This is a genomic window from Curtobacterium sp. AC272 (assembly GCF_979258155.1).
Genome location: NZ_OZ409838.1, coordinates 397,749 through 455,419, shown reverse-complemented (window position 1 = coordinate 455,419; position 57,671 = coordinate 397,749). Strand labels below are relative to the sequence as shown.

The 57,671-nt window shown below is 71.2% G+C and carries 49 protein-coding genes and 7 pseudogenes (1 of these 56 only partly in view); 26 read left to right on the top strand and 30 right to left on the bottom strand.

Annotated features, from left to right (window positions below):
• The 3 genes and pseudogenes from ACZZ0J_RS02285 to ACZZ0J_RS02275 all read left to right on the top strand — a co-directional run.
• Positions 1–206: the 3' end of an HAD family hydrolase gene (locus ACZZ0J_RS02285; protein WP_463434558.1), read on the top strand. It extends 712 nt beyond the left edge of the window; 206 of the gene's 918 nt are visible here — the last part of the coding sequence; its start codon lies beyond the left edge, outside the window; it ends in the stop codon at positions 204–206.
• 268 nt (positions 207–474) lie between these two features.
• Positions 475–783: pseudogene (locus ACZZ0J_RS02280) on the top strand (alpha/beta hydrolase); the annotation flags it as partial.
• Positions 784–875: 92 nt separating this feature from the next.
• Complete coding sequence (locus tag ACZZ0J_RS02275) at positions 876–1,262, top strand: hypothetical protein (RefSeq protein ID WP_463438238.1); 387 nt, start codon at positions 876–878, stop codon at positions 1,260–1,262.
• A 79-nt stretch (positions 1,263–1,341) separates the two neighbouring features.
• On the opposite strand, the gene ACZZ0J_RS02270 is transcribed toward ACZZ0J_RS02275, so the two are convergent.
• From ACZZ0J_RS02270 to ACZZ0J_RS02190, 17 genes are all read right to left on the bottom strand, one after another.
• A complete protein-coding gene (locus ACZZ0J_RS02270; protein ID WP_463434556.1) occupies positions 1,342–1,884 on the bottom strand; it encodes a DoxX family protein in 543 nt (180 codons plus the stop codon).
• A 110-nt stretch (positions 1,885–1,994) separates the two neighbouring features.
• Complete coding sequence (locus ACZZ0J_RS02265; protein WP_123338361.1) at positions 1,995–3,170, bottom strand: flagellar hook protein FlgE; 1,176 nt, start codon at positions 3,168–3,170, stop codon at positions 1,995–1,997.
• A 65-nt stretch (positions 3,171–3,235) separates the two neighbouring features.
• Complete coding sequence (locus ACZZ0J_RS02260; RefSeq protein WP_123292727.1) at positions 3,236–3,679, bottom strand: flagellar hook assembly protein FlgD; 444 nt, start codon at positions 3,677–3,679, stop codon at positions 3,236–3,238.
• 25 nt (positions 3,680–3,704) lie between these two features.
• The gene (locus ACZZ0J_RS02255) at positions 3,705–5,156 is read right to left on the bottom strand and encodes a flagellar hook-length control protein FliK (RefSeq protein ID WP_463434553.1); all 1,452 of its coding nucleotides are present in this window, start codon (positions 5,154–5,156) and stop codon (positions 3,705–3,707) included.
• Positions 5,153–5,899: a C40 family peptidase gene (locus ACZZ0J_RS02250; RefSeq protein WP_463434551.1), complete on the bottom strand. Its 747-nt coding sequence runs from the start codon at positions 5,897–5,899 to the stop codon at positions 5,153–5,155. The genes ACZZ0J_RS02255 and ACZZ0J_RS02250 overlap by 4 nt, the downstream gene beginning before the upstream one ends.
• Positions 5,896–6,327, bottom strand: coding sequence for a flagellar FliJ family protein (locus tag ACZZ0J_RS02245; RefSeq protein ID WP_111086344.1), 432 nt, complete (start codon positions 6,325–6,327; stop codon positions 5,896–5,898). The genes ACZZ0J_RS02250 and ACZZ0J_RS02245 overlap by 4 nt, the downstream gene beginning before the upstream one ends.
• Complete coding sequence (locus ACZZ0J_RS02240; RefSeq protein WP_463438125.1) at positions 6,327–7,670, bottom strand: FliI/YscN family ATPase; 1,344 nt, start codon at positions 7,668–7,670, stop codon at positions 6,327–6,329. The genes ACZZ0J_RS02245 and ACZZ0J_RS02240 overlap by 1 nt, the downstream gene beginning before the upstream one ends.
• A 649-nt stretch (positions 7,671–8,319) precedes the next feature.
• On the bottom strand, positions 8,320–9,396 hold the full coding sequence (fliG, locus tag ACZZ0J_RS02235) for a flagellar motor switch protein FliG (RefSeq protein WP_463434549.1): 1,077 nt from the start codon (positions 9,394–9,396) through the stop codon (positions 8,320–8,322).
• Positions 9,393–11,066 (bottom strand): flagellar basal-body MS-ring/collar protein FliF, encoded by a 1,674-nt coding sequence (fliF, locus tag ACZZ0J_RS02230; RefSeq protein WP_463434547.1) that lies wholly within the window; start codon positions 11,064–11,066, stop codon positions 9,393–9,395. Before fliF ends, fliG begins: the two co-directional genes overlap by 4 nt.
• Positions 11,066–11,401 (bottom strand): flagellar hook-basal body complex protein FliE, encoded by a 336-nt coding sequence (gene fliE / locus ACZZ0J_RS02225; RefSeq protein ID WP_123312739.1) that lies wholly within the window; start codon positions 11,399–11,401, stop codon positions 11,066–11,068. Before fliE ends, fliF begins: the two co-directional genes overlap by 1 nt.
• Positions 11,401–11,796 (bottom strand): flagellar basal body rod protein FlgC, encoded by a 396-nt coding sequence (locus tag ACZZ0J_RS02220; RefSeq protein WP_235035933.1) that lies wholly within the window; start codon positions 11,794–11,796, stop codon positions 11,401–11,403. The genes fliE and ACZZ0J_RS02220 overlap by 1 nt, the downstream gene beginning before the upstream one ends.
• Positions 11,793–12,137 carry a flagellar basal body rod protein FlgB gene (locus ACZZ0J_RS02215; RefSeq protein WP_194647664.1) on the bottom strand — a complete coding sequence of 115 codons (345 nt, stop codon included), beginning with the start codon at positions 12,135–12,137 and terminating at the stop codon, positions 11,793–11,795. The genes ACZZ0J_RS02220 and ACZZ0J_RS02215 overlap by 4 nt, the downstream gene beginning before the upstream one ends.
• Positions 12,138–12,677: 540 nt before the next feature.
• A complete protein-coding gene (locus tag ACZZ0J_RS02210) occupies positions 12,678–12,980 on the bottom strand; it encodes a hypothetical protein (RefSeq protein WP_123292718.1) in 303 nt (100 codons plus the stop codon).
• Between the two features lie 79 nt (positions 12,981–13,059).
• On the bottom strand, positions 13,060–13,533 hold the full coding sequence (locus ACZZ0J_RS02205; RefSeq protein ID WP_248703360.1) for a flagellar export chaperone FliS: 474 nt from the start codon (positions 13,531–13,533) through the stop codon (positions 13,060–13,062).
• 10 nt (positions 13,534–13,543) lie between these two features.
• Positions 13,544–14,932, bottom strand: a complete 1,389-nt coding sequence (fliD, locus tag ACZZ0J_RS02200) for a flagellar filament capping protein FliD (protein WP_463434544.1) — start codon at positions 14,930–14,932, stop codon at positions 13,544–13,546.
• A gap of 104 nt (positions 14,933–15,036) precedes the next feature.
• Positions 15,037–15,876: a flagellin N-terminal helical domain-containing protein gene (locus tag ACZZ0J_RS02195; RefSeq protein WP_181437623.1), complete on the bottom strand. Its 840-nt coding sequence runs from the start codon at positions 15,874–15,876 to the stop codon at positions 15,037–15,039.
• Positions 15,877–15,993: 117 nt separating this feature from the next.
• Positions 15,994–16,812: a sigma-70 family RNA polymerase sigma factor gene (locus tag ACZZ0J_RS02190; protein ID WP_123938152.1), complete on the bottom strand. Its 819-nt coding sequence runs from the start codon at positions 16,810–16,812 to the stop codon at positions 15,994–15,996.
• Between the two features lie 469 nt (positions 16,813–17,281).
• On the opposite strand from ACZZ0J_RS02190, the gene ACZZ0J_RS02185 reads away from it, so the two are divergent.
• From ACZZ0J_RS02185 to ACZZ0J_RS02160, 6 genes are all read left to right on the top strand, one after another.
• The gene (locus ACZZ0J_RS02185; protein WP_111086397.1) at positions 17,282–17,767 is read left to right on the top strand and encodes a flagellar protein FlgN; all 486 of its coding nucleotides are present in this window, start codon (positions 17,282–17,284) and stop codon (positions 17,765–17,767) included.
• 4 nt (positions 17,768–17,771) lie between these two features.
• Positions 17,772–19,022 (top strand): flagellar hook-associated protein FlgK, encoded by a 1,251-nt coding sequence (gene flgK / locus ACZZ0J_RS02180; RefSeq protein WP_463434541.1) that lies wholly within the window; start codon positions 17,772–17,774, stop codon positions 19,020–19,022.
• Positions 18,965–19,192, top strand: a complete 228-nt coding sequence (locus tag ACZZ0J_RS02175) for a flagellar basal body rod C-terminal domain-containing protein (RefSeq protein WP_333926067.1) — start codon at positions 18,965–18,967, stop codon at positions 19,190–19,192. Before flgK ends, ACZZ0J_RS02175 begins: the two co-directional genes overlap by 58 nt.
• Positions 19,193–19,206: 14 nt before the next feature.
• Complete coding sequence (locus tag ACZZ0J_RS02170) at positions 19,207–20,076, top strand: flagellin N-terminal helical domain-containing protein (protein WP_463434539.1); 870 nt, start codon at positions 19,207–19,209, stop codon at positions 20,074–20,076.
• The gene (gene fliW, locus ACZZ0J_RS02165) at positions 20,073–20,441 is read left to right on the top strand and encodes a flagellar assembly protein FliW (protein ID WP_194647658.1); all 369 of its coding nucleotides are present in this window, start codon (positions 20,073–20,075) and stop codon (positions 20,439–20,441) included. The genes ACZZ0J_RS02170 and fliW overlap by 4 nt, the downstream gene beginning before the upstream one ends.
• Before the next feature lie 479 nt (positions 20,442–20,920).
• Complete coding sequence (locus tag ACZZ0J_RS02160; RefSeq protein ID WP_463434537.1) at positions 20,921–21,880, top strand: hypothetical protein; 960 nt, start codon at positions 20,921–20,923, stop codon at positions 21,878–21,880.
• A gap of 35 nt (positions 21,881–21,915) precedes the next feature.
• Here ACZZ0J_RS02160 and ACZZ0J_RS02155 read toward each other — a convergent pair whose 3' ends face one another.
• Positions 21,916–22,545, bottom strand: a complete 630-nt coding sequence (locus tag ACZZ0J_RS02155) for a hypothetical protein (RefSeq protein ID WP_463434535.1) — start codon at positions 22,543–22,545, stop codon at positions 21,916–21,918.
• A 38-nt stretch (positions 22,546–22,583) separates the two neighbouring features.
• Here ACZZ0J_RS02155 and ACZZ0J_RS02150 point away from each other — a divergent pair, with 38 nt between their 5' ends.
• Positions 22,584–23,492: a hypothetical protein gene (locus tag ACZZ0J_RS02150; RefSeq protein ID WP_463434533.1), complete on the top strand. Its 909-nt coding sequence runs from the start codon at positions 22,584–22,586 to the stop codon at positions 23,490–23,492.
• A gap of 78 nt (positions 23,493–23,570) precedes the next feature.
• Here ACZZ0J_RS02150 and ACZZ0J_RS02145 read toward each other — a convergent pair whose 3' ends face one another.
• Positions 23,571–24,539 (bottom strand): beta-ketoacyl-ACP synthase 3, encoded by a 969-nt coding sequence (locus tag ACZZ0J_RS02145; protein ID WP_463434531.1) that lies wholly within the window; start codon positions 24,537–24,539, stop codon positions 23,571–23,573.
• 123 nt (positions 24,540–24,662) lie between these two features.
• Between ACZZ0J_RS02145 and ACZZ0J_RS02140 the strand changes: the two genes are divergently transcribed.
• A complete protein-coding gene (locus tag ACZZ0J_RS02140; RefSeq protein WP_463434529.1) occupies positions 24,663–25,634 on the top strand; it encodes an aldo/keto reductase in 972 nt (323 codons plus the stop codon).
• 139 nt (positions 25,635–25,773) lie between these two features.
• Here the strand turns inward: ACZZ0J_RS02140 and ACZZ0J_RS02135 are convergent, their stop codons facing one another.
• The 3 genes from ACZZ0J_RS02135 to zapE form a co-directional block, all read right to left on the bottom strand.
• Positions 25,774–26,424, bottom strand: a complete 651-nt coding sequence (locus tag ACZZ0J_RS02135; protein ID WP_463434527.1) for a tyrosine-protein phosphatase — start codon at positions 26,422–26,424, stop codon at positions 25,774–25,776.
• 137 nt (positions 26,425–26,561) lie between these two features.
• Positions 26,562–27,836 (bottom strand): ammonium transporter, encoded by a 1,275-nt coding sequence (locus tag ACZZ0J_RS02130; RefSeq protein ID WP_111086361.1) that lies wholly within the window; start codon positions 27,834–27,836, stop codon positions 26,562–26,564.
• A gap of 205 nt (positions 27,837–28,041) precedes the next feature.
• Positions 28,042–29,061 (bottom strand): cell division protein ZapE, encoded by a 1,020-nt coding sequence (gene zapE, locus ACZZ0J_RS02125; RefSeq protein ID WP_228510002.1) that lies wholly within the window; start codon positions 29,059–29,061, stop codon positions 28,042–28,044.
• Between the two features lie 137 nt (positions 29,062–29,198).
• Here zapE and ACZZ0J_RS02120 point away from each other — a divergent pair, with 137 nt between their 5' ends.
• The 8 genes from ACZZ0J_RS02120 to ACZZ0J_RS02085 all read left to right on the top strand — a co-directional run bounded on the left by ACZZ0J_RS02120 (position 29,199) and on the right by ACZZ0J_RS02085 (position 37,826).
• Positions 29,199–30,104 (top strand): sulfurtransferase, encoded by a 906-nt coding sequence (locus ACZZ0J_RS02120; protein ID WP_463434522.1) that lies wholly within the window; start codon positions 29,199–29,201, stop codon positions 30,102–30,104.
• Entirely contained in the window at positions 30,101–30,550 is a 450-nt protein-coding gene (locus ACZZ0J_RS02115) for a SufE family protein (RefSeq protein ID WP_463434520.1), read from the top strand. The genes ACZZ0J_RS02120 and ACZZ0J_RS02115 overlap by 4 nt, the downstream gene beginning before the upstream one ends.
• 364 nt (positions 30,551–30,914) lie before the next feature.
• Positions 30,915–33,053 carry a DUF6531 domain-containing protein gene (locus ACZZ0J_RS02110; RefSeq protein WP_463434518.1) on the top strand — a complete coding sequence of 713 codons (2,139 nt, stop codon included), beginning with the start codon at positions 30,915–30,917 and terminating at the stop codon, positions 33,051–33,053.
• A 1,699-nt stretch (positions 33,054–34,752) separates the two neighbouring features.
• Positions 34,753–36,066, top strand: a complete 1,314-nt coding sequence (locus ACZZ0J_RS02105) for an RHS repeat-associated core domain-containing protein (RefSeq protein WP_463434517.1) — start codon at positions 34,753–34,755, stop codon at positions 36,064–36,066.
• Complete coding sequence (locus ACZZ0J_RS02100; RefSeq protein WP_463438237.1) at positions 36,054–36,206, top strand: hypothetical protein; 153 nt, start codon at positions 36,054–36,056, stop codon at positions 36,204–36,206. Before ACZZ0J_RS02105 ends, ACZZ0J_RS02100 begins: the two co-directional genes overlap by 13 nt.
• Positions 36,207–36,285: 79 nt before the next feature.
• Positions 36,286–36,471: a DUF6188 family protein gene (locus ACZZ0J_RS02095; RefSeq protein WP_463438124.1), complete on the top strand. Its 186-nt coding sequence runs from the start codon at positions 36,286–36,288 to the stop codon at positions 36,469–36,471.
• A gap of 87 nt (positions 36,472–36,558) precedes the next feature.
• Positions 36,559–37,281 carry a hypothetical protein gene (locus ACZZ0J_RS02090; protein WP_463434515.1) on the top strand — a complete coding sequence of 241 codons (723 nt, stop codon included), beginning with the start codon at positions 36,559–36,561 and terminating at the stop codon, positions 37,279–37,281.
• Complete coding sequence (locus tag ACZZ0J_RS02085; protein ID WP_463434513.1) at positions 37,278–37,826, top strand: hypothetical protein; 549 nt, start codon at positions 37,278–37,280, stop codon at positions 37,824–37,826. The genes ACZZ0J_RS02090 and ACZZ0J_RS02085 overlap by 4 nt, the downstream gene beginning before the upstream one ends.
• A gap of 124 nt (positions 37,827–37,950) precedes the next feature.
• On the opposite strand, the gene ACZZ0J_RS02080 is transcribed toward ACZZ0J_RS02085, so the two are convergent.
• Positions 37,951–39,174, bottom strand: a complete 1,224-nt coding sequence (locus tag ACZZ0J_RS02080) for an alpha/beta hydrolase family protein (RefSeq protein ID WP_463434511.1) — start codon at positions 39,172–39,174, stop codon at positions 37,951–37,953.
• Positions 39,175–39,197: 23 nt separating this feature from the next.
• Between ACZZ0J_RS02080 and ACZZ0J_RS02075 the strand changes: the two genes are divergently transcribed.
• The 4 genes and pseudogenes from ACZZ0J_RS02075 to ACZZ0J_RS02060 all read left to right on the top strand — a co-directional run bounded on the left by ACZZ0J_RS02075 (position 39,198) and on the right by ACZZ0J_RS02060 (position 44,518).
• The gene (locus ACZZ0J_RS02075) at positions 39,198–39,779 is read left to right on the top strand and encodes a DUF3000 domain-containing protein (RefSeq protein ID WP_463434509.1); all 582 of its coding nucleotides are present in this window, start codon (positions 39,198–39,200) and stop codon (positions 39,777–39,779) included.
• Positions 39,776–41,031: pseudogene (locus ACZZ0J_RS02070) on the top strand (HRDC domain-containing protein). Before ACZZ0J_RS02075 ends, ACZZ0J_RS02070 begins: the two are co-directional and overlap by 4 nt.
• Before the next feature lie 148 nt (positions 41,032–41,179).
• Positions 41,180–42,358: pseudogene (locus ACZZ0J_RS02065) on the top strand (thiolase family protein); the annotation flags it as partial.
• 16 nt (positions 42,359–42,374) lie between these two features.
• Positions 42,375–44,518, top strand: a pseudogene (locus ACZZ0J_RS02060) (3-hydroxyacyl-CoA dehydrogenase NAD-binding domain-containing protein).
• 146 nt (positions 44,519–44,664) lie between these two features.
• On the opposite strand, the gene dxs reads toward ACZZ0J_RS02060, so the two are convergent.
• The 5 genes and pseudogenes from dxs to dut form a co-directional block, all read right to left on the bottom strand.
• Positions 44,665–46,596, bottom strand: coding sequence for a 1-deoxy-D-xylulose-5-phosphate synthase (dxs, locus tag ACZZ0J_RS02055; protein WP_463434507.1), 1,932 nt, complete (start codon positions 46,594–46,596; stop codon positions 44,665–44,667).
• 132 nt (positions 46,597–46,728) lie between these two features.
• Positions 46,729–49,545 (bottom strand): annotated as a pseudogene (gene acnA, locus ACZZ0J_RS02050) (aconitate hydratase AcnA).
• Positions 49,546–49,674: 129 nt separating this feature from the next.
• Positions 49,675–50,466, bottom strand: a complete 792-nt coding sequence (locus tag ACZZ0J_RS02045; protein ID WP_463434505.1) for a DUF3159 domain-containing protein — start codon at positions 50,464–50,466, stop codon at positions 49,675–49,677.
• 25 nt (positions 50,467–50,491) lie between these two features.
• On the bottom strand, positions 50,492–51,229 hold the full coding sequence (locus ACZZ0J_RS02040; protein WP_463434503.1) for a DUF3710 domain-containing protein: 738 nt from the start codon (positions 51,227–51,229) through the stop codon (positions 50,492–50,494).
• Positions 51,226–51,713: pseudogene (dut, locus tag ACZZ0J_RS02035) on the bottom strand (dUTP diphosphatase). The gene ACZZ0J_RS02040 and the pseudogene dut overlap by 4 nt, the downstream one beginning before the upstream one ends.
• A 69-nt stretch (positions 51,714–51,782) precedes the next feature.
• On the opposite strand from dut, the gene ACZZ0J_RS02030 reads away from it, so the two are divergent.
• Positions 51,783–52,214: a DUF3093 domain-containing protein gene (locus tag ACZZ0J_RS02030; protein WP_111086383.1), complete on the top strand. Its 432-nt coding sequence runs from the start codon at positions 51,783–51,785 to the stop codon at positions 52,212–52,214.
• Positions 52,215–52,317: 103 nt separating this feature from the next.
• On the opposite strand, the gene ACZZ0J_RS02025 is transcribed toward ACZZ0J_RS02030, so the two are convergent.
• Positions 52,318–52,617, bottom strand: coding sequence for a DUF4193 domain-containing protein (locus ACZZ0J_RS02025; RefSeq protein WP_031263038.1), 300 nt, complete (start codon positions 52,615–52,617; stop codon positions 52,318–52,320).
• Positions 52,618–52,808: 191 nt separating this feature from the next.
• Here ACZZ0J_RS02025 and sepH point away from each other — a divergent pair, with 191 nt between their 5' ends.
• The gene (sepH, locus tag ACZZ0J_RS02020; RefSeq protein WP_463434493.1) at positions 52,809–53,918 is read left to right on the top strand and encodes a septation protein SepH; all 1,110 of its coding nucleotides are present in this window, start codon (positions 52,809–52,811) and stop codon (positions 53,916–53,918) included.
• Positions 53,919–53,966: 48 nt separating this feature from the next.
• Here sepH and ACZZ0J_RS02015 read toward each other — a convergent pair whose 3' ends face one another.
• Positions 53,967–55,133 carry an alkaline phosphatase family protein gene (locus ACZZ0J_RS02015; RefSeq protein WP_463434491.1) on the bottom strand — a complete coding sequence of 389 codons (1,167 nt, stop codon included), beginning with the start codon at positions 55,131–55,133 and terminating at the stop codon, positions 53,967–53,969.
• 26 nt (positions 55,134–55,159) lie between these two features.
• Here ACZZ0J_RS02015 and ACZZ0J_RS02010 point away from each other — a divergent pair.
• A pseudogene (locus ACZZ0J_RS02010) lies at positions 55,160–57,642 on the top strand (DNA gyrase/topoisomerase IV subunit A).
• Positions 57,643–57,671 lie beyond the last annotated feature (29 nt).

Sequence of the window (57,671 nt, the reverse complement as noted above, 5' to 3'; positions counted from 1 at the left end):
ACTCCGACGGCGACCGGGAGCTGCTCGAGTACACGGTGCCGGGCGACCGGGGACTCCGTCTGCTCGTCCACCACGACGACGACACCGGCCGCGGCGACCAGCCGTACGACAAGGGCGCCGAGGTCGTGCTCCGCGAGGCCGACGAGCGCGACATCACCGTGGTCAGCGTCCGCGACGACTGGGCCACGGTGTTCCCCACACCGTGAGCGGATCGACTGCGCACCCGGAGGATCACGGCGCCCACACGTACCGGTGGGTCCCGGACGTGCTCGGTCCCGACTTCGAGGCCCGCTCGTTGCCACTCGAGGACGACGACGAAGGACCGGTGACGGCGACCCTCGTGCGGCGGACCCGGACCCACCGGCTCCCGCAACGGTGGCGGACCGCGATCCCGTGGCGGTCGGGCCACCTCCCCTGGGCGGCGCCGACGTGCTCTACGTCCACGGATGGTCCGACTACTTCTTCCAACGCGAGATGGCCGAGCACCTCGAGGCGTTCGGCGCGCGTTTCTTCGCCCTGGACCTCCGGAAGTACGGCCGGAGTCTGCTGCCGCACCAGACCCCCGGGTACGTCGACGACCTCGCCGTCTACGACGAGGACATCGCTGCGGCACTCGACACCATCGGGCACGGCGACTCCGAGCACGGACGCCGACGGCTCATCCTGTTCGGCCACTCGACCGGCGGGCTGACGCTGGCGCTCTGGAACAGTCGCCACCGGGGTGTGGCCGCCGGGCTGGTCCTCAACAGTCCGTGGCTGGAGTTCCAGGCGACCGGCTTCGCCCGCGAACTGATCGCACCGCTCATGAAGCTCGGCGCGCGGCGCAACCCCTCGCTCCGCTCCCGACCGTCGACCCCGGCTTCTCCACCCGCACCGTGTCGAGCGGGTCCGACGGCAGCTGGACCTACAACCAGGCCTGGCGTCCGGAGCGCGGCTTCCCGCTCCACCCGGGGTGGCTCGCGGCCGTGTTCGCCGGCCAGGACCAGGTCGCCCACGGGCTCGGTGCCGAGACCCCGACGCTCGTGCTCCTCAGCACGCACAGCCTGCTGTCCCCGAAGTGGTCGGAGGAGATGACCCACGCCGACGTCGCGCTGAACGTCGACGTCGTCGCGCACCGGGCACTCTCGCTGGGCGACGACGTCAGCATCGCCCGGATCCACGGTGCCCTGCACGACGTGATGCTCTCGGAACCCCGGGTCCGCGAGACCGCCTACACCGCCATCCGACGGTGGGCACGCACGCTCCCGCTACCGGGTGCCTGACCGGCCGCGGCAGGAGCGCCGACCACGGACAGGACGGGAGGCCCGGTGCCAGCTGGCACCGCGCCTCCCGTCCGGTGGTCTACGCGTCGTCGGACGCCGCAGCGTCGGACGCGAGCGCCTTCCGACGCTGCGCGACCTGGACCGCGACCGCGACCGGGATCGCGGCGAGGGCGACCGCCCGCAGCCACGGGCGGTCGAACACGTGCCGGGTGGCGTGGTCGAGCGACACCGGACCGGGGCCGCCGAGCGCGAACATCGCCGCCGAGAAGCCGAGGAACGCCGGGAACTCGAAGCCGCCGTCCGCGTTGAAGAAGCCGCTCGGGGTGTGCACGCTCGACGCGACACCCATCGTCGTCGCGGCGCCCGCACCCGCGATCGGGGTGGCGAGCCCGAGTGCCAGGGCGGCACCGGAGCCGGCCTCGCCGATGCCGGCCAGCACGGCGTTCCGCTTGGCGGGGCGGAACCCCATCGCGTGCATGCCCTGCGCGGTGCCCTCGATGCCCCCGCCGCCGAACGCGCCGAAGAGCTTCTGGGAGCCGTGCGAGACGAGCACGACTCCGAGGGCGATGCGGAGCAGGGTCTTGGCGGTGACCGAAGCGGTGCCGGTGGTGTGCGAGCTCATGCGCGCGACGGTACGCCGTGACGGTACGCCGCGACCGGCGATCGTGAGCAGAAATGGTCGGGTCGCCCGGAGGCACCCGACCATTTCTGCTCACGAAGCGCGCCGCCCGCCTACCGCTTCAGGTTCGTCAGCTCCTGCAGCACCTCGTCCGAGGTCGTGATGATGCGCGCGTTCGCCTGGAACCCGCGCTGCGCCACGATCAGGTTCGTGAACTCCTGCGACAGGTCGACGTTCGACATCTCGAGGGTGCCCGCTGCGAGCGACCCGACGCCGGCCGAGCCGGGACCACCGACGGTCGCGGTGCCCGAGTTGCCGGTGGCACGGTAGCCCGAGGCGCCGGTCTTCTCGAGGCCCGCCGGGTTGGCGAACGTCGCGAGGGCGATGCGGCCGAGGGCGAGCGACGCACCGTTCGAGAACGTGCCCGTGACGGTGCCGTCCTTCGAGATGGCGTAGCCCTGCAGGGCGCCGGCCTCGCGGCCGTTCTGCGAACCGATCGACGCGGTGTTGAGCGAGGCGAAGCCGGTGAGCTCCCCCATGTCGACGGCGATGCCGCCGACCGTCAGGGCGCCGCCGGACGTCAGCTTGCCGTCGGTGCCGAACGTGAGCGACCCGTTCGTGGTGGTCCCCTGCCCGTTGCGTGCGGTGACGTCCCAGCCGGTGCCGGTGCGCGTGTAGGCGAGGGACATCGTGTGCTTGGCGCCCGAGGCGTCGTAGACGGTGGCCTCGCGGGTGATGGTGTCGCCGACGGCGGTCTCGGACGGCAGGTTGCCGGCGACCGAGGCCGAGGTGGTGCGGACGGCCGGTGCCGCGGCGTCGAGCGGGAGCGTGATGTCAGCGAGGCCGCCGTTGTCGTTGACGACGCCGTTGGTGGCCGGGTAGCCCTGCACGATCTTGCCGTCGGCGGTGACCAGGCGGCCGTTCGCGTCGAAGTCGAACGCACCGGCGCGGGTGTAGACGGTGTCGTTGCCGAGGCGGGTGACGAAGAAGCCGTCGCCGGAGATCATCAGGTCGGTGGCCTTGCCGGTGGCCTGGGCCGAGCCCTGCGCGAAGTTGGTGGAGACGCCGGCGACCTGGACGCCGAGGCCGATCTGCGCCGGGTTGGTGCCGCCGACACCGGTCTGCGGTCCGCCGGCACCCTGGGTCATCTGCGACAGGGTGTCCTGGAAGACCGTCGACGAGGCCTTGAAGCCGACGGTGTTGACGTTGGCGATGTTGTTGCCGGTGACGTCGAGCATCTGCTGGTGCGAGCGGAGGCCGGAGATCCCGGAGTAGAGCGAGCGGAGCATGGTGCGTCCTTTCGGAGAGGCAGGAAGAGCAGGAAGAAGGAGGGGAAGGAGGGGAAGGAGCGGTGTCAGGAAGCCGGAGCGGTGGTGGTGATGCCGGAGATCACGTCGAGAGCGACCTCCTTCCCGTTCACGGTGACCGTGGGCACGCTGTTCGCGTAGGACACGGCCGAGGCGGTCCCGGTGACGGCGGTACCGGTCGCAGCGTCGGTGTAGCTGACCTGCTTGCCGACGAGGTTCGCGGCGGCGATGCGCATCTGGAGCGAGAAGTTCTCGTTCCCCGTCGTGGTCTGGTTGGTGATCTGCTCCATCATCGCGAGCTGCGTCTGCTGGCTGATCATCTGGTTGGTGTCCATCGGCGACGACGGGTCCTGGTTCTGCAGCTGCGTGACGAGCAGCTTCATGAACACCTCGGAGTCCATCGTCTGGGACTTCTTCGCGGTCGAGTTCGCGGCGAGGGCCGCGGCCTGTGCCGCCTGGTCCACGCTGCCGGTGATGCCGTCGATGGGCATGGTTGCGTTCCTGTTCGTGAGCCGGTCAGGCGAGGACGTCGAGTCCCGCGGTGCGGATGGTGGAGGTGGACGTGGCGGCTGCGGAGGCTGGCTGCGCGGCGGAGGTGCGCCGTGCCTCCAGACCGGTGTCGGCACGCAGACGGCCGTCGGCCGGTCGCTGGTCACGACCCGCCGACTCGCGCGGGTGGTTCTGCGACGACAGGTCGAGCGTGGTGCTCAGCCCGGTGCCGGCGGCGTCGCGCCGCAGGTCCGGCAGCACCTGGCGGACCGCGTCGCGTCCCGCTTCGGACGCCGCGAACAGCTCGACGTGCATGCCGTGCGCGGTGACGTGGGCGCGGACCGTGACCGGTCCGAGGCTGTCCGGCACGACCTGCACGGTGACGACGTGTTCACCGGGGCCGGCCTGCGCGAGCGAGAACACCGGTCGCGCGAGCTGCTGCCCGAGGGGCGCGGGCGTGGCCGACGGAGCGGCGGCCGCCGTGACCGGGGCGGGCGCGGCGGTCGGCGTGGAGGGCAGGACGAAGGGCGTCTCGCCGCCGCGCGTGGTGGTGACTGCCGGGAGGCCCGGATCACCCGCCGTCGATCCCTGCTGGTCCGTCCCGTGGCCGGTCTGTCCACCCCGCGCGGCGGTCGCCGCTGCCACCGTCACGACGGCCGGGGTCGCGGTCGCGGAGCCGTCGGTGGGCTGGGTGGGCTGGGTTGCCGCGGCGATCGGCTGGAGCGTCGCGGCGGCCGCAGCGGCAGTGGCAGCGGGCGCGCTGCTCGTGCTCGTGACTCCGACGGTGACGGTGCCGTTGCTGGTGCCGGTCGTCTCACCGGATGGGTTGCCGGGCCTCAGGGCGGACGCCGGTGACGGCGCGGGCCCGTCGGCGGGGACTGCGGCGGTCGTGCCCGGTGCCAGTGCAGTCGCGGATGGGGCGGACGCCGTCGTGTTGGCCGACGGCACCGCGGAAGCCGGCAGCGGGAGCGTGGCCCCCGTGGCAGTGGCAGCCCCGGTGGCAGCGGCGGGGACGGCAGCAGGCGTCGTCGGCGCGATCGTCTCCGGCGCTGGCGTCGTCGGCGCCGCGGTGACGTCCTGGGCCGTCGGCGCGGGCGCGGTCGACGTCGCCGGCGTGACCGTCGCGGCAGGGGTCGTCACCGCGACCGGAGGGACCGGGGCGGGCACCGTCCCGGCGAGCGTGAGCGGGAGCGTGGGTGCCTGGGCCTCCGCGGCGGCGGCGCCGTCAGCGGCAGCCGCCGCGTCCGTCCCCGTGGGGGTCGTGGCAGCGTTCGGCGACGTGGTCGAACCGGTGTCGTCGGATGCTCGGGAGTCGTCCCGGCGCGCCGGTGCGCGCTCACCGGTACGACGATCGGTCGCGGCGGCCGCGGACAACGCGGCGTCGAACACCTTGGCAGTCCCGGCGTCGGACGTGGCGCGGGCGGGCGCAACGCTGCTCGCCGGAGCGGGCACGGGCTGGGTGGCGATGGTCAGGCTCATGCGGCGCTCCCGGACTGCATCATGGACAGCAGCGCGGCGGTCTGCAGGTCGGTGGCGCTGCTCGCGGCGGTGGTCGCGGTCGTCGCTGTGGTGGCGGACGCCTGCGCCGGCACGATGCGGCGGATGGTGGCGATGTCGGCGTCCGAGTACCAGTTGTCGACGATGCGGACGTCCTTGCCGGGGCGCGGCGCGTGCAGCACCTTGCCGTCGCCGACGTAGATGACGACGTGGCCCTCGCCCTTCGGGATGATCAGGTCGCCGGGCTGCGCGTCCTTCAGGGAGCCGACCTCGACGCCCATCTTCGCCTGGTCCGGCACGACCCGCGGCATGGTCACGCCGAGGTCCTTGAACACCGTCTGCACCAGGCCAGAGCAGTCCATGCCAGCGGTCGTCGTGCCGCCGAACACGTAGGGCACGCCGAGGTACTTCTTCGCGTCCGCGACGACGTCGGAGCCGGTGGCGCCGCTGCCCGTCGCGAGCGTGCCCGCGCCGGCGTCGACGGACGTGGCGGGCGCACTGCTCGCGGCCGCCGCAGCGCCGCCCGCAGCGGTCGCGGTCCCGGTGCCGGTGGTCCCGGTCGCTGTGGCCAGGGCATCGGCGAACGCGCTCGACGACGCGCTCGACGACGCGCTGGTCGACCCGGCGGACGACGACGTACTCGTCGCCGCGGCCGAGCCACCGCGCAGGGTGTCGATCTGGGAACGGATCTCGGAGATCCGGGAGAGCACCGCTTCGACGCTCATCGGGCACCACCTTCCGTGCGGCGTCGTGCCGCGATCTCGTCGAGGGCGTTCTGTTCGGTGCGGAGTTCCTCGGCGGCCTGCTCGGCGGCGTGCTTGCCCTCGAGCTTCTCCAGGCCGACCGCGGCACGTCGTGCGGCGGTGTACTCGTCCTGCGCACGGTCGGCGTCCGCACGACGGGTCCGGACCACGGCGTCGAGCTCCTCGAGCATCCCGCGGGTCGCAGCACGCGCAGCGGCGACGGCGCTCAGGGTGGCGGCGTCCTCGATCGGCTGCGCGCCCTCGGCGTCGGCGAGACTGCGGCGCGCGGCGATCCGGGCGTCGGCGGCGTCGCGCACGCGCTCGTTCGCGGTGGCGAGCGAGGCAGCGGCGCGGTCCTGTTCGGTGTGCCGCAGGCGCAGGAGCCCCGCGAGCGGGAACCGGCGGGCCATCACGACACCCCCAGCTGCTGCACGAGACCACCGAGTCGCTGCCAGGACGCGTCGGCGGTCGCCCGCTCGTCCATCCCCTGTCGCAGGAACGCGTCGATGGCGCCCTGGTGGTCGACGGCGGCGTCGACGAGCGGGTTCGAGCCGCGCTGGTACGCGCCGACGTCGAGCAGGTCCTGGGCGGCGGCACGTGCTGCCATCACCTTGCGGAGGGTCGTCGCGGCACCGCGCTGCGCGGGGTCCGTCACCTTCGAGGCCACACGGGACACCGAGCCGAGGGCGTCCACCGACGGGAAGTGCCCGGTGATCGCGAGCTTCCGGTCGAGCACGACGTGACCGTCCAGGATGCTGCGGGCGGCGTCGGCGATCGGCTCGTTGTGGTCGTCGCCGTCGACCAGCACGGTGTACATGCCGGTGATGCTGCCGACGCGGTCCGTCCCGGCACGCTCGAGCAGCCCGGCGAGCACCGAGAACGTCGACGGCGGGTAGCCCCGGGTGGCCGGCGGCTCCCCCACCGAGAGTCCGATCTCACGCTGCGCCATCGCGACGCGGGTGAGCGAGTCCATCATGAGCACGACGTCCTGGCCGGCATCGCGGAACGACTCGGCGATGCGGGTGGCCACGAACGCGGCGCGCAGACGCATGAGGGCGGGCTCGTCCGAGGTCGACACGACGACGATCGAGCGGGCGAGGCCCTCGGGGCCCAGGTCGTCCTCGAGGAACTCGCGCACCTCGCGGCCACGCTCCCCAACGAGTGCGATCACGTTGACGGCGGCGTCGCTCCCCCGAGCGATCATCGACAGCAGCGAGGACTTGCCGACACCGGAGCCCGCGAAGAGCCCCATGCGCTGGCCACGGCCGACGGTGGTGAGGGTGTCGAGCACCCGCACACCGAGCTGCATCGGGGTGTCGATGCGGGTGCGTGCCATCGCGTTCGGGGTCGCGTGGTCGAGCGGCACCCAGTCGACGGGCTCACCACCGGCACCGACGAGCGGTCCGCGGTCGTCGATCGGCCGGCCGAGCCCGTCGAGCACACGGCCGAACAGCCCGGCACCCGTCGGCACGAGCACCGGCCGGCCGGTGGGGCGTGCGGGGGTGCCGGCGGTCACACCGGTGAGGCGGCCGAGCGGCATGCAGCGCACGCCGGTGGCGTCGGTCGCGACGACCTCGACGGCGGTCTGCACGCCGCTCTCCGGTCCGACCGTGACGACCTCACCGACATGGGCATCGAGCCCGGCGATCGTCAGGCCGAGGCCGACGGCACTCGTGACGACGCCGACCCGCTGGGGTGCGGCCTGCCGCAGGGCGTCGTCGAGCCCGCGGGGCCGGAGCAGCGTGGCGGTCACGCGGACACCCCTGCAGCTCGACACCCAGTGCAGTGCGGGCGCGGTCGAGTGCGGTGGCGATCCGGGCGTCGAGGATGCCGTCCGGCAGGTCGACGACGGCGTCGCCGTCCCGCAGCGCGGGGTCCGCGACCACCGGGACCGGCAGGTCGACGTCGGCGACGCGGGCGGCGTCCGCCGGGCTGAGCCGGACGGCCACCGGGACGCTGCGGTCGATGGACGCGAGCGCCCGCCGGACGGTGGTCTCGGCGCCGGACGTGATCCGGGCCTCCCTCCGTCATCGGTCCCGACCGCCGGACGGGAGGCACGGATCTCGTACCCGACGATCGCCTCGGCCAGGTCCGTGGCCGCGCTGGCGACCGAAGCCTCGGCGTCGCTGAGGACGGGCGCGACCGTGGACAGCATCGCGTTCGTCGCGGCGTCGAGGACGGCGATGCGGCGGACGGTGTCCGCGCGCAGCGACGCGGTCAGCGCGGCGTGCTCGGCCTGCAGGCGGGCGCGCAGGGCGTCCGTCTCGGCCTGTGCGGCGCGGAGTCCCGCGGTGTAGCCGGCGGCGTGGCCGCGGACGTCGGCACCGGACGCGCGGTCGGTCGCGGCGGCGGTGCCGATCGCGGGGAACGCGATGCGCTGCACGGTGCCGGTGGTCGTGGTGTCAGTCAACGAGCTCGTCCTCCTCGGCACGGTGCACGGTGATGACGCCCTGCGCCTCGAGCTCGCGCACGGAACGGACGACCTCGGCGCGCGCCTCCTCGACCTGCGAGACACGGACCGGGCCCATGGCCTGCAGTTCGTCGTCGAGCAGCGAGCGGTTGCGCTCGGACACGTTCGCGCGGATCGTCTCGACGACGGGTCCAGCGGCACCCTTCATGGCGGTCGCGAGGAGCTTCGAGTCGATGCCGCGCAGCACCTGCTGGATGTCGCGGGACTCGAGCTTGACGATGTCCTCGAAGGTGAGCATGCGCGAGCGGATGTCCTCGGCGAGCTCCGGGTCGCGGGCCTCGAGCCCCTCGAGCACGGCCTTCTCGGTGGCGACGTCGGAGCGGTTGATGATGTCGACCAGGGGCGCGATGCCGCCGACGACCTCGACGCTCTCGCGCGGCGACACGACGGCGCCGGCACGTTGCCGCAGGACACCGGCGACGATCCCGACGGCCTCCGGGGTCGCGCTGCCCATCGTGGCGAACGCCTGCGCGACGTCGGTGCGGACGCGCTCGTCGACACCGGCGAGGACGGCGCTCGCCTGACCGGGCTTGAGGTGTGCGAGGACGAGGGCGATGGTCTGCGGCAGCTCGCCCTCGAGCAGGGTGATGACCTGCCCGGGCTCGGCGTCGTCGAGGAAGTCGAAGGACTGGCCGGCGAGGTTCGAGGCGAGCCGGTCCATCACGCCGGCGGCGCGCTCGGCGCCGAAGGACGCCTCGAGCAGCCCGAGCGCGGTCTCCTTGCCGCCGCGCTTCTGCAGCCGGCCGCTCATCGTGATCCGGTGGAACTCCGACATGGTCTGGTCGACGACGGTGTCCTCGACGCGGCGCATGCGGACGATCTCGGCCGAGATCTCCTCGGCCTCCATCTCGGTGAACTGCTTCATCACCTCGGCCGCGCGGTCGGTGTCCATCTGCATGAGGATGAGCGCGACCTTCTGGGCGCCGGTCAGCGCACGGTCGTTCGAGCCCTTGCCGGTGCCCGGGCCGTTGCCGTTGCCGTTGCTGCCGCTCGGCATCAAGGCGCTCACACCGGTGCCCGGTCGTCGAGGAGCCCGCGCAGGAGCTCGGCCGTGCGCTTCGGGTCGCGTTCGGCCAGCGCGGAGATGTCCTGTCGGCGGCGCTCGGCCGTGATCTCGTCGGTCGTCAGCACCTCGGTCGGCGGGTCACCGGCGGGCATCGTCGACAGCACGGCGGTGGGGGCGTCGCCGGCGCCGAGGGTCGCCTGGTCGGCGGCGCCGTCCATCGCGAGCGGCAGCTGGAAGGTCTCACCGGCGAAGGCGTCGAGTTCCCCGAGGTCGACGGCCTCGCGCTCCTGCTTCCGGCTGCGGCGGGCGATGACGAACACGACCGCGATGAGCGCGAGCAGGATGCCGATGACGATGCCGGCGGTGCGGATCGACGACCACAGGGCTTCCTGCTGGTCGGCCTTCTGCTGCGCCTCGAGGGCCTTCGCAGCCTGGTCGGCACCACTGGTGTCGAAGTCCATCATCGCGACCTTGACCTGGTCGCCACGGTTCTGGTCGACGCCGGCGGCGGCCGACACCAGGTCGTTGATGCTCTGCAGGTTCGCGTTCTGCACGGCGTCGGCCTTCGAGTTCAGCGCGACCGAGATGGTCTGCCGGTCGAGGGACCCCGAGGGGATCTGCGTGGTCTCGGTGGTGTGGTCGACGGCGTTGTTCTTCGTCGCCGACTCGTTGGTGTAGCCGCCGTCACCGGTGCCGCTCGTGGCGGTGCCGTTCGGCACCGCGATGTTGTCCGGGCCGAGGACCCCGGTCGCGCCGCTCGACGCGCCCGCGGCACCCGAGCCGTACTGCTCGGTGGTGCTCGACTCGTTGAGCGCGACCGGACCGGAGGTCGGTGACGTGTAGCTCTCCGACGTGCGGGTGCCGGACTCCTGGTTCATCGTGCCGGAGACCACGACCGTCGCGTTGCCGGCCCCGAGGGTGGTGTCGAGCAGGTCCTGGATCTTCTTGCTCGTCGCGGCGTCGTAGTCGGCGGCCTGGTCGGCGCCGCTGCCGGTCGCACCGGTCCCGACGGCGGACAGCGTCTGCCCCTTGGCGTCGACGACCGAGACGTCGGTGGTCTGCATGCCCTCGACCGAGGCGCTGGTCAGGTGCACGATCGCCTGCACCTGGTCGGTGCTCAGCTGCGTGCCGTTGTCGGTGGCGATGAACACCGACGCCGTCGGGTCCTTCTCCTCGGACACGAACACGGACTTCTCCGGGATCGCGAGCTGCACGGTCGCCGTCTGCACGCCGTCCATCGCGCCGATGGTCTTGGCGAGCTCGCCCTCCATCGCCCGCTTGTAGGTGACGTCCTGCTGGAACTCCGAGCTCGTCACGCCCATCTGGTCGAGCAGCGAGTAGCCGCCCTCGTTCGACGACGGCAGCCCGTTCGACGCGGCCTTGAGACGCTCCGAGTACACCTGCGCCTGCGGCACCAGGATCGTCGCGCCGCCGTCGGTGAGCTGGTACGGCACACCGTCGGTCTGCAGCTGGTCGGTGATGGAGCTCGCGTCGGCGGCGGCCAGCCCGGTGAAGAGCGGCGCGTAGGACGCCTTGCCGAGCCACGACGCCAGGGCGATCCCACCGAGCACGAGCGCGGCGATCACCAGGATCGCGATGGTGCGCTGGGCGGCGGAGAAGCCCTTCACGTACGCGGACAGGCGCGCGAAGACGTTCTTGACGGCGACGGGCATCAGGCCTGCATCCTCATGATCTCGTTGAACGCGTCGACGCCCTTGTTGCGGACGGCGGAGACGAGCTCGAGCGTGACCTGCGCGCGGGTGGCGGCGATGGTCGCGTCGTGGATGTCGTCGAGGTTGCCGGTGACGGCCTTGAGCGCGAGGGTCTTCGAGTCGCTCTGCAGCGCCTGCAACCCGTCGACGGCGTTCCCGAGGCTGGCGGCGAACCCGCTGCCGTCGGTGCTGGTGGCGCCGGCGGTGCCGGCGACGTCGCTGGAGGTGCCGGACACACTGGTCAGTGCGTTCGTCATCGCGTTGGTGGTCACACCGTTGACGGCGTCGATGGGCATCAGTTCTTCCCGATCTGCAGTGCCGCCTCGTAGGCGGTCTTGGCACGGTCGACCACGGCGGCGTTCGCCTGGTAGCCGCGCTGGGCCATGATGAGGTCCGCCATCTGCGTGCCGAGGTCGATGTCCGGCATGCGGACGTAGCCCTCGTCGTTCGCGAGCGGGTTGTCCGGGTCGTAGGTCACGCGGCCGGCGGCGCTGCCGAACGCGGCACCCTTGACGTAGGCGCCGGACACGCCGTTGCCCTCCTGCACCTCGACGTAGCGGGCCTGGAACGCGGTGTCGTCCATCGACTTCACGGTGTTCGCGTTCGCCATGTTGTCGGCGACGGCGTCGAGCCACTTCCGGTGCACGGTCATGCCGGTGCTCGCGATGCCGATCGCGTCGAAGGTCGTCACGAGTTCGTCCGCATCGCCGCACGGACGCTGGTGAGCTCGGAGTTCATCGCCTGCGTGGCGAACTGGTACCGGAGCACGGTGTCGACGTTAGAGAGCGTCTCCTCGTCGAGGTTGACGTTGTTGCCGTTCGTGTTCGTCGGCTCGAGGCTGCGGGCGACCGTCGGCGCGGTGTCCCCGCTGCCGTCGGTGATCGACTTCGCCAGGGCGTCCTCGAACTGGACCTTCTCGGCGTGGTAGCCGGGCGTGTTGATGTTCGCGATGTTGTTCGCGATCACCTTCTGGCGCATCGACAGGCCGTCGAGTGCGCTCTGCAGCGCGACGCTCGTCACGGAATCGAACACGGTGGTCCCCTCGTCAGGCGTCGTCGATGGGACGTCGCCGTGCGGTGGTGGCCGATCCGTGGCCGAACTGGTGAGCGATCCGTGCTCGTGTGGCGCTATCGGTGCCCGTCCCCGGCCGCGTTAGCCCTCGCCCCGAACGGGGGTGGCTGGGGCGCGTTCGTCCGATGCAGAACGACTTCCTCGTTGTCGTACGACGACCACCTCGTCGCACCTTGCGCGCGCCCGGTGTTGCACGCGCGGGCGAGCGACACCATCGATGTCGTACGACGTCGACGATGTCGCACGTTGCGCGCGCAGATAGTTGCGCCCGCGGTCCGACGACATCCTCGTCGTCGCACGACGACCACCTCGTCGCACGTTGCCGACGCTGGCCGTTCACAGTGGGAGCCGTTGCGCTCGCGGGGCATCGACATCCTCGTTGTCGTACGACGACCACCTCGTCGCACCTTGCGCCCGCCCGGTGTTGCGCTCGCGGGGCATCGACATCCTCGTTGTCGTACGACGTCGAGCATGTCGTTCCGGGTCGAGAGCGCGCGCGGGTCAGGCGGACGCGTCGAGGTACACCGCGCCGCGGGGCTCGCGGGTCGCGTCGACGGCGCGCAGCGCACCGAGGTGCTCGAGCGTCGCCCGCCGGTCCGACTCCAGTTCCGCGATGCGGTCGCGCTGCGCAGCGAGCAGCCGGGAGGCACGCCCCACCAACGCGCGCGGCACCGGACCCAGCCCGGCCGGCTCCGACCACCCCACCACGGCAGTGGGGTCGGCCGCCTGTCGGGCGGCGTCGTGCTCCAGGGAGTCGAGCAGGGCCTCCCAGGCGAGGCGGTGGTCGACCTGCTCGGGCGACACCTCCTGCTCAGGCGACGGTGTCGTTTCACGCGACGGTGCCGGTTCACGCGACGGTGCCGGTTCACGCGACGGTGCCGGTTCAAGCGACACCGAGGGCTCCGCCCGTCGCCTGCTGACGTGCCGGCGTCGCCGGCAGCGACGCGGCGGCGTCGTGCCACGACTGCCGCAGGGGTTCGAGGATCCGGATGCAGTCCCGCGTGGCCTGCACGTCACGGTGCACGTTCGCGGTGATGAGGGACGTCGACGCGTAGTTGTAGACGGCGAGCAGGCCCTCACCACCGTCCCAGACGTCGATCCGCAGCGTGGACGACAGCTCGCCGACGATCGCCTGCGCGTGCAGCAGCTGTTCGCGCGCGGCGTCCCAGTCGGCGCTGGTCTGTGCGGCCTCGGCGCGGTGCAGGTCGAGCAGCAGCCGGTCGTAGAGCATCGTGACGAGCTGCGCCGGGGTGGCCGACAGGACGGCCTCGTTCGTGTACTGGGCGCGACGCTGGTCGGTCACGGTGCGGGGCTGCGCGGCCTGGCGGAAGGCGGCGGCCTGGAAGTCGAAGGTCATGGTGATCCCGTCAGCTCGTCGTCGCCGCGAGCTGGCTGGCGAGCCAGCTCGATTGGGACTGGAGCTTGCTGAGGCTGGTCTCGAGCGACGAGTACAGCGTCTGGAGCGATGCGCGGCGCATCGTGAGTCGGTCGGTCCAGCTGTCGATCTGGGTGTTGAGGTCCTTGGCGACCGCCTGCTGGCCGGTGATCGTCGTGGTGATGGACCCGTCGTACTTGTCGGACGCCGCGGTGGCGGCGGCACCGACGTTCGCGGCGACGCCGGACAGCATCGCCTGCGTTCCCTCGGGGTCGGTGGCGAGGGCCTTCTGGAAGACGTCCGCGTCGAAGGTGAAGCTGCCGTCCTTGGTGATCGAGATGCCGATCGACGACGGCGACTTCCCGCCGACGGGCGCCGACATGGTGCTGCCCAGGCGCTGTACGGCGTCGCGCGTGGTGCCGTCGCCCATCAGGACCCCGGCGGTCGTGGTCGTCGACCCACTGGTGGCACTCGTGCTGCTCGTCACCGCGGTGTTCGTCTTGTAGTAGGCCGAGACCGCGTTCATCGCGTCGACGAGTCCGGACGCCACGGACTGGGCCTTCGTGGTGTCCTGCGCGACACCGACCGTGACCGGGTCCGTCGAGGCCCTCGACACGGTGACGCTGAGCCCGGGGACCAGGTCGGTGAACGTGTTCGTCGCACTCGTGATCGTCTGCTCGGCGGCGGTGCCGGCCCACAGTGTGACGCTGGCGTCCTTCGCCTGGGCGACGACCGCGGCGCCGACCTCGGCCAGCACGTTCGTCGCGGTGCCCGCGGTCACCTGGTCGGCGGTCCCCCGGTACACCTCGAAACCACCCGCGGCCCCGGTCTTGGCAGACGTCAGCTGCACCCGGTAGAGCTTGGTGCCGTCGGCGGCCGCACCCGCGGCGACCTTCGTGGCGGTGACGCCGGCCCCGGACTTGTTGATCGCCGAGACCGTGTCGTCGAGGGAGCCGGACGAGGGCGTGACGGTGGTCTTCGTGCCGTCGGCACCCACCAGGGTGATCGGTTCGGCAGCGGCCGACCACGTGGACATCGCGGCGGTGACCCCGACCTGGGCGGACGCGGTCGAGCCGACGCTGAACGTCAGTGATCCGGCGCTCGCGTTCGTGCCGGTGACGGCGGTGACGCCCGACGACGAGCTCGTGGCCGTGAACAGGTCGAGCGAGGTCGCCTTGGCGGCGTCCTTCGCCTTCGTTGCGAGGGCCTGCACCAAGCCGTTGATCGTCTGCAGTGACGAGATGAACGAGTTGGTGCTCGTGAGCTTGTTCTTGAGCAGGGTCTGCGGCACGCCCTCGACGCTCATCAACGAGTTGATGAGGTCGGTCGTCTTGAGCCCGCTGACGAGCCCGTCGATCGCGAGGCTGGTGCTCGAGGACACGGACGATGACATCGTCGACACTCCCTGGCGTCGTGGGGATGGTCAGGAGGGCGACGCCGCCTCCCGGGAAGCCTGAACGATCCCGGAAGGCGGCGTCGTGGGTGCTAGCGCAGGAGCGAGAGCACGCCCTGCGTGCTCTGGTTCGCCTGCGCGAGCATCGACGTGCCGGCCTGGCTGAGGATGTTGTCGCGCGTGTACTTGACCATCTCCTCGGCCATGTCGACGTCGGTGATGCGCGAACCGGCAGCGGTGAGGTTCTCCTTGGCCACGTTCGTCACGTTGATGGCGTGGTCGAAGCGGTTCTGGACAGCACCGATGCTCGAACGTGCCGAGGACACGTACTTGATCTGCTCGTCGATCGCGGTGATGGCGGCCTGAGCGTTCGTCGCGCTGTCGAAGGTGAGCGCGCCGACAGCGGTCGACACGGACTCCACGTTGGACTTCGACAGGTCGACGTCGATCTGGCTCGCCGCGTCGCCGTTGGCGCCGACCTGGAACTTCAGGACGCCTGCGGTGCCGGCGGAGCCGTCGAGCAGGTTGATGCCGTTGAAGTTGGTCGACTGCGAGATGCGGGTGAGCTCCTTGGTGAGCTCGCCGACCTCGGTGGTGATCGCCTTGCGCGAGTCCTCGTTGTTCGAGTCGTTACCGGCCTGGACGGCCAGGTCGCGCATGCGCTGGAGGATCGAGTGGGTCTCGGTGAGGCCACCTTCAGCGGTCTGCACGACGGAGATGCCGTCCTGCGCGTTGCGGGCGGCGACCGTGAGGCCACCGACCTGGGACTTCAGCCCCTCGGAGATCGACAGACCGGCCGCGTCGTCGGCAGCACGGTTGATGCGGAGACCCGACGAGAGCTTCTCGAGGGACTTCGACAGGTCGTTCTGCGTCGAGTTGAGGTTCCGGTACGTGTTGAGTGCCGAGAGGTTGGTGTTGATGGACATACCCATGGTGGTTTCCTCCGTGAATGCTGGGTCGTACTACAGCCCGTCCGTGGGCTGACGTGGATGACTCTCGACCGGGTGCCGGGAGTCGTTAGGGAATCGACGGAAATACCCGTCGACGGTTCAGCTGGCCGCCACGGCGACCGGCGCGGTCGCGTCGTGGACGGCACGTGCGACGCCGGCGGCCGCGTTCGACGCGACGCGTGCGAGGTAGGCGCTCCGGCGAGCCGCGGTGGTGCGCGAGGCGGGTTCGGCGGCGGCACCGCCGTCCCCGTAGTGGGCGGCCAGTCCGTCGCGGAGCAGGCGCATCGCCTCGGAGCGCTGCTGCGAGACGGCGGAGTGCGTGATGCCGAGCTCCGCGGCGACGTCGGTCACCGAGCGGTCGCCGAAGTAGACGGCCTCGACGACGAAGCGCATCCGCTCGGGCAGCGCCTCGACGGCTGCGCGCAGGTAGCGGCGCTTCTCGGTCTCGAGCAGGTCGTCGCCGGGCAACGGCAGGTCCGCGGCGACGAGGTCGTGCACGGTCTCGTCGAGGGGCGCGACGATGCGGGCCGCGTCGCTCATGGCGTCCGAGGCGGTCTGCCGGTCGACGCCCATCGCGTCCGCGATCTCCTGCACGCCGACGCTCCGGCCGAGTCGGGCGGACAGGGCCTCCTGCGTGGCGAGGGTCTCGCGGATCCGCTTCCGGGTGCCACGGGACGCCCAGTCGGCCGAACGCATGTCGTCGGCGAGGGCTCCGGCGATCCGGGTCCGGGCGTAGGCGCCGAACGGGACGCCGAGGGTGGGGTCGAACGCGTCGGCAGCGGCCACGAGGGCGAGGGAGCCGACGGCGGCGAGGTCGTCGCGGTCCAGGTGCGTGGCACGGGAGCGGACGTCCGCGACGATGTAGCCCACGAGCGGGAGGTGCTCCACGATCATCGCGTTGCGTGCGGTGCGGTCCATGCTGATCCCCTGATCGACCTGACGTGACTGTCTCGACTCACCCGTCCCTGGGCACGACGGACGCCGGCCTCGGATGGCCGGTGCGTACGCCGAAGACCCGCCCGGTTCCCTCCGAGCGGTGCACCCCGCGCCCCTGTGAGGCGGTTCGAGGTCGCCCTCGTGGTGCGTTCTGAATGTATCGGCTGGCAATGTCCTGAACAGGGGTTCACCCGTCCCCAGTGCGGGGGCATTCGCGGTGTTTCCCGGTCGGCATTTGGGGGGACCCAGCCGGTAGAACGCCCGTTCCCGCCCCCGGACGGGGTGCGTTTCGTTCGTTCCGGGAGGCCCGGGGGACGTCCGCCTCGCAGGTCACGTCCCCCGCCGCTTACGACCACCGCCGTCGGGTCGATAGGTCCCGGTGTCCGCCGGATGGTGGACCCGAAGACCCGAAGACCCGAAGACCCGACGACGACCCACACGGGAGGAGCTGATGAGCGTGAACGACCTGTCCGCCGTGCTCTGGCGCGAACGCGAACTGCTCGAGCTGCTCACCTTCAAGCTCGAGGAGGAGCAGCTCCTGCTCACCGCGGGCCGTTCCCGGTGGGTGTCGCACGCCAGCCGCGAGGTCGAGCAGGTCCTCGAACGACTCCGCAGCACCGGACTCGAGCGCGCCGCGTCGAGCGCCGAGGTGGCCGAGGAGTGGGGCGTCCCCGCCGATGCACCGCTGCGCGACGTCGTCGCCGCCGCGCCGAACGGCCCGTGGGGTGAGATCCTCGCCGCGCACCTGACCGCGATGGTCGAGCTCACCACCCAGATCGGTGCCCTGCGCGACGAGAACGACCGCTTCCTGCGCACCGCCGCCCAGGCCACCGAGGAGACCCTCGCCGGCACCGTGACGACCGCCGCGACCTACGACGCCTCGGGCACCTCCGGTTCCGGCTCCGACGGCGCCCGCCTGTTCGAGGGGACCCTGTAGCCCCGTGGTCAGCACCTTCGGCTCCCTCGCCACCGCGTACTCCGGCCTCGCCGCTGCCCGCGCCGGCATCGACGTCACCGGCCAGAACATCGCGAACGCCGGCACCGCCGGGTACACGCGGCAGCGCGTCACGCAGAACTCCGTCCCCGCGACCCAGACCGGGTTCATGCGCGGCACCGCCGCCCTCGCCGGTCAGGGCGTCTCCGTCGACGGCATCGCCCGCCTGGCATCGCTGACGCTCGACGTCGGCGTCCGGGTCGCCGCGGGGTCCTCCGCCTACGCCGACGCCCGTGCGACGGCGCTGTCCGCCCTCGAGACCGGCCTGCACGAGCCCGGCAAGGACGGCCTGAGCGCCAAGCTCGATGCCTTCTGGTCGTCGTGGAGCGAACTCGCCAGTCACCCCGACGACCCGGGTGCCGCCAGCGCCGTCCTCGGCGCAGCGGGCACCGTCGCCGCGGCCCTGGCCGCCGGGTCGAAGGCCGTCGACGCGCAGTGGTCCTCGGTCCGGGGCACCGCGGCCGGCCAGGTCACCCAGCTGAACGACGCAGCGAAGCAGGTGGCCGACCTGAACGGGCGGATCCGCACCGCACTGGCCTCCGGCGGCAACGCCAACGAACTCCTCGACCAACGCGACCAGCTCACCGAGCAGATCGCGACGCTCGCCGGCGGGACGACCCGCACCAACGCGGACGGAACGGTCGACGTGCTGCTCGGCGGCAACCCGCTCGTGCAGGGCACCGACGCCCGCGCCGTCGCCCTCGGCGGTGGCGAACGCCTCGCCGACGGCGCCGCGGTCACCCTGACCTGGACCTCCGGCAGCGCCGGCGCGGTGTCCCTGAGCGGCGGGTCGATCGGTGGCGCCCTCGCCGTCCTCGCGCCGGCGAACGGGAACGGCACGGGCGGCGCGCTCGCCCAGGCCGCCGCGTCCTACGACGCCGTCGCGACCCAGCTCGCAGCGACCGTCAACGCCGTCCATGCCACCGGCACGACCCCGGCCGGCACCACCGGCACCGCGTTCTTCGCCCTCGCGGCGGGCGTCCCCGCCGCGCAGGGCCTGTCGGTCGTCCCGACGGACGGCAACGGCCTGGCGACGCGGAACGCGGCGGGGCAGCTCGACGACTCGTTCGCCGACGCGCTCTCGCGACTCGGCACGGGCTCTGGAGCCGCCGACACGACCTGGGCGACGTTCGTGGCGGGGTGGGCACCGCCTCCCGGTCGGCCGCGACGGAGTCGACGCTCACCGGACTCGCCCTGACCAACGCGCGAACCCAGCAGCAGTCGAGCGCCGGCGTCGACCTCGACGAGGAGAACGTGAACCTGCTGAGCTACCAGCACGCGTACCAGGGCGCGGCACGCGTCCTGACCGCCGTCGACGAGATGCTCGACACCATCATCAACCGCGTCGGACTCGTCGGGAGGGGCTGATCGTGATCACCCGGGTGACCACCCAGATGTCGATGGCCGCGGCCTCGGCACGGCTGCAGACCGGTGCGGCGCGCGTGGCGCAGCTGACCGAGCAGGCCACCACGCTGCAGGCGATCCAGAAGCCGTCCGACGACCCGGTCGGCACCGCGTCGTCGATGCAGGTCCGCAAGGAGCAGGCCGCCGCCGCGCAGTACACGCGCAACGCGAACGACGCCGTGGCCTGGCTCGCGACCACCGACAGCGCCCTGTCCAGCGTCTACTCGGTGCTGAACAGCGTGCGGGACCTGACCGTGCAGGCGGCGAACTCCGGCACCATGAGCGACACCGACCGCGACGCCTTCATCACGCAGTTCCAGTCGCTGAAGTCCGACCTCGAGGCGCGGGCCAACACGACCTACGGCACCCGCTCGGTGTTCGCCGGCGCCTCGACCGCCGCCGCCGCGTACAACCCGGCGACCGGCTGGGCGGCCTCCGGCACGGACGTCTCCCGCCGGATCGGCGACGGCACCACCGTGCGCGTCGACACCGCCGGGGCCGACGTCTTCGGCACCGGCGCGTCGTCCGTGTTCGGGGTGCTCGACTCCATCGTCAGCGACCTGCAGAACGGGGTGAACGTGAACGCGCGGATCAACGACGTCGACGGCGCGCTCGGGGCCGTCCGCGGCGCCCAGGCCGACGTCGGTGTCCGGCACGCGACCGCCCTCGCCGCCCAGGACTCGCTGAAGACCGCGGCCGTCTCGCTCGAGAACAGCCGCGCCGGCATCGAGGACGTCGACCTCGCCAAGGCCGTCCTCGACCTGCAGGTGCAGCAGACCAACTACCAGGCAGCCCTCGCCATCACCGCGAAGGTCCTGCAGCCGACCCTGATGGACTACCTCCGATGAGCATCTCCCTGACCTTCGCCGTCCCGCCGTTCGGCCTGTCCCCCGCACCGGTCTTCACGCTGACCCCGGTGGACGGCGCCGAGGGCCTGTTCACCCTCGTCGGGGGTTCCTCGCGCTTGTTCGTGCTCGACGCCGCGGTGCACCTGCCGTCGTACTCGCCCGAGCTCACCGACGAGCAGGCCGCGGGGCTCGAGCTGACCGACCCCGCCGACGCCGTGCTGCTCGTGGTGGCGAACCCCGGCGCGTCGGGCACGACCGTCAACCTGCTCGCGCCCATCGTCGTGAACGCCCGGACCGCCGTGGGCGCGCAGCTCATCCTGGAGGACCAGGACCTGCCGCTGCGGGCGGAGCTCGCGAGGGCGTAGGTGCTGCGGGGGTGCCGGCCGGCCGGCCGCACCCGTATCAGCTGCCTGGTCGACTCGGAACGACATCCTCGATGTCGTACGACATCGAGTTCGTCGCACCCGCGCGTGCGCAACAGTTGCATGCGCGGCCCGACGACAATATCGACGTCGTGCGACATCGATGTTGTCGTACCTTGCACGGGGGTCGGTCCAGCTTCGAACACGCGTACGCCCTCGGCCCGGGGCACCGATCCCCGCAGGACCCTGTCACCGGTCGACCCCGAACGACATCCTCGATGTCGTACGACATCGAGTTCGTCGCACCCGCGCGTGCGCAACAGTTGCATGCGCGGCCCGACGACAACTTCGACGTCGTGCGACATCGATGTTGTCGCGCCGTGCGTCCGCCTCATCCCTCCACAGACTGGAGGCCCGGCTCGTTTCCCACAGATCGTCGCTCCGGACCGACGTGGTCGGCTCGCACCACCGATCGTTGAGGAATGAACGACCGAGTCCTCGACATCCCCCTCATCCGCACCGGCGACCATCCGAGCGCGGAACGGCGTGCGCTCCAGCGTCACGTGCACCGCGGCTCACTCGCCTCGATCCGGCCCGGCGTGCTGGTCGATCCGGCGCTCGTACAGGGGCTGCGGAGCGAGGACCGTCTGCTCCTGCTCGTCCGGGCGACGGTCCCGTCGGTCCGGCTGCCCCGGGCGTTCTCGCACTCCTCCGCGGCAACCGTGCACGGGTTGCCCTTCATCGCAGCGGCTCCCGACCGAGTCGAGGTCGTCGACCCTCGGCTGACCCGGCCGGACACGACGGCGCTTGCCCGGGTCAGGCCGGGGCATGCGGTCGACGACTCCGGCGGACGGTGGGCAGGGACGCCGCCAACCGTGCCGATCGAGATCGACGGGGCGCCGGTGACGTCATTGGTCCGGACGCTTGTCGATCTCTCGGCCACCGCACCGTTGGACCAGGCCGTACCGATGATCGATCAGGCGCTGCGCGGGCGACGGGTCCTGCCGGAGATGCTCCGTGCCGAACTCTCGGACCACGAGCGTAAGGGATCCGAGAAGGCAGGGGTGGCGATCGAGATGGGGTCGGCGCTGTCGGGGTCGCCGGCGGAGTCGGTGTGCCGGGTCCGCTTCCGGCAGGTCGGGGCGCCGGAGCCGGTGCAGCAGCACGAGTTCCGACGGACCGGAGGTGGGACGGCCGTCGTGGACTTCTGGTTCCCGGATCAGGGCGTCGTGGTCGAGGTCGACGGTCGCGCGAAGTACGAGGACCCGACGATGCTCGAGGGGCGGAGCACCGCCGAGGCGCACTGGCAGGAGAAGCGTCGCGAGGACTTCGTCCGGTCGTTCCCCGAGGTCCGGTTCGTCATCCGGTTGTCGTGGGCCGACCTCATGCAGCCCGACCGCGTGCGTGCAGCACTCCGCCGGGCGGGTGTCCCGTGCCGGTGACGAACCGGCGAGCGGCTCCGAGGGCCTGGCCGGGATCAGCGGCTCGGCGCCTCCGGGTGGTGTGCACGCTGCCGTTCGACCACGAGCGGTGCACTCGGCACGCCACCGCCGACGATCACTTCGCCGGTGCCGACCCGCACACCGTGGACCCGCCCGACACCCTTCACCACACCGGCACGTCGATCGGGGTCGGGCTCGCGGTGGTCGCCCCCGGCTGCGAGTTCGGCGTCGCGGACGGCGACCGTCCCGAGCACCTGGGCACCGGCGCCGAGCTCGGTGGGGCCCTCGACGAGGCAGCCGCCCGACAACCGAGCGCCGTCCCCCACGAGCACGTCCACCCCGGTCGCCGTGATCGTGACGGGTCCCGGGCCCAGTTCGGCACCGGAACCGATGGTCACGCGGGCCGCGGTGGCGACGACGGTGACCCGGCCCGGGCCGAGCCGCGCGCCGGATGCGACGGTGATCGAACCCCCGGCACGCGTCTCGAGCACGGCTCCGGGGTAGAGCACCACCCCGGCTGCAAGGGTGACGTCCGCGCCGACGAGCACGGAGCCGGGGTCGAGCACCACGACCTCGGGCAGCAAGCCGCGCACCTCCGCGACCGTCAGGAACCCGGAGGCCCGCCGAGCGTCGTCAGCCGGACCGGGCGCGCCGTCGATGTCCATCCAGCGAGCCTCCCACATGCCCGGCGTACGGTGAGCGCATGGCCCGCTCCCCGAAGGACCAGGCGATCGTGCCGCTGCCGAACGCCCAGGTCTCCCCCATGCCCGACGACTCCCGAATCCCGCAGCCGCAACAACCCGGCGGGTGGGTCAAGTGGCTCGACCGTGCCATCAGCGTCCAGCGCCCGGTGGTCGTGGCGCACGTCAACGCGATCCGCCGACGCAAGCCGGACGCCACCCCCGCCGAGGTCATCCAGATCCTCGAGCGGCAGTACCTCACCGCGGTCACCACCGGTGGCGCAGCGGTCGGTGCGAGTGCGGTCATCCCGGGCGTCGGGATGGTGGCCGCCCTCGGGTTGAGCGGCGCGGAGACGGTCGGGTTCCTCGAGACCACCGCGCTGTTCGCCCAGTCGGTGACCGAGGTGCACGGCATCGCCCTGGACGACCCCGAACGGGCACGGACCCTGGTGATGGCGATGATCCTCGGCGCTCCAGGGACGCAGCTCATCAAGCAGCTCGGCGGGCAGATCGCCGGCGGTCAGGCGCGTACGGCGTTCTGGGGAGAGATGGTGACCTCGTCCCTGCCGAAGCAGGTCGTGAACGGCCTCGGCGGGCAGGTCCGCGACCAGTTCATCAAGCGGTTCGCAGTGCGCCAGGGGACGTCGGTGCTCGGCCGTGCACTGCCGTTCGGCATCGGCGCCGCCGTCGGCGGGCTCGGCAACCACGCGCTCGGGCGGAAGGTCATCCAGGCCTCGCGGACCGGGTTCGGGCCGCCGTCGGCACACTTCCCGATCGTCCTCGAGCCCAAGCCCGCGAAGCCCGAGAAACAGCCGAAGGACAAGCAGCCAAAGGACAAGCAGCCGAAGGAGCCCAAGCAGCAGAAGCAGGTCGGCTGGCGTCGAGGCTCGGCAAAGGACGAGGACCTCTGGTCGGAGACGCCCGAGCGCTGAACCGGGCGGCAGGCCCGATCAGAACGACCGAGGCCCGATCAGAACGACCGAGGCCCGATCAGAACGACCGAGGCCCGATCAGAACGACCGCACCGGCGTCCTGACGACCTGTCCGGCGTGCGCGAACCCGCCGCCGAAGCCGAACAGCAACGCAGGGACGCCCTCGGGCAGGTCGCCACGCGCCCATGCCTTCGACAACCCGAGCGGCACGCTGGCGGCCGAGGTGTTGCCGGACTCGACGACGTCGCGGATGACGAACTTCGACTCCCCGCCGAGTGCGGTCACGAGCGGCTCGATGATCCGCAGGTTCGCCTGGTGGAACGCGAACACCTCGATGTCGTCCATGGTGAGCCCGGCGGCCTCGACGACCTTGCGGGCGTGTCCCTCGGCCTCGGTGATGGCCCAGCGGTAGATCGATCGGCCCTCCTGGTTGAACCGACCCGGCGACCCCTCGACCCGCACCGCGTCGAGCAGGTGCGGCACGCTGCCCCACGACACGGGCCCGATCTCCGGGACGTCGGCGGCGCCGAGCACGGCGGCTCCGGCCCCGTCGCCGACGAGCACGCACGTCGACCGGTCGGTCCAGTCGGCGATGGCGGAGAGGGTCTCGGACCCGATGACGAGCGCGACGTCAGTGGACCCGACGCGGATCGACTGGTCGGCGAGGGCGAGCGCGTACTCGAACCCGCTGCACGCGGTGTTGATGTCGATGGGCGCCGGGCCGTTCGTCATCCCGAGCGCGGCGGCGACCCGACCGGCGGTGTAAGGCGCACGGTCCTGGTGCGTGGTGGAGGCGACGATGACGAGTCCGACGGCCGAGGGCGACACACCGGCGTCGGCGAGGGCGTTGCGGCCCGCTTCGATCGCCATCGACGTGACGCTGTCGTCCGGACCGGCGATGTGGCGGGTCTGGATCCCGGTCCGGGTACGGATCCACTCGTCGTTGGTGTCGACCATGGTCGAGAGCTCGTCGTTGGTCAGGACGCGTTCGGGCTGGTGGTGACCGAACCCGAGGATCCGGCTGCCACGGAGTGCTGGGGTGTTCACCGTCGTCACGGTACTCCTCCCCGGAGCGCCGACATGCCCCGGACGGCATGCAGCCACGCACCATGCAGAACCGGTACTCCCAGGGCCTGGCAGGGTGCCCCTCGGAGCGCGTAGACCGGACCCATGGACTACACACACCTCGGACGGACAGGGCTGTCGGTTTCACGAGCAGTGCTCGGCACGATGAACTTCGGCCCGGAGACCACTGAAGACGACTCGCACGCCATCATGGACCGGGCCCACGAGCTCGGCGTCAACTTCTTCGACACCGCCAACGGCTACGGCGGCTCGGTGGGCAAGGGCGCCACCGAGGAGATCATCGGCCGCTGGTTCGCGAAGGGCGGCGGCCGTCGCGAGAAGACGGTGCTGGCGACCAAGGTCTACGGCGACATGATCGACTGGCCGAACGGCGGCAGGCTCAGCGCGTTCAACATCCGTCAGTCGCTCGACGCCAGCCTGCAGCGCCTGCAGACGGACCACATCGACCTGTACCAGTTCCACCACGTCGACCGTGCGACCCCGTGGGACGAGATCTGGCAGGCGATCGACGTCGCCGTGCAGCAGGGCAAGGTCCTGTACGTCGGGTCGTCGAACTTCGCCGGCTGGCACATCGCCCAGGCGCAGGAGGCCGCGAAGCGCCGCCACACCTTCGGCCTGGTGAGCGAGCAGTCGATCTACAACCTCGTGGTGCGTGACATCGAGCGCGAGGTCCTGCCCGCCGCCCGCGAGTACGGCCTCGGTGTCATCCCGTGGTCGCCGCTGCAGGGCGGCCTGCTCGGTGGTGTCATCGAGAAGACCGAGAACGGCTCCCGCCGGCTGTCGGGTCGCAGCGCCGAGTACGTCGAGGGGCACCGCGACCAGCTCACGGCCTACGAGTCGTTCGCCGAGGAGCTCGGCCACACGCCCGGCGAGCTCGCCCTCGCGTGGCTCCTCCACCAGCCCGGTGTGACCGCGCCGATCACCGGCCCCCGCACGATGGAGCAGTGGGAGTCCGCGGTCCGCGCCGTCGACATCCGCCTCGACCACCGTGCGCTGGACCGGCTCGACGAGATCTTCCCGGGGCACAAGACCTCACCGGAGGACTACGCCTGGTGAGCTGACGGAACGGGCCGGAACCACGGCCCGCGATCCGGGCCACGGACGGGAGGCACGGTGCGCGTCGGACGCGCACCGTGCCTCCCGTCCGCCGTTGCGACCACCGCACGTGGTGAGCCGACAGGACGACGCCCGCCCGTCAGAGCGCTGCGATCTCCGCGTCCGTCAGCCCGGCCCAGCGCAGGTACGCGGTGACGCTGCCCCACCGCGCCTCGACGTGCCGGACGACCGTGGTCATGGTCTCCGGCACGCACCGTTGCGCGACGGCGGTGGCCTCGGGGTCGGTGCTGACCGCACGCTCTGCGGCGAACCGGTCCGCCAAACCAGCAGCGCTCGCGGCGTAGTCGTCGCCGACGGCCTCGATCGACGCACCCCAGAGTCGGGCGAGCAGTCCGCTGACGACGCCGGTGCGGTCCTTGCCGGCGGAGCAGCAGACGAGCACGTCGCCGTCGGACCGGGCGATGGCGCGGAACGCGGCGGCGATCCCGGTGCGGTGGCGCTCGAGCCAGTCGGTGTACTGCTCCTCGAGCTGCACGGCCTGGGCGCCGGACTCGACGGTCGACGGGTCGAACAGTGGGACGAGCCGGTAGCCGTCGGTGGTGCCGAGCGGGTGCGGGACGCGGGCGACCTCGTCGTCACGGCGGAGGTCGACCACGGCCGCGAGTCCGTGCGGGTAGGCGTCGGCACCGACGCGTTCGGTGTTGGCGCGGTACACGGTGCGGGGTCGGGCGTCCTGCAGGCCCGGTCCCCCGACCTCGCGCAGGTTGGTCAGTGCGGACGTCGTCGTCATGCCTGCAACCCTGCCAGAAGACGGACGACAGACGCCGGACGACGGACGACGGACCGCACGACGACGGGCCCCGCGCTTGCTGTGTGCGCGGGGCCCGTCGTCGTGCGGGTGGTGCTGGTGGAACTGGTTCCTGCTGGCTAGCGGACCGAGACCGGCGAGTCGTCGGTCTGCTCGTAGAGGACGTAGCCCTCCTCGCCGTGGACCGCGGTGTCGATGCCGGCGACCTCGTCCTCGGTCTTGACGCGGAAGCCGATCGTCTTCTCGATGAGGAAGCCGATGACGAACGCCAGGACGAAGGAGTAGATGCCGACGGCCAGGGCCGCGGTGGCCTGCTTGCCGAGCTGCTCGAACGAACCGGAGTAGATCAGGCCGGTGTCGTTGGCGAAGAAGCCGAGGTACAGCGTGCCAACGATGCCGCCGACCAGGTGGACACCGACGACGTCGAGCGAGTCGTCGAAGCCGAGACGGTACTTCCAGTCGATCGCGAAGCAGCAGATGATGCCGGCGACGAAGCCGAGCAGGATGCCCCAGCCCGGGGTCAGGTTGGCACATGCCGGGGTGATCGCGACGAGACCGGTGACGGCACCCGAGGCGGCGCCGACCGACGTGGCCTTGCCGTCCTTGAGCTTCTCCACGAGCAGCCAGCCGAGGATGGCAGCAGCCGGCGCGGCGAGGGTGTTGACCCAAGCGATCGCGGCGATGCCGTCAGCAGCGCCCTCGGAGCCGGCGTTGAAGCCGAACCAGCCGAACCACAGGATGGCGGCACCGAGCAGGACGAAGGGCGGGTTGTGCGGCTTGTGCGCACCCTTGGCGAAGCCGACGCGCTTGCCGAGGACGAGCGCCAGGGCGAGACCGGCTGCACCGGCGTTGATGTGCACCGCGGTGCCACCGGCGAAGTCGATGACGCCCCACGTGGCAGCCCAACCCGAGGTCAGGTTGAAGACCCACGAGGCGACCGGGAAGTAGACGACGGTGACCCAGATGCCCGCGAAGACCATCCAGGCGCCGAACTTGGCGCGGTCGGCGATGGCACCGGAGATGAGCGCGACCGTGATGATCGCGAAGGTGGCCTGGAAGCCGACGAACGCCATCGACGGGTACGCCGCCTGGATGTTCGAGGACTGCGCCTCCTCGAAGGCCTGGCCGAGGCCGATCTGGTTCCAGTCGATGCTGAAGAACCCGACGACACCGGAGACCGCCGTGCCGTCACCGTGGTTGGCGAAGGCGATCGCGTAGCCGTAGAGCACCCACAGGACGCTCACGAGTGCGATCGCACCGAACGACATCATCATCATGCTGATGACGGACTTGGCCTTCACCAAGCCGCCGTAGAAGAAGGCCAGGCCGGGTGTCATGAACAACACCAGCGCCGCCATGACCAACACGAACGTCGTGTTGCCCTGATCAAGCATCTGTTCACCTCTCGATTGCACGAGCGGCTCTTGGACCGCCTCGGGTGACACCGAGTCTGGCGAGGTGACGTTTCACGAGGGGGCACGATGTGTTTCGTGGATGTAACGCGACGGCGCGGTTTGTAAACGTCGTGTTTCGCACGGCCCGATGCCCCCTGGACAGGGGGTGCACCGACCGGTCAGCGGATGCCCCGGGCGGTGGGCGTCAGTCCTGGGCGCGGCTCAGCGCCACGACACGGCTGGCTGCGCGCAGGTACTTCTTGCGGTAGCCGCCGTCGAGCATGGCGTCGGGGTACACCTGGTCGAGCGGCGTGCCCGAGGCGACGATCCGGACCTGGGCGTCGTACAGCCGGTCGACGAGCGCCACCCACCGGAGCGCGTCGGTCTGGTCCGTGAACGCCCGGACGTCGGTGAGCCCGACGGCGTCGAGGTCCTCGACGAGCGCGACGTACTTCGACGGGTGCACCGACCCGAGGTGCGCGACCACGGCCGAGAAGTCGTCGAGCGTGACGGTGCCGGCCGGCAGCGCCGCGGCCACGTCGGACACCACACCCGCCGACTCGTCGACCGCGCGGCGGCGGTAGTCGAGCCCGTCGATCCGCATCGTGTCGAACCGGTCGGACATGGCCTGGATCTCGCGCAGGAAGTCCTGCGCCGCGAACCGTCCCTCGCCGAGCGCGCCCGGAGGCGTGTTCGAGGTCGCGGCGAACCGGGTGCCGGTCTCGGTGAGCTCCTTGATCAGGCGGGTCATGACCATGGTGTCGCCCGGGTCGTCGAGCTCGAACTCGTCGATGCAGACCAGCGCGGTCCCCCGCAGCAGGTCGACCGTGCCCTGGAACCCGAGCGCGCCGACCAGGGCCGTGTACTCGATGAACGTGCCGAACGTCTTCCGCCCGGAGGCCGCGTGGTACGCCGCGGCGAGCAGGTGGGTCTTGCCGACGCCGAACCCGCCGTCCAGGTAGACGCCCGACTTCGCCGCGGGCTCGACCGACTGCTTGCGGCGGCCGAACAGCCCACGACGTGGCGCGTCGGTCGGCCCGGCCGCGACGAACGCGGCGACGGCGTCGCGCACGTCGGTCTGCGAGGCGTAGTCCGGATCGGGCCGGTACGAGTCGAACGAGGCGTCCGCGAACTGGGGCGGTGGCACGAGTGCCGCGGCCATCTGCTGCGGGGTCACCTGGGGGTCACGGTCGACGAGGTGCGCTGGCGCGGTGTTCGTGGACAAACAGGAGGCCCTTCCGGGAAGCAAGTCGTGCGGTGTCACGTTGCGGCTGGGGCACGGTACGTCCGCGTACCGTTGCCCACAGGCACCGACGACCGATCCTAGTCCGGTGCCGGATGACCACCTGGAGGTAGCCCACCATGACCGCACCGGTCGACCCGTCCGAGAAGTTCACCGCCTACGCCCACCCGGAGCGTCTCGTCTCCACCGAGTGGCTGCAGGGACAACTGGACGCCCACACCCCCGACCTGGTCGTCGTCGAGTCCGACGAGGACGTCCTGCTCTACGAGACCGGACACATCCCCGGCTCGGTCAAGATCGACTGGCACACCGACCTCAACGACCCGGTGCAGCGCGACTACATCGACGGCGAGGCCTTCGCCGAACTGCTCAGCAGCAAGGGCATCGGCCGCGAGACCACCGTCGTGCTCTACGGCGACAAGAACAACTGGTGGGCCGCCTACGCCCTCTGGGTCTTCTCGCTGTTCGGCCACGAGGACGTCCGCCTGCTCGACGGCGGCCGTGCGAAGTGGATCGCCGAGGACCGTGCCCTCACCACCGACGAGACCGTCGTCACGCCGGCCGAGTACCCGGTCGTCGACCGGATCGACACCGAGATCCGCGCCTACAAGGACGACGTGCTCGCCCACCTCGGCAAGCCCCTCATCGACGTGCGCAGCCCGGGCGAGTACGACGGTTCCCGAACCACCGCGCCCGACTACCCGGAAGAAGGAGCGCTGCGCGGCGGCCACGTCCCCACTGCGGTGAACATCCCGTGGGCGACCGCCGCCGCACCGGACGGCACCTTCAAGCCGCGCGCGGAACTCGACGCCATCTACCGCGAGGGCGCCGGCATCGGCGATGCGGACGAGGTCATCGCGTACTGCCGCATCGGCGAGCGGTCGAGCCACACCTGGTTCGTCCTGCAGCACCTGCTCGGCTACGACAGCGTCCGCAACTACGACGGCTCGTGGACCGAGTGGGGCAGCGCCGTCCGTGTCCCGATCGTGCAGGGCGCGGAGCCGGGTACAGTTCCGAATCGATGAACGACGCCACACTCCCCGCCACCCTCGCCGAGATCCGCGACGACTTCCTCGCCCTGGGCCAGAAGGACCGCCTGCAGCTCCTCCTCGAGTTCTCGAACGAGCTGCCCGCGCTGCCCGAACGGCTGCAGGGGCACGAGGACGAACTCGAACGGGTCGAGGAGTGCCAGTCCCCCGTGTTCATCACGGTGACCGTGGGCGAGGACGGCGACGCACCCGACGTCGTCCGCATGCACGCGACCGCCCCGCGCGAGGCACCGACCACGCGCGGCTTCGCCTCGATCCTCGCGCAGGGCCTGAGCGGCTTGACGGCAGCGCAGGTGCTCGTCGTGCCGGCGGACTACCCGCTGACGATCGGGCTGTCCGAGGCGGTCAGCCCGCTGCGGATCCGCGGCATGGTGGGCATGCTCGGACGCGTGCAGCGTCAGGTGCAGGCTGCGGTGTCGTAGACGCGACCGGAAGGCGGACGGGAGGCCCGTGGCGGATCCGCCACGGGGCTCCCGTCCATCTCGCCTCGGCACGCATGCCGTCCTCTGGAATTTCAGTCCGGATCCGTGCCAGGATGGTGCGGTCAGCACCAGGGGGAATGACGATGGCGAAGATCCACGGGAACGATCCGACCGGCTACTCGTACAGCGCGGCGGATGCACTCAAGTCGGCTTCGACGGCGCTCGCGTCGTCGATCGGCGGCCAGTCCGGGTCGCGGTCGTCATCGGTGACGACCGCGAGTGCGGAGTTCCGGGGTACTTCTCCGAGGTCTTCGCGGACAACGCCGACATCGGCGCGCGCAGCGCGACCAAGCTCGTCGAGTCGTTGCAGAGCCTGTCGGGCTTCGTGCAGGAACTCCGCGACGCCGCGAAGGACGAGGACGACCGGCGGAAGCGGGCGAAGGCGTGGGACGCCCGCAAGCGTGAACGCGAGGAGAACCTCCTCGTCGCCGCAGGACACGAGATCTCGACGTGGTTCGGCGGCGGTGACGACCCGAAGCCCCCGGCGCCGGAACCGGAGCCGCGTCTGCAGGCGGACGAGGTCAGCGTCATGGGGCGGGAGTTCCCGGCGGGCGGCGGGACCAGCGGTGGGACGTCGTCCGCCGTCCCCGCGGACCTCCGCTCCTTCGAGGCGACCACCCGCACGCTCGACGCCGATCTGTCCGGCGCCGTCTCGACGTTCCGGAACGCCCTGAGCGACTACGAGGCCGAGTGCAACCCGTGCTGGGGCACGCTGAACGCCCAGTCGCTGCTGACCGCGGTGAACGACTGGCTCACGGCGAACGGGCAGGACGCCGACTGGGCGGGCACCGTCGCCGCGCAGTTCGAGGCTGCCGGTGGCGGTGCCGGGCCCGCGACGCTGTCGGACGCGGCGATCGCGGCCGCCCTGTCCTTGGCGGGGATCGACGCCGGACGTGATGACTTCACCATCGGACCGTTCTCGGCGATGGGGACGCCCCCGACGAACGGGTTCGCCGACGACCCGGTCAACACGGCCACCGGCAACTTCCTCGAGCCCGAGACCGACCTGTCGTTCGCCGGGCAGGCGGCGTCGCTCCGGCTCACCCGGATGTACAACTCGCTCGACGGTCGTGCCGGGGTGTTCGGACTCGGGTGGTCCTCCATCCTCGACGTCCGGCTCGAGGTCAGCGACGAGGCCGCCTCGGTCGTGCTGGACGACGGCCGGCAGGTCGACTTCCCGCGGCAGGGGGACGGGTGGAGCCGCGGCGTCGGCGAGGACCTGTGGCTCCGGGCCGAGCAGGACTCGCTCGTCGTGCGGGACAACGCCGGCGGCCGGTGGGCGTTCACGCCGTCCGGACTGTGGCTGAGCAGTGCGCGTGGAGCGGGCACCTCCGTGACCGTGCGACGCGACGAGCACGATCGGATCACGCGGCTCGCGCACGTGTTCGGGCGGTTCGTCGACATCGAGTACAGCGGCGACCGGGTGGCGTCCGCGACGGCGTCGGACGGGCGCCGCGTCGAGTACCACTACGACGAGGGCCGTCGGCTGGTCCGGGCGACCGACGCCGTCGGCAGTCGCCGGTACCGCTGGAACGCGGACGGCCTGATCGACCGGGTGACCGCTGCGACGGGGGTCGTCGAGTGCGAGAACACCTACGACGACCGCGGCCGGGTCGTCGAGCAGCGCACACCGTTCGGTCGACGGGTCCGGTTCTCGTACCTGCCGGGTCGGGTCACCTCGGTCTCCGACGTCGACGGGGTCCACGCGAACACCTGGATCGCCGACCGGAAGGGCCGCGTCGTCGGGATCATCGACACCGACGGGCAGCGCCAGTCGATGTCGTACGACCCGCACGGCAACCTCGTCTCGGTGACCGAGCGCGATGGTCAGGTGACCGTCCACGGGTACGACGACCGCTGGCATCGGGTCCGGACCGTGACCCCCGAGGGCGCCGACCTGACCTTCGGGTACGACGAGCAGGACCGCATGACCACGGTGGTCACCCCGAACGGCGGGGTCGTCGAGTACTCGTACGCGGGCGACGACCGGAACCCGTCGGCCGTCGTCGACCCCGTCGGCGGTCGCACGCTGCTCGACTGGCGGGACGGCGTGCTCGTCCGCACCACCGATCCGACGGGCGTCGTCGTCACGTTCCACCACGACGCGTCCGGTGAGCTCGTCGGCGTCGAGAACGCCGTCGGTGACACCGCACGGCTCGTCCGCGACGCCGGAGGCAGGATCGTCGAGGCCGTCACGCCGCTCCGCAACCGGACCCGGTACCGCTACGACGCCGCCGGGCTGCTCACCGCGCGCGAGGACCCGGACGGGGACTGTGGCGGTTCGAGCACGGCGACGGCGGTCGGGTCACGGCGACGATCGACCCGACCGGTGCCCGCACGGAAGTCACCTACGGTCCACACGGCGAGGTCGTGTCCACCACGGACCCCCTCGGTCGCGTCGTCACGAAGGACTTCGACGCGTTCGGCAACGTGTCGACGATGACCCTGCCCGACGGTGCCGAGTGGGCGTTCGTGCACGACGCGCTCTCCCGACTCGAAGCCGTGGTCGACCCGGCCGGTGGCACCTGGACACGCGAGTACGACGCGGTCGGAGCCCTCGGCGCGACGGTCGGTCCGACCGGCGTCCGCACCGAGGTGCGCCGCTCGCGCGCTGACGGCGTATCCACGGTCCGCGACGCCTTCGACGCCGTGTCCGTGACGACCGACGAGTTCGGGCGTCCGACCCGGCTCGAGCACGCGGACGCGTCCGCTGAGCTGACGGCGTACGACGCCTGCGGCCGCCCGGTCGAGCTCGTCGACGCGGACGGTGGGCTCACCAGGATCGAGCGTGACCTGGCCGGACGCGTCGTCGGTGTGACCACTCCGGCAGGCCGCACCACCCGGTACGAGTACGACGCGTGCGGCCGCCCGGTCAGCGCGATCGACCCCGCCGGCGCACGCACCACGCTGACCTACGACGCCGATTCGCGGGTCGTCGCGCGCACCCTGCCGACCGGCGAGGTCGCACGCACCGAGTACGACCGCCAGGGCCGCGTCGTCCATGCAGACGTCCCCGGGGTCGGCACCGTCCGGTACCGGTACGACCGGGTCGGTCGCGTGGTCTCGGCGCGGGACACCCGCTTCGGCCAGCGGACCTTCCGGTACGACGCCGCAGGACAGCTCGTCGCCGCGGTGAACGGGCTCGGCGGCACCACCCGGTACGAGTACGACCAGCGTGGACGCCTCGTCCGCACCGTCGATCCGCTGGGTGGGGTGACCGTCCGGACGTACACGCAGCTCGACAAGGTGGCCTCGTCCACGGATCAGCTCGGGCGCACGACGACGGCGACCTACGACGCGGCCGGGCGGCAGCTCACCCAGACCGATCCGGACGGCACTGTGCTGCGGTGGGAGTACGACGCAGCCGGTCGGGAATCCGCGCAGTTCGCCGGCGACCGGCTGATCGGCCGCATCGACCGCGATGCCCGCGCCCGCACGGTGACGATCACCGACGAGAGCCGTCCGGACTCCCTCGCCACCCACGTCCTCGAGTTCAGCCGGCTGGAGCAGCTCGTCCGACGCGCCACCGGCGCGCGAGACCCGGTGGACCCACGATGCCGACGGGCTCCGCACCTCGGTGCAGTCCCCCGACGGGTCCACGACCCGGTACGCGCACGACGCCACCGGACGGGTCGTCCGGGTCGAGCACTCGGTCTTCGGCGAGGTCCGGTACGAACACGACCCGGCAGGCCAGCTCCTGCATGCCCGCGCCGGCGATCAGCTGCAGACCTGGGAGTACGCGAACGGACACGTGGTCCGGCACGCGCGCATCGACGCGGACGGCACGCACGCCAGCACGATCGAACGCGACGCCGACGGGCGCATCACCCGGGTCGACGGACCCGGCGGGAGCACCACCTACGAGCACGACGATGCCGCGCAGCTGGTGACGTCCGTCCAGGACGCCCGTCGCGCGGACTGGGTCTACGACGTCGCTGGTCGCCTGGTCGAGGAACGGACGGACTCCGGGACCCGACGGTTCTCGTACGACGCCGCCGGACAGCTGACCAGGGTCGACGCTCCGGACGGGGCACCCGAGGCGGACTACGCCTACGACGGCGCAGGTCGACGGGGTCAAGTCGGTCCGAACGGACGGCGTCGCGACCACGTACCGCTGGACCCCGCAGGGTCACCTCACCGGGGTGGCGGAGACCACCGCGGCAGGCAGCACCACAACCGACCTGCACGTCGACGCCCTCGGTGGACTCGCCGATGTCGACGGCGTCTCGATCGACTGGGACACCGCCGCGTTCGCGCCGACGCTCCTCGCAGTCGGTGACACACCGGTCGTCCGCGCTCCCGGCGGCCTGACCGGAGTGGACGGCGGTTGGTCCACGAGCGGTCGGCGCACCACGAGGGCAGCCGACGACGCCGACCCGTGGCAGACGCTCGTCGACCTCGGCGGCTCCGGCCTGCCCGGCGGGATCGCCCTCGGTGCCGACGGTTCGCTGCAGGTCGCCGGCCTGGAGTGGATGGGTGCCCGCGCCTACGACTCGTCGTCGCGCGGCTTCCTGTCCGTCGACCCGGTCACCGCGCCCGCCGGAGCAGCCTGGGCCGGCAACCCGTACTCGTTCGCCGGCAACGATCCGCTGCACGCCATCGACCCGCTCGGTCTCGCGCCCGTTACCGACGCGGAACTGGAGGCCTACGCGGCGGCCGAACAGGGTCCGCTCGCCCGTGCCGCCGCGGCCACCGGCGACTGGTTCGCGAACAACTGGGAGTACGTCGCCGGTGGAGCCATGGTCGTCGCGGGTGGGGTGCTCCTCGCCACCGGCGTCGGCGGTCCGGTCGGCATGATGCTCATCAGCGCCGGTGCCGACACCATCATCCAGAAGGCCACCACCGGCGAGGTCAACTGGGGCCAGGTCGCCGTCAGCGGGGCCTTCGGTGCCGTCGGCGGTGGTGCCGGTGCCCTGATCGGGAAGCACCTGCTCGGCAACGCGGCAGAAGGCGCGGTCGAGAACGTCGCGGACTACGCGGTCAGTGGCCAGCCGGTGACCCCCGGTGGTCTGCTCCGGAACGCTGCCGAGGGTGCGGCGACATCGGCGGCCACCGGCGGCACCATGTCGAAGGTCCACCTGCCGACCGCGGTGAACAAGTTGGACGACCTCGCGCCGACCCCGCCTGTCAACGTCCTCTCGTCGAGCGGCAAGACGTTCGTCGTGACGCCACAGGGGACGGCCTACGACATCCCTGCTGGTTGGGACATCGGACCGGCGCGGACCAACCGAGGGCTCGTTGCGCAAGATCCTGCGTCTGCAGCGAACCCGGGCATGCACGACGATGCCAACATGATCCGGGTGATGGAACCCACCGAACGGTATCCGAACGGCTACAGCCGTTACAGCAACGACTACGGGCAATGGCTCGATCCCCGAACGGGGAAGCCCGGCTCAAAGCCGGACAGCCATGTTCCCAGTGAGCACCAGGGAGAGTACCTCGGATGGCCGAACTGACCGCAAATGACGTTCACCTCGCACTCGTCGGCGAGACTGTCGACCTCATCTGGATCGACTTCAGGCTCACCCTCGCGTTCTCGAACCGGAGCATGGTCTCGTTCGAGACCACCTTCGCGATCAGGATACGGATGGTGTGACGGTCTCGGTGGATCCGGAAGACAAGGATTCCCTGCTCCCCGCTCTCCATCTCCACACACAGAACGTCACGGAGCTCGGATCGACGAAAGTGCGCTCGAAATCACATTCTCATCGGGAACGACTCTTCGAGCAGAACCGGACGACGATTACGAATCGTGGCATTACTCCGGCCCTGAGACGCCGCCGGTCAGAGCGACCGCTCTCGGAGGTGGCAACCTGTTCATCTCGATACCTGGTGACGGCACTCCGATCGAGCACGGTTGAGCTGAGCTGACGATGGCCGCGCAGCCAGATGCCTCGACCAGACGAGGCCCGGATCCGACACAACCCATCGTCGGCGGAGATCCGACGGTGACGGACGCGCCCCCGGAGATCTCGATCGGTCATCTCCGAGCGGTCACCACCGGAACGACCGTGGACCTGCCGGACCGTGTCGTCGAGATCCTCGCCGCTGTCGGGCCGGACACGGATGTGCTCGTCTCCGACGTGTCCGCACGGTCGTTCGCAGCGGTCATCCGGCGGACCTACTCCAAGCAGGAGCCGAACCTCGTACCGTTCATCGACCCGCTCCTAGCCCTCGGCGACGAGTTCGTCCTGATCTGTCAGGTCGAGGACGGCGACGAACTCGTGACGGCCGTGTTGCGCGCGACGGACCGAACGCTCGTGGCAGCCACGGCGATCGACCGTTCCGTCGGGGTCGTCCACATCACCGTCCAGGAGCTGTACGCGCCTCCGCGCATCAGACGCTCCGGGGTGGAACTGGCGCTCGAGGTGGCATCGCAGTGTCCGGCCGAGGAACGGCTGCGCATCTTCGAGCAGGGCGCGCTGTCGACGGCACGGACCTTCCTGACGAAGTACACGATGGCCGCGGAGAAGGGCTTCGACGTCCGCGGACTCGACGGGTTCGCAGGTGCGCTTGTTCCGCTCGGCGCCGAGCAGCCGGGTTTCTGCACCGTGCAGGCTGACGCCGCGGTCGCGATCACCGCGTTCACGCCCGGCAGGACCGACGTCCTCGCTGCCATGAGCGTGGGCGGCCTCTCGCCCCAGACAGGAACGACCGAGGAGAACGGATGACCACGACAGTGCCTGGCGACCTGGGGATGGTCACCTACCGGATCCCCGCTGCTCGCATCGTGCTGCCCGACCTGGTGCAGTTCTTCTCAGAGCTCGAAACACCAGAGCTCGAAACACCAGAGCTCGAAACACCAGAGCTCGTCTGGGTCCTCACGACCCTGTACGCCGTCACGTCCCCTGACAAGCCGGTCCAAGCGCTCCCACTCGAACGCCGCGTCGACGCGGCGGCGGAACCCGGGCTCATCCTGAGCCATGCCGAGGCGATGGAGATCGCTGACAGCATGCGGCAGCTCATCGACGGCGAGTTCCTCGGCTACCTTCCCGGCTCGGACCTGACCGACGAGTCGACCCTGGTCGTCCGGATCGACGCGTTCGACAGTGGCGAATGGACTGCGTCGGTCCGACCGCCGCTCACGACGATGAGCGATGCCTTCGACCGGACGCACGGCCCAGCGCACCCCGGCCGACCGGCGACTCGTCTCGAGGAGTTCGGGCCACGACAGCAGACGACGAACGGGACGAGTGCCGCGCCACCCGCTTCGTGAGCGGAACGGGTCGAGCGCGACGGTGACCCGACCATTTCTGCTCACGATGCGACCGAACGGACGCAAGGACGGCGAGGCGCGGTGCCAGCTGGCACCGCGCCTCCCGTCCGTTTTCCGGTCGCGTCTACCGCGCGCTGGCCGCCCCGCGACGCTGGACCACCTCGGTGAGCCACGCGAGGATGCGGGCGTCGAACCAGTCGGCGTCGTGGTTCCAGAGCTTGGTGTGCCGGGCCGTGGTCTGCACCTCGAGCCGCACCAGGTCGGGCCGTGCGCGTGCCAGGTCGTGCGAGGCCGAGGACGGCACGAACCCGTCGTCGTCGCTGTGCAGCAGGAGGATCGGCACCGTCAGCTCGGCGGACCGGGTGACCATGTCGAGGTCCCGCAGGTCCACCGGCTGCTGCAGGCCGGCGAGCCGGTGCAGCACCGGGGTGCGGAGCAGACGCTGGGCGACCTTGCGGACCGGCCGCGGCAACCCCATGAGCTGGCTCTGCGACTTGAGCACCGCGTGCCAGTCGACCACGGGTGACTCGAGCACCACGCCGTCGACGAGCCCGGCGAAGCGTGAGCGCAGCAGGGTCTGCAGCACGACGGCACCGCCCATCGACCAGCCCATGAGCACGACGCTCTGCGCGTTCTGGGCACTGAGCCACCGGAGGACGGAGTCGATGTCCTCCCACTCGGTGCTGCCGAGGCCGTAGCGACCGTCGACGCTCGGCGGAGCGACGCCGTCGTTGCGCCACGAGGCGAGCACGACCGAGTAGCCGGCGGCACGGAAGACGGGGACGGCGCGGATCGTCTCGGCGCGGGTGACGCCGCGGCCGTGCACCAGGACGGCCCACGGCGCGTCCGGGTCGTCGGCGCGGACGACCCAGGCGGGTGCGGGCCCGTTCGGGGTGGGGATGTCGATGTCCTCGACGGGCACGTCGAGCTCGCCGGGGGTCAGGTAGAACCAGCCGCCCCAGCGTCCGCGGCGTGCAGCGGTCGGGTCGCCGGCGTCGATCGCGATGATGCGGCGCGTGACCGTGGTGTCGGTGGTGCCGAGGACCTCGCCGACGCGCATGTGCCCGGTGCCGGCGCCGAACCAGAGCGAGTACCGACCCTGTAGCTCGGTGTCGGCGGTCCGCTCGATGGTCACGGTCATCCGGACCGGGTCGACGGCGTGGATCGGGACGCGTTCGGTGCGCTTGCGGTCCGGGGTGACGACGGCGCGGGCGACGGCGGCGACGAAGCCGCCGATGACGGCCGTCCCCACCGCGGCGGCGGCCAGACCGGCGCCGAGGGCGATGAAGCCGGCCGATCGTGCGGTCTCCTGGACGACGTCCTCGGCGGGTCGCGCGGATCGGGACATGGCCCGGAGCCTAGTCTGCATGTGTGTCCGAAACCCGAGAGCCCGACGCCTTCGCGCGGCTCCGCGCGTTCGTGTCCTCCGGCAGCAGCCGCTCCGAGACCACCGTCACCGAGATCCCCTCGCCCACGCGGATCGCACCGTTCTCGATCGCCCTGGCGGCGGACGTGTCCGGCACCGCGCACGGCGTCGAGTCGGACCTTGGCACCGGACGGTTCATCGCCCTGTACGACCCCGAGGAACCCGAGGGCTGGGGCGGCGCGTTCCGGGTGGTCTCGTTCGCGCAAGCACCACTCGAACCCGAGATCGGTGTCGACGAGTTCGTCGCCGACGTCACGTGGAGCTGGCTCGTCGACGCGCTCGCGACGCACGGCGCCGAGTACGACCACGCTTCGGGCACGGCCACCAAGATCATCTCCCGCGGGTACGGCGACCTCGCCGCACAGGGCGACGGCGCGCAGCTGGAACTCCGCGCGTCGTGGACGCCCCGCGGCGCCGACCTCACCGCACACGTCCAGGCATGGCAGGACATCGTCGCCATGCTCGCCGGTCTGCCTCCTGCCTCGGACGGCGTGACCCTGCTGGCCCCGAGGAGGCTCGCCAAGTGACCGACCCCGCCAGTTCGACCCCCGGTGCACCGGACCCCGCGTTCGAGGACTCGCACGAGGCCGTCAAGGTCATCGACTCGCGCGACGACTACCTCGAGGCCGTCGCGGCGATCGCCGCCGGTCACGGGCCCGTCGCCGTCGACGCCGAACGCGCCAGCGGCTACCGCTACTCGCAGCGCGCCTACCTGATCCAGGTGTTCCGTCGCGGTGCCGGCGCGTTCCTGTTCGACCCGATCCCGATCGGCGACTTCTCCGAACTGCAGGCGGCCATCGTCGACGAGGAGTGGCTGTTCCACGCCGCCTCGCAGGACCTGCCCTGCCTGCAGGAAGTGGGTCTCGTCCCGACCCGCATCTTCGACACCGAACTCGGAGCCCGCATCGCCGGGTTCCCCCGGGTCGGTCTCGGCGCCGTCGTCGAGCAGCTGCTCGGGATCACGCTCGCCAAGGCGCACTCGGCAGCCGACTGGTCGACCCGGCCGTTGCCGCAGTCGTGGCTCGTGTACGCATCGCTCGACGTCGAACTCCTGCCCGACCTGCGTGACGCCCTCGCCGCGAAGCTCGACGAGGCCGGCAAGTCCCGCATCGCGGAAGAGGAGTTCGACGCGGTGCTGCACCGCGCCCCGAAGCCCGTCCGTGCCGAGCCGTGGCGCCGGCTGTCCGGCATGCACGCCCTCCGTGGTGCCCGCGCCCTGGCGATCGCCCGGTCGCTCTGGGTTGCCCGTGACGAGTACGCCCGCGCCGCCGACATCGCTCCGGGGCGCACGATCCCCGATGCCGCGATCGTCGCAGCGGCAGCCGCCGCACCGTCGTCGCGCACCGAACTCGGCGCTCTGAAGGCGTTCACGGGTCGCGCCAGCCGGTCCGAGCTCGACCGCTGGTGGGCCGCGGTCGACGAGGGCCTGACGACCGAGGACCTGCCGAAGCTCCGCGGATCCGGTGAGGCGACACTCCCGCCGCCCCGCGCCTGGGCCGACCGCAACCCCGCGGCCGACCGCCGGTACAAGGCCGCACGGGCCGCGGTGACGAAGCGGTCCGAGGAGCTCGACATCCCCCCGAGAACCTGCTCACGCCGGAGACCCTGCGTGTGGTCTCGTGGGCACCGCCGTCGCCGCCGTCGACCGAGCTGGTCGGGGCCGCCCTCGCCGCACACGAGGCCCGCCCCTGGCAGGTGGAGGAACTCGCCTCGATCATCGCGTCGGCCTTTGTCGCTGCTGCACAGCAGCCCGCGCCGACGGACGACGTCGAGTCGTAGGAACCGCCCAACCGGCATGCGGCCGCCCAGCCTGGGGGCATAGCGTCGGGAGCGTCGCCGGGCGAGGCCCGGCCGGCCGGAGCGACCAGCGTTCCGGCCCGATCGATGAGGATCTGGGAGGCCCGGATTGCCAAAGGCATCAGACGTCGTGTTCGTGGACGGAGTACGGACACCGTTCGGACGAGCCGGCGAGAAGGGGGTGTTCTGGAAGACCCGGTCCGACGACCTCGCGGTGCACGCGATGCGCGGACTGCTCGACCGGAACGCCTCGCTCGACACCGCAGCGGTGGACGACGTCGCCGTCGCGGCGACCACGCAGCAGGGTGACCAGGGGCTGACCCTCGGCCGCACCGTCGGCATGTTGGCCGGCCTGCCGAAGTCGGTCCCCGGGTACGCGATCGACCGCATGTGCGCCGGGGCCATGACGAGCGTCACGACGCTCGCGGGTGCCATCGCCTTCGGCGCCGCGGACATCGCGATCGCCGGAGGTGTCGAGCACATGGGGCGCCACCCGATGGGCTTCAACTCGGACCCGAACCCGCGGTTCATCGCCGAACGCATGGTCTCGAGCGACGCGCTGGTGATGGGGTCCACCGCCGAGCGCCTGCACGACCGCTTCCCGGCGATCACGAAGGACCGCACGGACGCCTACGCCGTCCAGTCCCAGCAGCGCTACGCCGCAGCGTGGGCCGCCGGCAAGCTGCAGCCCGACGTCATCCCGGTCGAGGTGAACAAGGGCGACGGGTGGGACGTCATCAGCACCGACGAGCCGCCGCGTCCGGGCACCACGCTCGAGGCACTGGCCGCGCTGAAGACGCCGTTCCGCCCGCACGGACGGGTCACCGCCGGCAACGCCGCCGGCCTCAACGACGGCGCGACCATGAGCCTGCTCGCCTCGGCCGAGGGTGCCAAGGAGCACGGCCTGCCCACGAAGATGCGGATGGTCTCGTTCGCTTTCGCGGGCGTCGAGCCCGAGGTCATGGGCGTCGGCCCGGTCCCCGCGACCGACAAGGCGCTGTCGAAGGCCGGCCTGTCGATCGACGACATCGGCCTGTTCGAGATCAACGAGGCGTTCGCGGTGCAGGTGCTCGCGTTCCTCGACAACTACGGCATCGCGCAGGACTCCGCGAACGTCAACGCGTGGGGCGGCGCGATCGCCGTCGGCCACCCGCTGGCATCGAGCGGTGTCCGCCTGATGAACCAGCTCGCCGCGCAGTTCGCCGAGCGCCCGGACGTCCAGTACGGCATCACCACGATGTGCATCGGACTCGGCCAGGGCGGCACCGTCATCTGGGAGAACCCCGGCTTCAGCAAGTCCGCAGCACGTTCGGCTCGGAAGGGGCATGAGCATGACCACCGTCGACACCGACCGTCTGTCCGAACTCAGCGAGGACGAGGTCGTCACGCACTCGTTCGTCAAGCACGTCACGATGCCCTCCGGTGGCACCCTGGCGCTCATCACGCTCGACAACGGCAAGGACTACAAGCGTCCGAGCACCCTCGGGCCGCGCACGCTGCGCGAACTCTCCGGGGTGCTCGACACCCTGAAGACCGAGGCGACCGCCGGCACGATCCAGGGTGTCGCGATCACCGGCAAGGAGTACTGCTTCGCAGCCGGCGCCGACCTCTCGCAGGCGGCGTCCGTGCCGTCGCGGGGCGTTGCCCACGACCTCGCGGCCCTCGGCCACGCCACCCTCCGCAAGCTGTCCGACCTCGGTGTGCCGTCGTTCGCGTTCATCAACGGCATCGCGCTCGGCGGCGGGCTCGAGATCGGACTGCACTGCACCTACCGGGTGTTCTCGTCCGCGGCGCAGGGCATCGGCCTGCCCGAGGTCTTCCTCGGCATCATCCCGGGCTGGGGCGGCGCGACACTGCTCCCCGCCTGATCGGTCCGGAGCGCGCGCTGCGGGTCATCGTCGAGAACCCCCTCAAGAACAACCGCCTGATGGACGGGGCGGCTGCGGTCGAGATCGGCATCGGCGACGCGCTGATCCCCTCGGTGACGTTCCTGCCGTCGGCCGTCGCGTGGGCCGACGGCGTCATCGCCGGTCGTGTGCCGGTCAAGCGGCCGTACGAACCCGGCATGCTCGAGAAGGCTGCCTGGGGCACGGTCGTCAAGGTCGCCCGTGGGCAGGTCGCGTCGAAGATCGGGACGGTGCCGAAGTCGCCGTTCCGCGCGCTCGACCTGGTGGCCGCCGCTCGCGGCGGGTCCCTGGACGAGCGGTTCGCCGACGAGGACGACGCCCTCGCCGACCTGCTCTCCGGTGACCAGTTCGCTGCGTCGATGTACGCGTTCGACCTCGTGCAGAAGCGCGCGAAGAAGCCCGTCGGCGCGCCGGAAGGCGTCGAGCCGAAGAAGATCACGAAGGTCGGCGTCCTCGGCGCCGGGCTGATGGCCTCACAGTTCGCACTGCTCTTCGCCCGACGACTCGGTGTCCCCGTCGTGATCACCGACGTCGACCAGTCCCGCGTCGACGCCGGCGTAGAGCGGATCCGCGGCGAGGTCGGCAAGCTGCTCGACAAGGGCCGGATCTCCCCCGACGACGCGAACCGCATCACCGCACTCGTCAGCGGGTCGGTGTCGTACGATGCCTTCGCCGACGCCGACTGGGTGATCGAGGCCGTCTTCGAGGAGATGAGCGTCAAGCAGGAGGTCTTCCGGAAGATCGAGCAGGTCATCGCGCCGGACGCCATCCTCGCCACGAACACCTCGTCGTTGTCCGTGTCCGAGATGGGTTCGGTGCTGTCCGACCCGTCGCGCCTGGTCGGGTTCCACTTCTTCAACCCGGTCGCCGTGATGCCGTTGCTCGAGGTCGTCCGCACCGCGGACACCTCCGACGAGACACTCGTGACGGCACTCGCCGTCGCGAAGACCCTCAAGAAGACGGCGATCATCACCGCCGACCAGCCGGGCTTCGTCGTCAACCGGGTGCTCGCACGGGTCCTCGGCGAGGCGATGCGCGGCGTCGAGCAGGGCACCTCGTTCGACGTCGTGGCGGCCGGTGCCGCACCGCTCGGACTACCGATGTCGCCGTTCGAGCTGCTCGAGCTCGTCGGTCTGCCGGTCGGGGCGCACGTGCTCGACTCGCACCACGCCGCCTGGCCGGAGCGCTTCTACCCCGGTGACGGGCTGAAGAAGATCGCCGAGTACGGGAAGATCCTGACCCGCGACAAGAAGGGCAACGCGACCGGGTACGACCCCGCCGCCGTCAAGCTCGTCGCACCGTCGAAGAAGGGCGCGACGCCCGTCGACGCCACCACGATGCAGCAGCGCTTCGAGGACGCCCTGGCCGACGAGCTGCACCGCATGCTCGAAGACGAGGTCGTCCAGCACGTCGAGGAGATCGACCTCGGCCTGATCCTCGGTGCGGGCTACCCGTTCCAGGCCGGTGGGATCAGCCCGTACCTCGACCGCAGTGGGGCGTCCGAGCGCGTCTTCGGTGGGAGCTTCCACGACCCGCTGATCGTCGGCCCCGCTTCCCGCTAGCCGCCGCCGGTGTCGCGCCCCGAGGCGGGCGTCGCGCCCCGACTCTCGGGGCGCGACGCCCGCGCGGGGCGCGACGCGGGACTGCCGCACGCCCCGCAGCAGTCCGCACGCCCCGCACGCCCGACCAAGCGCCGCGCGGTCCCCGCCTAGCGGTCGGCGGACTCCCGCGACCGCGCGGGCTTCGCCTGCGGCAGCTTCGTCCCGACGACCTGGTCGATCACGTCGCGGGCGATCGCCTGCGCCGTCAGCCCGACGTCGGCGAGGATCTGCGACCGGGTCGCGTGGTCGATGAACTCGTCCGGCAACCCCAGCTCGTTCACGCCCGTGTCGACCCCGGCTGCCCGCAGGTCCTGCCGGAGCCGGGTCCCGACGCCACCCACGCGCACGCCGTCCTCGATCGTGATGACGAGCCGGTGCGTCCGCGACAGCTCGATGAGCGAGCCCGGGATCGGGACCACCCAGCGCGGGTCGACGACGGTGACGCCGATGCCCTGCGCCTCGAGCAGCGACGCGGCCTCGAGCGCCGTCGGGACCATGGAGCCGACGGCCACGAAGAGCACGTCCTCGACGCCGTCCGCAGCGGCGTGCAGCACGTCCACACCGTCGGGGAGACGACGGACGGCGGGGATGTCCGGCCCGACCTGGCCCTTCGACCACCGGAGCACGGTGGGGGCGTCGTCGACGGCGATCGCCTCGCGGAACTCCTCGCGCAGGGTCGCCGCATCACGGGGAGCGGCGATCCGGATGCCGGGCACGACCTGCAGCAGCGCGAGGTCCCACATGCCGTGGTGCGACGGCCCGTCCGGCCCGGTGATGCCGGCGCGGTCGAGCACGAACGTGACGCCGGCCTTGTGCAGCGCGACGTCCATCAGCACCTGATCGAACGCCCGGTTGAGGAAGGTCGCGTACAGCGCCACCACGGGGTGCAGGCCGCCGTAGGCGAGGCCCGCGGCAGTCGTCACCGCGTGCTGCTCGGCGATGCCGACGTCGTAGACCCGGTCGGGGTGCTGCTCCTGGAACAGGTGCAGTCCGGTCGGCCGGAGCATCGCCGCCGTGATCGCGACGATCCGGGGATCCGAGGCGCCGGCGTCGGCCAGGGACGCCGCGAACACCGAGGTCCACGACGGACCCGACGCCGCGTCGAGCGACTCCCCCGTCTCCGGGTCGATGTGCCCGACGGCGTGGAACTGGTCGGCCTGGTCGCGCAGGGCGGGCTCGAACCCGTGGCCCTTCTCGGTGATCGCGTGCACGATCGTCGGGGCGCCGTAGGCCTTCGCCTGCCGGAGCGCCGCCTCCATCGCACGCTGGTCGTGTCCGTTGACCGGCCCGATGTACTTGATGTCGAGGTTCGAGTACAGCGCCTCGTTGTTCGTGAAGCGCGACAGGAACCCGTGCAGACCGCCGCGCATCCCGCGGTACACGGCCCGGCCGGGCGCGCCGAAGCGGTCGGCCACGGCCCGGGAGGTCTCGTAGAGCGCCCGGTACTCACGCCGCGTGCGCATGGAGCTGAGGAACCGCGCCATGCCGCCGATCGTCGGAGCGTACGAGCGGCCGTTGTCGTTGACGACGATGACCAGGCGACGGTCGTTGTCGTCCGAGATGTTGTTGAGCGCCTCCCACGTCATCCCACCGGTGAGGGCGCCGTCACCGACCACCGCGACGACGGTGCGGTCGGTCTGTCCGGTCTGCCCGAACGCGCGGGAGATCCCGTCGGCCCACGACAGGGACGACGACGCGTGCGACGACTCCACGATGTCGTGCTCGGACTCGCTCCGCTGCGGGTAGCCGGCGATGCCGCCCCGCTCGCGGAGCTTCGAGAAGTCCTGCCGCCCGGTGACGAGCTTGTGCACGTACGACTGGTGCCCGGTGTCGAACACGAAGGGGTCGTTCGGCGAGTCGAACACCCGGTGCATCGCGAGCGTCAGCTCGACGACCCCGAGGTTGGGCCCGAGGTGCCCACCGGTCTTCGCGACCTCGGCCACCAGGAACCGGCGGATCTCGGCGGCGAGTTCGGTCATCTGCACGTCGGAGAGACGCTTCAGGTCGCGCGGCGACGTGATGCTGCTGAGCAGGCTCACGGGCGCTCCTTTCGTGGGGCTGATCCCCCACCATATCCGCGTGACCGGCAGACGGACTGGAGGCCCGTGGCGGTGTCGCCACGGGCCTCCGGTCCGTCGTGTGGTCGCGTCAGCGACCCGTGCTCACGTCGCTCAGACGAGCGACCGGAGCACGTACTGCAGGATGCCGCCGTTGCGGTAGTAGTCGGCCTCACCCGGGGTGTCGATGCGGACGACCGCGTCGAACTCGACCGGCTGCTTGCCGGCGGGCGAATGCTCGCTCGGCGTCGCGGTGACGTGCACGGTCTTCGGGGTCCGGCCCTCGTTGAGCTCGGTCAGCCCCGAGATCGAGACGACCTCGGTGCCGTCGAGCCCGAGGGACTCGACCGTCTCGCCCGCCGGGAACTGCAGCGGGACGACGCCCATGCCGATGAGGTTCGAGCGGTGGATCCGCTCGAAGCTCTCGGTGATGACCGCGCGGACGCCGAGCAGGTTCGTGCCCTTGGCCGCCCAGTCGCGCGACGAACCCGAGCCGTACTCCTTGCCGCCGAAGATGACGAGCGGGATGCCCTGCTCCTGGTAGTGCTGCGAGGCGTCGTAGATGAACGACTGCTCACCGTCGGCGGTCGTGAAGTCACGGGTGTAGCCGCCCTCCACGCCGTCGAGCAGCTGGTTGCGCAGACGGATGTTCGCGAACGTGCCGCGGATCATCACCTCGTGGTTGCCGCGACGCGAGCCGTAGGAGTTGAAGTCCTTGCGGTCCACGTCGTGCTCGGCCAGGTACTTGCCGGCCGGGCTGTCCGCCTTGATCGAGCCGGCGGGCGAGATGTGGTCGGTCGTGACCGAGTCGCCGAGCTTCGCCAGCACGCGGGCGCCGGAGATGTCCGACACCGCGTCGGGCTGCATGGTCATGCCCTCGAAGTACGGGGCTTCCGCACGTAGGTCGACTCCTGGTCCCACTCGAAGGTGTCGCCCGTGGGGGTCGGCAGGTTCTTCCAGCGGTCGTCGCCCTCGAACACGGAGCCGTACTCGTGGGTGAACATCTCGGTGTCGATCGACTCGTCGATGACCTGCTGGACCTCGGCCGCGTCGGGCCAGATGTCCTGCAGGTAGACGTCGTTGCCGTCCTGGTCCTTGCCGAGGGCGTCCTTGTCGAAGTCGAAGTGCATCGACCCGGCGAGGGCGTAGGCGATGACCAGGGGCGGGGACGCCAGGTAGTTCATCTTGACGTCGGGGTTGATGCGACCCTCGAAGTTGCGGTTGCCCGAGAGCACCGCGGTGACGGCGAGGTCGTTGTCCTGCACGGCCTGCGAGATCTCCTCGGGCAGCGGGCCCGAGTTGCCGATGCAGGTGGTGCAGCCGTAGCCGACCGTGTAGAAGCCGAGCTGCTCGAGGTAGGTCGTGAGACCGGCCTTCTCGTAGTAGTCGGTGACGACCTTGGACCCGGGGGCGAGCGTCGTCTTGACCCACGGCTTCGAGGTCAGGCCCTTGGCGGCGGCGTTCCGCGCGAGGATGCCGGCCGCCATCATGACGGACGGGTTCGACGTGTTCGTGCACGAAGGTGATCGCGGCGATCGCGACGGCACCGTGGTCGATCGTGAACGGGTCGGCCCCGTCCATCGCGACCTTCGTCGGGGCCGAGGCCGTCGACGGGGCGCTCGAGACGTAGACGTGCTCGTGCAGGTTGGTGTCCTCGTTGGTCGAGCCCGCGGCGATCGGGTCGGAGGCCGGGAAGGTCTCCTCCACCGCGTCGTCGAGGTCGGTCTGCTCGCTCGGGGTCGTGTAGTTGTTCAGGTCGACCTCGAACTGGTCCTTCGCCTTGGACAGTTCGATCCGGTCCTGCGGACGCTTCGGCCCCGAGATCGACGGCACGACCGTGGAGAGGTCGAGTTCCATGTACTCGGAGTACGCCGGCTCGACCGACGCGTCGTGCCACAGGCCCTGGGCCTTGGAGTACGCCTCGACCAGGGCGATCTGCGCCTCGTCGCGACCGGTCAGGCGCAGGTAGTCGAGCGTGACGTCGTCGACCGGGAAGATCGCCGCCGTCGAACCGAACTCGGGCGACATGTTGCCGATGGTGGCGCGGTTCGCGAGCGGGACGGCACTGACGCCCTCGCCGTAGAACTCGACGAACTTGCCGACGACACCGTGCTTGCGGAGTTCCTGCGTGATCGTGAGCACCACGTCGGTCGCGGTCACGCCGGCGGGGATCTCACCGGAGAGCTTGAAGCCGACGACCTTCGGGATGAGCATGGACACCGGCTGGCCGAGCATCGCTGCCTCGGCCTCGATGCCGCCGACGCCCCAGCCGAGCACGCCGAGCCCGTTCACCATCGTGGTGTGCGAGTCGGTGCCGACGAGGGTGTCCGGGTACGCGTAGGTCTCGCCGTCGAAGTCACGCGTGTAGGTGACCTTCGCCAGGTACTCGATGTTGACCTGGTGCACGATGCCGGTGCCCGGCGGGACGACCTTGAAGTCCTCGAACGCGGTCTGGCCCCAGCGGAGGAACTGGTAGCGCTCCCCGTTCCGCTCGTACTCGAGGTCGGTGTTGCGCTGGAGTGCGTCCGTGCTGCCGAACAGGTCGGCGATGACCGAGTGGTCGATGACCATCTCGGCCGGGGACAGCGGGTTGATCTTGTTCGGGTCGCCGCCGATGTCCGCCATCGCCTCGCGCATGGTGGCGAGGTCGACGATGCACGGCACGCCCGTGAAGTCCTGCATGACGACGCGCGCCGGCGAGAACTGGATCTCGGTGTCCGGGTCGGCGTCGGGGCGCCAGGAGCCGAGCGCGCGGATCTGCGCCTCGGTGACGTTCTTGCCGTCCTCGGTGCGGAGGAGGTTCTCGAGCAGCACCTTCAGGCTGTACGGGAGCTTCTCGTGCCCGGGCACCGTGTCGATCCGGTGGATCGCGTAGTCGACACCCCCAACCGACAGTGTGTCCTTCGAGCCGAAGCTATTGACTGCAGCCACCGTGCCGCCTCCCTACTGATCGGTTTGCCCTCATCATCGCGGGCCGTGGTCCGTCCCACCAGCAAGGCAAACCTAATCCCGCTGACGCCGGAGCGCCGGACGGGAAAGTCTCTTGATGTCGAGACAACTCTACACCGTGGCGGCGTCGTCCCCCCGCACGAACACGGTGCGGACCAGCAGCCACGTGACCCAGAGCACGGCGGCGTAGAGCGGGACGCCGAGGATGAGCTTGAGGCCGGCGAGGAGCTCGACCTGCGCGGTGAGGTACAGCGGGACCTCGACGGCCAGACGGAGTGCGAAGAGTCCGACCCAGATCCAGGTGGCGACCGTCAGCACGCGGCGCTTGACCGGGTCGGCGCGCCAGTCGACGTGCGAGCCGTCCTCGTTCGCCGGCAGCAGGAACCCGACGACCAGACCGATGAGCGGCCAGCGGACGGCCAGTGACACGAGGAGCCCGACCAACCACACCGAGTTGATGATGATCCCCGGGATGAAGTTGCTCTCGGCGCGTCCGGTGATGAGCGCGAGGCCCGCCGACACCGCGACGCCGAGGATGCCCGCGAAGGACATCGTCAGCGACTGTCGCTGCACCAGGCGGAGCACGACGAACACCAGGCCGACGACGACCGGGATCACGACGCTCGGCACGAGCTCCTTCGTGATCGCGTAGACCACCAGGAACGCGAACCCGGGCAGCACCGACTCGGCGAGCCCGCGGATCCCGCCGACCGCTCCGAGCAGCGCGCGCCCGGAGGGCGCCTCGCCAGGGGCGACGCGGGCGATGCCCGCGTTCTGCACCGCGTCGCGGAACTGCGCCGAGAACGACGGCGCAGCCGACGCAGCGTCAGGTGGTCCAGCGGACGCGGGCACGGCTTCGGACCCGGCCGTCTCGGGTCGGTGGGTGTCGTCGTGTTCCGGCACCGTGCCTCCAGGGCGGGTCAGGTCGTCAGATCGCGGTCTGCGTCGACTTCGGCATGTGCAGCGGGATGAGGTCGCGCGGCGGCATCGGCGTCGTGCCGCGCACGACGACGACGCTGCGGAACAGCTCCTCGATCTCGCTTGCGTCGTCGGGCTGCTCGGCGGCCTTGCCGGCGATCACGCCGCGCAGGAACCAGCGCGGGCCGTCGACGCCGACGAAGCGGGCCGGCCGGACGCCGGCGGTGCCACCGTCGCCGTCGACCGCGACCGGCACGGACGCGCGGAGTTCGGGACCGAACGGGCCGTCGACCTCGGTCACGACACCGCCCTGGCGCTCGATCTGCTCGGCGATCTGCGCGCGGATCTCGTGCCACAGACCCGTCGAGCGGGGTGCGGCGAACGGCTGGACCTGCAGCGTCGAGTCGTCGTAGTCGAGCCCGACCGCGACGACGCGCTGCGAGCCCTCCTCGACCTCGAGGCGCAGGTGCAGGCCCTCGCGCGGCAGGACCTTCACGCCGCCCAGGTCGACGTACGGACGGACCAGGTTCGCCTCGGTCTCGTCGTGCGGGCCGTTCTCGGCGCGGTCCTCGGGTCCGGACTTGTCCGTCGGGGCGACCGCGTCGACCTCGTCGAGGTCCGCGTCGGCGTCCGTCGCGATGTCGACCTCGGGGGTCGTGTCCGCGATCTCGACCTCGTCGGCGACGGCCTCGGCCACCTCGACCTCGGCGCCCTCGACCTCGTCACGCTTGCGTCGACCGAACTTCATGCGCGCGTTCCTTCCTGAACATCATCGGCGGCGCCGGTCACGGCACCGCTCCGGTCACCGTAGCCGGACGAGCCGAAGCCGCCCTGGCCCCGGACGCTGTCGGGGAGTTCCTCGACACGCGTGTACGTCACCCGCGGCACGGGCATGACGATCAGCTGTGCGATGCGGTCACCCACGTGCACCTCGTACGGTTCGGACCGGTCGGTGTTGAGCAGTGAGACCTTGATCTCGCCGCGGTACCCGGAGTCGACCGTGCCCGGGCTGTTGACGATGGTGATGCCGTGCTTGGCGGCGAGCCGCTGCGCGGGACCACGAACGCGGCGTACCCCTCGGGGAGCGCGATCCGCAGCCCGGTCGCGGCCAGGTGGCGCTCGCCCGGCTGCAGCACGAAGGCCTCGGTCGAGACGAGGTCGGCACCGGCGTCGCCGGGGTGGGCGTGTCCGGGGCGGTTCTCCCCGGTCCAGAGGACGTCGACTGGTTCCATCACGTGTCGAGGGTAGTGCAGAGACGTGACCCGACCGTGACCTGCCCCGAGTCGTGGTCGAATGGACCCGTGACCCTGTACCGCGAACGACTCTGGGCCCCGCCCGCCCTGTACCTGGCGACGGCGCTCGTCATCCCCGCCACCCTGCTCGTGTTCCTGCCCATCAGCGTGCTCGCCGGGGTGCTCGTGGCGATCGGCATGGAGCTCGGCGTCCTCGTGCTCCTGTGGGCACTCGCACCCACCATCGAGGTCACGGACAGCGAGTTCCGCGCCGGCAAGGCGCACCTCCCCCGCGCTCTCGTCGGCAGCGTCGAGGCGTTCGAGGGCGCCGAGGCGACCACGCAGCGCGGCCCGAAGCTCGACGCACGGGCGTGGACGCTCTTCCGCGGCTACGTACGCGGGGTCGTCAAGGTCGAGGTCCGCGACGACGCCGACCCGACGCCCTACTGGCTGGTCAGCGTCCGGCAGCCCACCAAGGTGGTCGAGGCGCTCCGGTCCTGACGGACCCTGCGGACGACCGGGAGGCCCGGCGCACGTCCGCCCCGCACCGCACGACGAAGGCCCCGCATCCTGGAGGATGCGGGGCCTTCGGTCATCGGTGCGTCTAGAGCGCCGCGCATTCTGCGCAGACCGGCCCGAGCTTCGACTCGTGGTCGAGCTGGGAGCGGTGCTTCACGAGGAAGCACTCGACGCAGGTGAACTCATCGACCTGCGGGGGCAGCACCACGACGTCGAGGTCGACGTCGCTCAGGTCCTGCCCGGCGAGTTCGAAGCTGCCGGGGTTGTCCGAATCATCGTCGACGACCCCCGACATCTTGTCGGGAACGCGCTCCTTGAGGGCCTCGATCGACTCCGAATCGGAGTTGTCATCGGTCTTCCGGGGGGCGTCGTAATCGGTGGCCATGCCCATCCATTTCTCGTATCGAGAGGTCGTCGCCGGGTGATCGGCGGCGACAGTTTGCACTACGGCCCGCCAGAGTGCAAACCGAGATCTGCGGCGGGTCGTCACGGCGCTGCAACCCGTGACCGGATCGGGACATTCCCGACACCCGTCGCCACTGTTTCGCAGACTCCGCGGCACGCCCGTGCGCCTCCGTGGAAACCGTCCGCGACCACTGCATACTCACGGGGTACGACGCACGACCGTACGCGACGCTGGGAAGGCTGGACCATGCAAGACGTGAGAGTCATCGGAGTCGAGGCAGGCGCGATCCTCCTGGCCACCGACGGCGGTACCGAGTTCCGGTTGCCCGTCACGTCCTCGCTGCCGGGGCAGGTCCGCCAGGCCAACCCCGACGCCGGTCCGCAGAAGCGGGTCTCCCCAAGGACGTCCAGGCACGCATCCGTGGCGGTGCCGACGCCGCCGACGTCGCGGCCGCGCTCGACGTCGACGTCGAGTACGTCCGACGCTTCGAGGGCCCGGTACTCGCCGAGCGCGCCTTCGTCCTCGACGCCTCGCACCGCGTCCCGGTGACCCCGGTCGACGACGAGGCCCCCGACACCTTCGGCGCGGCGATCACCGCGAAGCTCGAGGCCGGCGAGGCCACCGCCATCAGCTGGGGCTCGTGGAAGCACCCGGAGAGCGGCTGGCAGGTCCGGGTCCGCTACACCGCCGCCGAGGTCGAGCACGACGCCCAGTGGCGCTTCGACCCGAAGACCTCGACGCTCGTGCCGGACAACGGCGACGCGCACCGGCTCTCGCACACCGACGACGAGGGCATCGCTCCCCGACTGCGTGCCGTGGAGTACGAGCAGCAGCACGACGACGGCACCCGCTTCGACTCCGGCGCCTTCCGCGTCGAGGAAGAGGACGAATCCGTCACGAACCCCGACGTCCCCGACCGCGCGCCGCTCCGAGCACCGCTGCCCCGGATCGGCCAGGCGGCCGTCGAGGAGCGCGCACCCGGCAACGAGACCGCCGACCTGCTCGAGGCGCTCCGCCGCCGCCGTGGGGAGCGCGAGGCCGCCTCGTTCGGCGAGCAGCGCGACGAGCCCGCCCGCGGCACCTCGATCAGCGTCGTCGACATCCCGCTGCAGGGGTTCGACGACGAGCCCGAGGGCGACACCGTCCCGCCGTCGGCCGACGCCCGTCCGGCATCGGCGCCCGAAGCCGAGGGCCGTGCGGAGCGCAAGAAGCGCAACCGTCGGTCGATGCCGAGCTGGGACGAGATCGTCTTCGGCACCCGCCCGGAGGACCCGGCCTGAGCTGACCGTCCGGCTGGCGCTGACCGCGTGGTCGGTCGCGGCCGGCTGCTACTGCGCGAACGCCCCGGCGAGCCGCAGCGGGACGAACGTCTCCTCGTCGGTCATCGCGCCGTGCTGGCCGATCATGCGCTTCGGCACCTCGCCGTCACGCAGCGCGCGGTCGTCGTTGAACGCCCACGACCCGCGTGCCACGACGATCACGTCGCCGATGCGCGGGACCACCTGCGGCGAGACCGCACCGAACCACCCGGCGGCGATCGCCTCGTTGCGGCTCGCGACGTACGCCTTCTTGCCGTAGCGCGCCCGGAACGCCCCGACCAGCCCGCGCACGTCGGTGCCCGGTGCCACCGTGAGCTGGCGGCACCGCGGATCGCCCGCCACCCCGACGACGTCCGTCAACAGGAGCGGGTCGATGGCGATGTTCGCGTGGTCGGGCACGTCGAGCACGCCGTGGTCCGCGGTGACCAGGACACCCACGTCCGGCGCACCGCGGGCATCGAGGCGGGCGAGCTCGCCGTCGAGCAGCTCGAGCGTGGCCGTCCACCGGTCGGACTGCCACCCGGACTTGTGGCCGATCGAGTCGAGCTCCGGCACGTACAGGTACACGAGTGACCGACCGGTGGCGGTCTCGGCCAGGGCGGCGTCGATGCGCTCCGGGATCGTGTCCGCCGACACGTACCGCGCGCCGCCGAGCACGTTCGCGGTCATGCCCGACGCCCGGTACCGGTCGGGGCCGACGACGACGGGGTCGACGCCGAGCTCCGCGGCACGGGTGAAGAGCGTCTCGGTGAGGAACCAGTCCGCGGGGACCTCGGTGTCCCACCCGCCGAGCAGGTTCATCACGGCGCCGGTGTCCGGGTTCCAGCCGCTGTAGCCGACGACGCCGTGCGTGCCGGGCGACCGTCCGGTGGTCAGGGTGCTCAGTGCCGCGGCCGTCGTGGTCGGGAACCCGCTGCGCAGCTTCTTCGCGGTGCCGGACCCCTTCGCGGCCGTGAGCCAGCGGGCGTGCCCGGCGCGAGCCGACAGCGCGACGCTCCCGAGGCCGTCGACCAGGACGACGATCGCGGAACGGGCGGGACGGAGGGCGATCCGGGCCTCCAGGCCGTGGTCACGCGACCACTGGCTGTCCGCAGCCCCGAGCGCCACGAGGCAACTCGGGAAGACGTCGGCGAGGTTCGCGGCGGCGTCGGGGGCCGTCGGTACGCTTGTTCCCATTCCAACGAGTCTTCCAGAAAGGTGCCATGGCACGCACGGACGCAGTCGGCCTGCCCGACGGTGAGCGCATCGAGGACGTCGACGTCTCCGAGGAGATGCAGGGCTCCTTCCTCGAGTACGCGTACTCCGTCATCTACTCGCGGGCGCTGCCCGATGCGCGCGACGGCCTGAAGCCCGTCCAGCGGCGCATCCTGTACCAGATGGCCGAGATGGGCCTGCGGCCCGACCGCGGGCACGTCAAGAGCGCCCGCGTCACCGGCGAGGTGATGGGCAAGCTGCACCCGCACGGCGACGGCGCGATCTACGACGCCCTGGTGCGGATGGCGCAGCCGTTCACGATGCGTGTGCCGCTGATCGACGGCCACGGCAACTTCGGGTCGCTCGACGACGGTCCCGCTGCCGCCCGGTACACCGAAGCCCGCCTGGCCGAACCGTCGATGGCGATGACCGAGGGCCTCGGCGAGGACGTCGTCGACTTCGTCCCGAACTACGACAACCAGATCATGCAGCCCGGCGTCCTGCCCGCAGCGTTCCCGAACCTGCTCGTCAACGGCGCGTCGGGCATCGCGGTCGGCATGGCGACGAACATGGCGCCGCACAACCTGGGCGAGGTGGTCGAGGCCGCGAAGCACCTGCTGATGAACCCGCAGGCCACCCTCAAAGAGCTGATGGAGTTCGTGCCGGGGCCGGATCTGCCCTCCGGCGGCACCATCGTCGGGCTCTCCGGGGTCCGCGACGCGTACGCCACCGGGCGTGGCACGTTCCGCACCCGGTCGAAGGTGAGCGTCGAGAACCTGACCCCGCGGAAGGTCGGACTCGTCGTCACCGAGCTGCCGTACCTGGTCGGCCCCGAGCGCGTCATCGAGAAGATCAAGGACGGCGTCCAGTCCAAGAAGCTCGTCGGCATCTCGGACGTCAACGACCTGACCGACCGCAACCACGGGCTCCGACTCGTGATCGGCATCAAGAGCGGGTTCAACCCCACCGCGGTGCTCGAGCAGCTGTACAAGCACACTCCGCTCGAGGACGGCTTCGGCATCAACAACGTCGCGCTCGTCGGCGGGTCGCCGCGCACGCTCGGGCTGCGCGAGCTGCTCGACGTCTACGTGCAGCACCGGCTGTCGGTCGTCACCCGGCGGTCGGAGTACCGACTCGCGCGTCGTCGCGAGCGGCTGCACCTGGTCGAGGGACTGCTCATCGCGATCCTCGACATCGACGAGGTGATCCAGGTCATCCGCACCTCGGACGACTCCGAGGCCGCACGGAGCCGTCTCCGCGACGTCTTCGACCTGTCCGAGGTGCAGGCCGAGTACATCCTCGAACTGCGGCTCCGACGCCTGACGAAGTTCTCGCGCATGGAGCTCGAGGCCGAGCGCGACCAGCTCCTCGCCGACATCGCTGCGCTCGAGGAACTCCTGGCGTCCGACGAACGGCTCCGTGCCCAGGTCGCGCTCGAGCTCACCGAGGTCTCCGACAAGTTCGCCACCCCCGCCGCACCCTGCTCACCGAGGCCGACGCCCCCGTCAAGGGCGGTCGCAAGGCCGCGGTCGACCCGGAGTCGCTCCAGGTCGCCGACTCGCCGTGCCGCGTGCTCCTCTCGACCACCGGACGGCTCATCCGCGTCGACATCCCGACGTCGGAGCTCAGCATCGTCCGGGTCCCGAAGCGCTCCAAGCACGACGCCGTCCGGTCCGCCGTGGTGAGCACCGTCCGGGGCCAGGTCGGCGCGCTGACCTCGACCGGGCGGGTTCTGCGGCTCTCCCTGTCGACGTCCCGGCGGTGCCGCCCGCCGCGGTCCGCCTCGACGCCGGCGTACGAGTCACGGACTTCCTGGTGCTCACCAAGGGCGAGACGGTCGTTGCGCTCGTCGACCTGTCCGGCGCGTCGTCGGACTCCTCGCCATCGGCACCGCGCAGGGCGTCGTGAAGCGCGTCGTCCCCGGAGCCTGGCCCGACAAGCCCGAGTTCGTCGCCATCGGCCTGAAGCCCGGCGATGCGGTGGTCGGCGCCGCCCAGGCACCCGAGTCCGACGACCTGGTCTTCATCAGCTCGAACGCCCAGCTCCTGCGCTTCCCCGCGTCGGGCGTCCGTGCCCAGGGCTTGCCGGCCGGCGGTGTCGCGGGCATGGCGCTGGCGTCCGGGTCCTCGGTGATCTGGTTCGGGTCCGTCGCCCGGTCCGACGACGCCGTGGTCGCCACGGTGTCCACGACCTCCACGGCACTGCCGGGCACCGACTCCGGACGCGCCAAGGTCTCCGCCCTGTCCGAGTTCCCCGCCAAGGGCCGGGCGACCCAGGGTGTCCGGGCGCACGCGTTCCTGAAGGGCGAGGACGGGCTCACCGTGGGCTGGGCGGGCATCGCTCCCCGCACGCGGTCGGGACGGACGGCGCCGCGCGGACCCTGCCCGACTGGCTGTCGAAGCGTGACGGGTCGGGGGCGCCGCTCGAGGCCGTCATCGGCTCGATCGGGGGCAGTGCCGCGGCGCTCGACGGCACCGCTGGCGACGCGTAGCGCGCGGCGGCGCCCTGCTCTGGCGGGCT

Coding starts and splice junctions, on each gene's coding strand:
- fliW (WP_194647658.1), top strand. CDS start 20,073: ATGAGCATCTCCCTGACCTTCGCCGTCCCGCCGTTCGGCCTGTCCCCC.
- fliE (WP_123312739.1), bottom strand. CDS start 11,401: ATGCCCATCGACGCCGTCAACGGTGTGACCACCAACGCGATGACGAAC.
- ACZZ0J_RS02160 (WP_463434537.1), top strand. CDS start 20,921: ATGAACGACCGAGTCCTCGACATCCCCCTCATCCGCACCGGCGACCAT.
- ACZZ0J_RS02080 (WP_463434511.1), bottom strand. CDS start 39,174: ATGTCCCGATCCGCGCGACCCGCCGAGGACGTCGTCCAGGAGACCGCA.
- ACZZ0J_RS02265 (WP_123338361.1), bottom strand. CDS start 3,170: ATGCTCCGCTCGCTCTACTCCGGGATCTCCGGCCTCCGCTCGCACCAG.
- ACZZ0J_RS02040 (WP_463434503.1), bottom strand. CDS start 51,229: ATGAAGTTCGGTCGACGCAAGCGTGACGAGGTCGAGGGCGCCGAGGTC.
- ACZZ0J_RS02135 (WP_463434527.1), bottom strand. CDS start 26,424: ATGACGACGACGTCCGCACTGACCAACCTGCGCGAGGTCGGGGGACCG.
- ACZZ0J_RS02085 (WP_463434513.1), top strand. CDS start 37,278: ATGACCACGACAGTGCCTGGCGACCTGGGGATGGTCACCTACCGGATC.
- ACZZ0J_RS02130 (WP_111086361.1), bottom strand. CDS start 27,836: ATGCTTGATCAGGGCAACACGACGTTCGTGTTGGTCATGGCGGCGCTG.
- ACZZ0J_RS02270 (WP_463434556.1), bottom strand. CDS start 1,884: ATGAGCTCGCACACCACCGGCACCGCTTCGGTCACCGCCAAGACCCTG.
- ACZZ0J_RS02140 (WP_463434529.1), top strand. CDS start 24,663: ATGGACTACACACACCTCGGACGGACAGGGCTGTCGGTTTCACGAGCA.
- ACZZ0J_RS02185 (WP_111086397.1), top strand. CDS start 17,282: ATGAGCGTGAACGACCTGTCCGCCGTGCTCTGGCGCGAACGCGAACTG.
- ACZZ0J_RS02255 (WP_463434553.1), bottom strand. CDS start 5,156: ATGAGCCTGACCATCGCCACCCAGCCCGTGCCCGCTCCGGCGAGCAGC.
- ACZZ0J_RS02115 (WP_463434520.1), top strand. CDS start 30,101: ATGAACGACGCCACACTCCCCGCCACCCTCGCCGAGATCCGCGACGAC.
- ACZZ0J_RS02195 (WP_181437623.1), bottom strand. CDS start 15,876: ATGGGTATGTCCATCAACACCAACCTCTCGGCACTCAACACGTACCGG.
- ACZZ0J_RS02190 (WP_123938152.1), bottom strand. CDS start 16,812: ATGGACCGCACCGCACGCAACGCGATGATCGTGGAGCACCTCCCGCTC.
- ACZZ0J_RS02155 (WP_463434535.1), bottom strand. CDS start 22,545: ATGGACATCGACGGCGCGCCCGGTCCGGCTGACGACGCTCGGCGGGCC.
- ACZZ0J_RS02015 (WP_463434491.1), bottom strand. CDS start 55,133: ATGGGAACAAGCGTACCGACGGCCCCCGACGCCGCCGCGAACCTCGCC.
- ACZZ0J_RS02245 (WP_111086344.1), bottom strand. CDS start 6,327: ATGGCCCGCCGGTTCCCGCTCGCGGGGCTCCTGCGCCTGCGGCACACC.
- ACZZ0J_RS02260 (WP_123292727.1), bottom strand. CDS start 3,679: ATGCCCATCGACGGCATCACCGGCAGCGTGGACCAGGCGGCACAGGCC.
- ACZZ0J_RS02025 (WP_031263038.1), bottom strand. CDS start 52,617: ATGGCCACCGATTACGACGCCCCCCGGAAGACCGATGACAACTCCGAT.
- ACZZ0J_RS02250 (WP_463434551.1), bottom strand. CDS start 5,899: ATGAGCGTCGAAGCGGTGCTCTCCCGGATCTCCGAGATCCGTTCCCAG.
- ACZZ0J_RS02120 (WP_463434522.1), top strand. CDS start 29,199: ATGACCGCACCGGTCGACCCGTCCGAGAAGTTCACCGCCTACGCCCAC.
- ACZZ0J_RS02100 (WP_463438237.1), top strand. CDS start 36,054: ATGGCCGAACTGACCGCAAATGACGTTCACCTCGCACTCGTCGGCGAG.
- fliF (WP_463434547.1), bottom strand. CDS start 11,066: ATGCCCGTCGCCGTCAAGAACGTCTTCGCGCGCCTGTCCGCGTACGTG.
- ACZZ0J_RS02150 (WP_463434533.1), top strand. CDS start 22,584: ATGGCCCGCTCCCCGAAGGACCAGGCGATCGTGCCGCTGCCGAACGCC.
- ACZZ0J_RS02205 (WP_248703360.1), bottom strand. CDS start 13,533: ATGACCTTCGACTTCCAGGCCGCCGCCTTCCGCCAGGCCGCGCAGCCC.